Origin of the sequence: Guptibacillus hwajinpoensis, assembly GCF_020171785.1 — a bacterium.
GTDB lineage: Bacteria > Bacillota > Bacilli > Bacillales > Guptibacillaceae > Guptibacillus > Guptibacillus sedimenti.
Window position 1 is genome coordinate 57,672 of the sequence record NZ_JAIVAE010000012.1, and the last position, 57,671, is coordinate 115,342.

The window sequence follows — 57,671 nt, forward strand, 5'->3', positions numbered from 1 at the left end:
GTCTTATGTTAGAGGAGCGCATTCCTTCGATATCCGTTGTTCGATCGACAAAATGTAATTTTGGCATCATTCCAAAAGGCGTTTCTAAAGCGAAAGGACTTCGTATTTTAGGGGAGAAATTAGGAGTGCCTGTGGATGAAATGGTAGTAATCGGTGACGCAGATTGTGATGCTGAAATGATTCGTCAAGCGGGTCTTGGCGTGGCAATGGGGAATGCTTCGTATGAATTAAAGAGACTTGCCGACTGGGTAACACGATCAAATGACCAACAAGGCGTTTCTTATATGGTAAAAGAAGTTTTTCGAAAGCAAATGCGTGTCCAACTAAAAAGGTAGTTCAAGTTTACGGACGCCTTCATCGAACCCTGACGAATAGTAGGGAATGAAGGCGTCTTTTGTGCGACTTTTGAATCATTTTCCTGAAATGAAAAGGCTTTCACGAAAAAACAGCTAATATGTATAATGTTTGATAATTTTGAATTCTGGAGGGATAGTATGCAAAAATTACTCGACTTGAATCCAAAGGTGACGGAATTTCTGAAAGGCACAAAGCAACTTTATATTAACGGTCAATGGAAGGATTCGGTATCAGGTAGAACATTTGATACGCTAAACCCCTCAACAGGTGAAGTACTGGCAACAGTTAGTGAAGCAATGAAAGACGATATTGATGAAGCAGTGATGGCGGCTCGGAAAGCTTTTGATAGCGGACCTTGGTCTCGCATGTCAGCCTCTGCTAGAAGTCGCTTAATTTATAAGCTAGCTGATTTGATGGAAGAAAATAAAGAAGAGCTTGCGATGATTGATACGCTTGATAATGGTAAACCAATACGTGAGACGCAAAATGCGGATGTTCCGCTCGCAATCGAGCACTTCCGCTACTATGCTGGCTGGTCGACTAAAATTATGGGACAAACCATTCCGGTTAACGGGCCGTTCTTTAACTACACACGTCACGAAGCATTAGGTGTTGTAGGACAAATCATTCCGTGGAACTTCCCGCTACTTATGGCAGCATGGAAGCTTGGTGCTGCTCTTGCAACTGGTTGTACGGTTGTACTTAAGCCTGCGGAGCAAACGCCGCTTTCAGCGCTTTACTTAGCTCAATTGATGGAAGAGGCTGGTTTCCCTGAAGGTGTTGTAAACGTTGTACCAGGATATGGTGAGACGGCAGGGGATGCACTCGTCAAACATCCCAATGTGGATAAAATTGCATTTACTGGGTCGACTGAGGTTGGGAAATATATAATGAATCAGGCTTCAAATGATTTGAAGCGCGTTACGCTTGAGCTCGGAGGAAAGTCTCCAAATATTATCTTACCTGATGCTGACATGTCAAAAGCAATACCGGGTGCATTAAGCGGTATTATGTTTAATCAGGGACAGGTCTGCTGTGCTGGATCTAGACTCTTTGTACAGAAGAAAGCTTATGATAATGTGATGGCTGACTTAGTAAGCCATAGTCAAAAGATCAAGCAGGGAGCAGGTTTGGATCCAGATACTGAAATGGGACCACTAGTATCAGCCGAACAGCATGAGCGAGTCATGAAATATATTTCTAAAGGACAGGATGAGGGTGCAGAATTACTGACAGGTGGACAGGTTCCTTATGATAAAGGCTATTATGTCCAGCCTACTATTTTCTCTGACGTTGATGATAAAATGACCATCGCAAAAGAGGAAATTTTTGGACCAGTTGTTGCTGCCATGCCGTTTGAAGATTTGGATGAAGTAATCGAACGAGCAAATGACTCGAACTATGGTCTCGCAGCCGGACTCTGGACAGAGAATCTGAAGTCTGCTCATTATGTTGCAAATAAAATAAAAGCTGGAACGGTATGGGTGAACTGCTATAATGCGTTTGACGCCGCTTCTCCGTTTGGTGGCTATAAGCAATCTGGTATTGGAAGAGAAATGGGTTCTTATGCTCTAAATAATTACACTGAAGTAAAGAGTGTATGGATTAACTTAAAATAATAAAACAGAACCGCCTGTCCTTTTATGGACGGGCGGTTCTTTCATGATAACGCTATCTTTTTAAGACGATCAATTTTCCTGCAGATGAGACGACGCGGGCCGTATGATTTTCAAATCCTTTTTGCTTCAACAGCTCTTCGCCTACTTTTTTAGCTTCCTTGTCGTCTTGCGCCTCAAAACTTTCATCAAGAACGGTAGCGCCACTTTTTTCAAATGCTGTTATAATGTATTTTTCCATGTTATCCCCTCCTACTAATAGTTTACCGATTGAACAATTTGTTGTCACTTTTTTCAGAAAAAACGAATCTTTTAAGAAAATGAAACGTTATACTTATCATGACATTTAAAGGTAATGAATAGTTAAAAGGGGGAAGTTATGCTCGAATTTCAACATGTTTCGAAACAGTTTGGTGCCTTTACGGCAGTTGAGGAACTGAATCTTTCCATTCCTGAAAATGAGATCTTTGGTTTGCTCGGTGGGAATGGAGCTGGTAAAACGACGACATTTCGGATGCTATTGAGACTGATTGATCAAACGAAAGGAACAATTAGCTGGAAGGGAGAAAGAATCTCCTATGATTCTAGTCATTTAATTGGTTACTTACCTGAAGAACGCGGTCTTTATCCAAAGATGAAAGTCAAAGAACAATTAATTTACCTTGGTAAATTACGGGGGATGAAGAAATCTGAGGTTGAAAAAGAGATCACAAGCTGGCTAGAGCGGTTTAAAGTACCAGAATACCTCGACAAGAAAGTAGAAGAACTATCGAAAGGAAATCAGCAAAAAATTCAATTCATTGCTAGCGTCATCCATAAACCAGAGTTGCTTATTCTAGATGAGCCATTTAGTGGGCTGGATCCTGTAAATGTTGAAGTGCTTAAAGAGGCTGTTCTGGATTTGAAAAAAGCTGGCACAACGATTTTATTCTCCAGTCATCGAATGGAGCATGTGGAAGAACTTTGTGAGCATCTCTGTATTTTACATAAAGGAAAAGCAGTCGTTTCAGGAAATTTGAAAGAAATTAAGCGTTCATATGGGAAAAAAAACATTCGAATTGATGCAGATTTTGATCTCTCCTTTTTAAAAAATGTGGAGGGGGTACTTCGTTTGAAACAAGGCGTGAATCATAGTGTCGTTCAGATTGAGAATGAACAGGCTTCTCAGACAATTTTAGAGGAGTTAGCAAGGAAAGGGTTTGTTCGAAAGTTTGAATTAGAAGAGCCATCTTTAAATGATATTTTCATTGAAAAGGTGGGTGCAGCGTATGAATAAGTTTTTCATCGTTCTTTTTCAAACCTATTTAAATCGCTTAAAATCTAAAGCGTTTATTATTACGACGGTTATGACATTACTGTTGATCTTCTTAATTACAAATATCTCAACCATTATTAATACGTTTGATTCAAGTGAGTCTGATCGAGTAGGAGTGATTGATACAGGAACGTTCTATTCATCACTTGAAAAGCAGATCAATATGATGGACGCTGAGATTGTATTAGAGAAGTTTGATGGAACGGAAGAGGAAGCGGAGAAAGCGATTGAACAGGGAGAGCTCGACAGCTATTTGATTCTTGAAGAAAATGAAGCGGAGGAGCCTTCAGGAGTTTATAAAGCAGAGACGGTGGCAGAGCAAGTCACGCCTCAAGTACTTGAAACTGCTCTACAGCAAATGAAGAATACAGTTGCAGCTGAAAAAGCTGGGGTCACCCAAGAGCAGCTTAATCAAATCGATCAGCCTGTACAATTTGAGAAAGTGGCTTTAGAAAAAGGCGCAAAGACAGAGGACGAATTAAATCAAGCGCGTGTTTTTGTTTATGTTCTCTTATTCGTCATCTACTTTTCAGTCATTTTTTATGGGAATATGGTTGCAGTGGAAGTAGCGACAGAAAAATCATCACGAGTGATGGAAATATTAATTTCAAGCGTTTCTCCTGTTAAGCAAATGTTTGGTAAAATTCTTGGAATTGCTTTGCTTGGTTTAACACAATACGCGATTATTATTGCGAGTGGTTATCTGTTTATGCAGATGCAGGAGGATAGTCTCAGCGAAACAGGCTTTCTTTCATTTCTTGATTTTAGTAACATTTCAGCTTCGCTCATTGTTTATGCAATTGTTTTCTTTATGCTTGGGTATTTGCTGTATGCAACGATCCTTGCCATGGTTGGATCACTTGTAAGCAGGGCTGAAGAAGTGCAGCAAATGATTATGCCAGTGCAACTTCTAATCATTATTGCCTTCTTTATCGCGATGTTTGGTCTAAGTACACCATCTGCTACATTTGTCACGATTTCATCCTATATCCCGTTTTTTTCACCGGTCGTCATGTTTTTACGTGTAGGCATGCTCTCGATTCCATTCTGGGAAGTAGCTCTAAGCCTTACGTTGCTCGTTGGAGCAATTGTGTTATTTGGGATTATGGGCGCGAAAGTCTACCGAGGTGGTGTTCTCATGTATGGAAAGTCATCTTCATTAAAAGACATTGGAAAAGCATTAAAGTTATCGAAACGTGAACAATAACATCAAATGAAAAGAAGTTAGCAGACCCGGAGATATGGTTCTCTGGGTCTTATTCTTTATCGGTTGGGCTCATAAGTGTTCAATGCAGGTGAAAAAAGAATGTGAAAGCGTACGAACGTGCGCTCGATTAGATATGGTAAAATGAATGGTAGAGAGCATTTGAAAGGGAGATGAGTGATGAGAGAAGTATCCTTTCTGCACTGTGCGGATCTACATCTAGATAGACCATTCACCGGTGCTAATCAATTACCAACTTCGATTCATGAATTTGTTCGAGAAAGTGCTTATCGCTCTTTGCGCGCTATCATTGATCTTGCTATTCAACAACGTGTCGATTTTGTCCTTTTTGTTGGAGATTTGTTTGATAGTAGCTACCGTAGCATAAAGACACAGATGGTTCTCTTACAAGAGTTAAAGAGATTAGATGAAGCGGGGATCTATAGCTATCTTTCTCATGGAAATCATGATGCACTGGACGGAGAGTGGGCTGCTTTAACCTGGCCAGAATCAAGCTGCTTTTTCAGTGAGGAAGTGGAAGCTGTTCCATTCAAACAAAAAGAGAAAACGGTTGCCTGGATTCATGGATTTAGTTATCCAACTCGTCATGTGAATGAACGGATGATAAGTGCTTACCAAAGGACGGATGAAGAGAGTTTCCAAATCGGGATGCTTCATGGAAATTTAGAAGGACAGACGGAGCACTCTGCTTATGCCCCGTTCACGTTAGGTGAATTAATCGAAAAAAACTTCGATTATTGGGCGCTTGGTCATATTCATCAACGGGCAGAGTTACTGGAAAATCCACCGATCGTGTATCCCGGAAACATCCAGGGGGCTCATTCTAAAGAACGAGGCAAAAAGGGATGTTATTTTGTAAAGTTAAGCGATGCTGATCCGGTCACGGTTTTTCATCAAACATCTGATGTAACATGGCATCGGCCAGTTGTTGATATTGGGAAATACAATTCCATGGAGCAACTTCTAAACGTTTGTGAAGAAATACTGAATGAGGAAAATTTCTCTACAGGCGGGCATTTAATCAATTTTGAATTTATTGGGGTAAGTTCATTACATACAGATCTGCTGTATGCAAACCAATTAGATGACCTTCTCCAGACGCTCCAATTAAACCGAGACATGGAAGATAACGGATTTGTGTGGCCGTACAAATTATCTTTGCATTCTATGCCTTCATGGGATCGGGACAGTTTAAAAGAGCAGAGTGGCTTTTTACAAGACATTCTCTTTATTTCAGACCACTATGAGCAAAATGATCTGAAAGAAGCCATATCCCCTCTCTATAGCCACAGACGAGCGAGAAAGGCACTTCATCCTCTAGAAGATGAAAGCCAGTTAATAAAAGAAGCGGAAGAACTCTTGCTCACCTACCTCATTGATTCAAAAGGAGATGGCGAGTAATGAAACTTAAAGGCATCGAAATCTATGGTTTCGGAAAGTTTGAAAACGATCGAATCGAAGATATTTCAACTGAATTGCAACTTATATTTGGGGAGAACGAAGCAGGGAAATCTACGCTTATTGCGTTTATCGAATACGTATTATTTGGCTTTCAGGCTCGTCAAGAAAATAACTATAAGATGAATCAACTGCCGCGTTTTGGAGGCGTGCTTTCTGTTGAAAATAATGGAGAAATGTTTCGGGTTGAAAGAACGAAAGATCGCACGTCTGAACAGGTTGTGATCTATTATTCGAACGGCTCATTTGGAGATAGTGACGATTTAAAGGCCCTATTAAAGGGAATGAATCGAACGAGCTTTAGACAAATTTTCTTTTGCAATTTGACAACGCTAAATGACTATCAATACTATGATGAAGAAGGTTGGAATCAAGTATTATATGAAGCCGGTATGAGCGGTGGGGCTTCTTTACTTGCCATTGAAAAGAACTTTGAAAAGTGGCAAGGCGAAATTTTTAAGCCAGGTGGGAGAAAACCACAACTTAATGAAAAACTGGAAAGCTATGAGTCTTTAAAGAAAAAGACGAACGAATGGGAGAAGAAAAACGAGAGCTATAACCATTTGATTGAGAAGGTCGAGAAGTTAGAAACACAAGTGAAGGACAATGCAGAAAGGTTGCAATTACTTCAATCTGAGCAGCGAACGCTTGATTATGAGAAACAAATCTTCCCTCTACTAAAACAGAAACAGAAGCTTCATCATTTATTGGAAACTCTACCTGAGTTTGATCCTTTTCCAGAGGAAGGACTTGCGAGGTTTGATAAATGGAAAGAACAGTCTGTTCTTTTATCTGGGGAATTAGAAAGTTTAAAGAAAAGAAAGCAGGGTCTACAAACAGAAATTAATCCTAATCATCTTCTTCCTGATGCAAAAACGTTCTTACAAGAAGTTTCCTCTGTGAACGAAGAAATGATTCTTTATCGAGGAAGAACAGAAGAAAGAAGAAGACGTAAGCAAGAACTTTTATCACTTGAGAAAACACTTGAATCAGAGTTGCAGGAATTAGGAGAAACTGAAGAAAAAGTAATACCTGTGAAGACGTCGTTTTCAGGGCGTGAAAGTTTAAAACAAATCACAGAAGCCTATCAGCAATCAAATCAGAAATACCAATACGTTAATGAGGGATTCCTCACAGCTAAAGAAGATCTTGAGAAAGAAGAAAATGAGTATAAACGCATAAAAGAACGCATTGCTTCTGAGAAAACGCATAAAAAGGGAGAAAGAGAAAGCTTTACAACCCAAAAGCGACCATTTGAGATGATCGTAGTCGCCATCATACTTCTGATTGTGATAGGTTTAGCTGAAAATTGGCTTCTTGGTTTCGTGGCAGCAGCTATTGTTCTCGGTGGAGCAATCCTTATGACTTACACAACTAAGGCCTCTAAAGGCGGCTTGCAAGATGAGGCACTGATCCGTGAGAGAGAGTGGACTCGACAAGCTGAACAAATAAAAGATCAAGTTGATCGCCTTAACCACGCATACTTGAAGGCTGCAGAAAAAGTGGATCTTTGGGAAGCGGAGAGGTATCAACTTGATAAAGAATTGGAGGAGTGGCGTGTACGTCATTCGTTTCCAGAAAATTGGCCTTCTACATCATTACTAGACGCATTTGACAGGGTGGTTTCAATTAAGAAGCTGCAGACGGACCGCCATCAAAAGCAGAAGCAGATCGAGGAGCTTGAATCTCATTTAACCTTATTCGAAGATAGAATGAAGCGTTTATGTGACAAAGTGAATTTACACGATCTAACGCCTGAAAATGCGATTCAACGCGTACTCCAAAAAGCGGAAGAACAAAGAGAAAGTTTGAAAAAAGTTGACATGGCGAAAAGTAAGTTAACATCCCTTGAGGAGCAGTATGATGAGGTTTCTGCAAAATTAAACAGATGTAATGAGGAAATAAAGGGGCTAATGCTGTTAGCAGAGACAGAAGGCGAAGAGGCCTATCGAACAAAAGGAAAAGCTCACCAAGAAGCAAAAGAGCTAAATCACCAACTTGCTACTCTTTCCTCTCAGCTCGCTGAGGATGCATCTGTAAGATTTGCAACCGTGGAAGAATTAGAGGATCAGCGTCAACAAGTAGAGCAGGAAGAAGCGTCTATATTGGAGAAGCAGCAATCACTTTACAAGCAGGTAGCTACTGAGCAAGAAAAAATTCGTCTTTTAACAGAAGACGGCACGTATGATGAGCTGCTTTTACAACGGCAGCAAAAAGAGGATGAGATCAACGCTTATGCCAGAAGATGGTCTGTCATGAAAGTAGCGTCTGATCTTCTTACAAAAGCGAAAGCAAGATATCAAGAGGAACGCCTACCGGCTGTGATGAAGAAAGCGGAGGAATACTTCAAGAACATTACAGATGAGCGCTACACCGCTATTTATCCACCTTTAGAAGGTGAACCTTTTCGAGTTGTTCATAAGAGCGGTCGAGCGTACAAGCCATCTGAATTAAGTAGGGGAACAGCTGAGCAATTATATTTGTGTATAAGACTTGCACTTGCTTCTATATCCGCAGTAGAAATGCCCATTTTTCTAGATGATGTTTTTGTGAATTTTGATGAAAAACGAACCAATCTTGCGAAAGCATTTATTAAGGAGTTTTCTAAAGAACATCAAGTTATTTTATTAACATGCCATACAGCTACCACGGTTGGGATAAGTGACAAGATGCATGTACTTGAACGTTCATCTGATGTGATAAATAAAAAAGATCAGTTAATGAGGTGATATTATGGAAGAAGTTTACAAAATACACTTGGTTGAAGATGAAGAGAATCTAGTCCAAATCTTAAAGACGTATATGGAAAAGGAAGGATTTGTTGTGAAAACTTTTTTGAGTGGTGAAGAAGCGCTCGAAAGCATTCACGAATCTTGTCATCTTTGGATATTGGATATTATGCTTCCTGGAATTGATGGTTATGAATTATTAAAAAAAATTAAGGCAGAGGACGATGTGCCGGTTATCTTTATTTCAGCGAGAGATGAAGATCTTGATCGCATCGTTGGTCTTGAATTAGGAAGTGATGATTATATTGCAAAGCCTTTCATGCCGAGAGAACTAATTATTCGCGCCAAAAAGCTATTAAAGCGAGTGTATCAACAATCTTCCCAAAAACGATTTGAAATTGTAGAATATGAAATTGATCCTGTTTCAAGAAAAGTACTAGATCGAGGGGAGCCTGTTGAATTAACGACGAAAGAAATGGACTTAATTCTTTACTTAGTTGATCACGTTAATCAAACCTTGTCTAGAGAACAAATTCTTGTTCACGTTTGGGGAGACGATTATGTTGGATCAGATCGCGCTGTTGATGATGTGATTAGGCGTGTACGAAAAAAAATGCCCCGTATGAATCTTGAGACGTCTTATGGACTTGGTTACCGGTTAATCACATGATTCGCCTGAATTTAACGAAACGGATTTGGCTCTCCTTTATGATTCTAGTTCTGCTTGTGGGCGTCGTGATTGCGGTTATCTATCCCCTTTCTATTAAAGGAACGTTAACAGAAGAAACGTACCAGATTATTGAGAGTGAGCAACAACGATATACATTTCCTGATCAGGATGGTCCACTTCCACCTCAAACAGATCAAGATTTCATCGAGCGGAGAGACGCTGAGCGGTCAGTGGGACATACATTGATTACAAGGCTGTATAGTGGCCCACTACAAGGAGATCCAATTCCGGATGAAGTTATTATTGAAATGCGTAAAAATGCGCTCGATCAGAAGAAAGATAAAGGGCGGTATGAACTTACGTATAATAACCAGGCATCCCTGTTTTATGTAATATCCAAAGTAGATGTGAATGGACAAGAAGCGTACTTTATTTCTTATATGTGGGATACGTATCGCAATCAAATGATTGACCGCCTCTGGTGGAGGTTAATTATCATTTTACTCTTTGCTTTGTTCCTTAGCCTTTTTCCTGCAGCGTGGATTGCGCAATATTTGCGAAGACCTTTAACCGTACTTGGGGAACGTTTTGAGCAAATTGCAAACCGCAATTGGAAGGAGCCGTTCAAATGGGAAGGTGATGAGGAGTTTCAGAAACTTTCCAATCAGTTTGAATCAATGAGGCAGAATTTAATGAGATATGATAAAGCACAGAAAACATTTATCCAACATGCTTCTCATGAGTTGAAAACACCGATTATGATCATCAAAAGCTATGCGCAGTCTATTAAAGATGGCGTCATGCCTGATTCACTTGATAATACGATGACAGTCATTTTAAATGAGTCCGATCGGATGGAGCAGCGTGTAAAAGGGATGCTGACGTATATTAAGCTGGATTCAATTGATGAGCCCGAAGGAAAATGGGAAACATTTCGCTTTGGGGTCCTTGCTGAAGAACTTCGTGAACGATTCATGTATCAGAGGGAAGATGTGACATTTTCGATATCAGGGGAACAGATTGAATTGACGGCAATACATGAACAAATGTTAACGGCTATGGACAACCTTGTTCAAAACGCATTGCGCTATGCTAAGAGTGAGATCCACTTAATGGCTCGTGAGGATGAAGGACACATTATATTAGAAGTCTACAATGATGGTGAACCACTATCATTTCAAAAAGTAGAAAAAGATAGATTGTTTGAACCGTTTCAAAAAGGTGATAAAGGACAATTTGGAATCGGACTTGCGATCGTTAAAAAAATTGCGGAACGTCATAACGGAATAGCAGAAGTAACCAATTTGGATCAGGGAGTTGTTTTTTCGATTATAATGCCGAAAAAACAAAGCGTAAGGTCTGAGTAAGGCGCTATGCTATACTAGATAAATACATTTTGCTCCGGAGGTGGAAAGATGAAGGAATTCAAGGGAATCGGACATTACCGAGTAGGTGATCAAGTCGATCACTTCTTATTAATTAAATCATCAGTGAAAGGCGTAGCAAGTAATGGAAAGCCTTTTCTTACATTAATTTTACAGGACAAGTCAGGGGATATTGAGGCTAAGCTTTGGGACGCATCTTCTGACGATGAAGAGAGTTTTGATGCTCAACAAATTATTAAGGTGAAAGGTGATGTGACAAACTATCGTGGACGAAATCAACTAAGAATTAAAGCCATTCGCCTTGCAACAGATATGGACCAGGTGAAAGTAAGTGATTTTGTTGAATCAGCTCCACTTGAAGTGAATGAAATTATGGAGAAAATCACGCAGTATGTGTTTGAAATGCGTAATCCAAACATTCAGCGTATTACCCGTCATCTTGTAAAAAAACATCAAAATGACTTTCTTACCTTCCCAGCCGCAACAAAAAATCATCATGAGTTTGTTTCGGGATTATCTTATCATGTCGTTTCCATGCTTGATATTGCTAAGTCCTTATCTCAGTTATACCCATCTCTTGATACAGATTTGCTTTACGGCGGAATTATCCTACATGATTTAGGAAAAGTCGTAGAGCTATCAGGATCGATTGCAGCAAGCTATACGAATGAAGGAAAGCTGCTCGGTCATATATCGATCATGGTGAATGAAATCGGTCAGGCAGCAAAGGATTTAGAAATCGAAGGTGAAGAAGTGATGCTTCTTCAACATCTGATCTTGAGTCACCATGGGAAAGCAGAGTGGGGTAGTCCAAAGCCTCCAATGATCCGGGAAGCAGAGATTTTGCATATGATTGACAACATTGATGCGAAAATGAATATGCTTGATCGAGCTCTCAATAAAGTTGAGCCAGGTGAATTTACAGAGCGCGTCTTTGCACTTGATAATCGTTCATTTTATAAACCTAAGATGACTCCGATTAGTGAAAATGCAACAAAATAACGTAAGGTAACAGAAGGGAAATGCGTTCTTTGAACCATTTCTCTTTTTTCTGAGAAAAAGGACAACTCGGAGGATGGAGATGAAAATAAAGGATTGGGATCGGAATTTAAAGATTAGACTAATTGGAGAGGGAATGATGAACATTCTTTTTTGGATGTTCTTTCCCTTTATGGCCATATATTTTTCAGATTCATTTGGAAAGGGAATGGCAGGTCTTTTACTCGTTTTGTCTCAGGTTGTTGCCGTTATCGCTAATTTAGTTGGTGGGTATTGCGCGGATCAATATGGAAGAAAGCAAATGATGTTTCTTTCTGCTCTAGGGCAGGGATTCACGTTTGTGGTGTTTGCGTTTGCGAATTCTCCATGGCTTAGTTCCCCGATGCTAACGTTTGTAAGCTTTTCTGTTCTTGGCATCTTCGGATCATTGTACTGGCCAGCTAGTCATGCCATGGTTGCAGATGTTGTAGAAGAAAAAGACAGGAATACAGTCTTTGCTGTCTTCTATACGGCGCTCAATATTTCAGTTGTCGTCGGTCCAATTCTAGGCGGACTATTCTTCTTTCAGCATCGATTTGGTTTACTATTAATTGCTGCTGCCGTCAGCTTCTCTTTAGCAGTATTAATTTCCATCTTTATTCGTGAGACAGCTCCTGAAAAGAGACAAAATAGTCTCGTTAAAGATTCTTCTACGAAATGGACAAAGTTTCTTTGGACTCAGCTTCAAGACTATCGAGTGATTGCGAATGACAAAATTTTTCTGTTATTTATTTTGGCTGGCGTCCTTGTCGCTCAGACATTTATGCAGCTTGATTTATTAATTGCAGTTTATTTAAGCGAAAAAGTGCCAGAGCAAGCTGTGTTTGCGTTCTTAGATACTGCGATCAGAGCAGATGGCAATCAGATATTTAGTTGGCTTATATCAGAGAATGGCTTACTGGTTGCGCTGTTAACCGTTTATATGACGACTAAAATGAATCAATTTAAAGAGCGAAATGTTTTTATTGTTTCTTGTTTGATCTATGCGCTAAGCATGATCTTATTCGGAAACGTTACTTCTATATGGCTTCTTGCTATTGCTATGTTTATTTTTACAATGGGAGAGCTGATGGTTGTTGGTATTCAAGAAGGATTCGTTTCACGTCTAGCTCCAGAACATATGCGTGGTCAATATTTTGCAGCTGCAAGTCTTCGTTTTACTGTCGGTAGAACGGTCGCCCCAGTAGCTATACCACTTACAGCCTTAATAGGATTTCAGTGGACGTTTTACTTGATCAGTTTTCTTGCAGTGAGTGCAGCTGTTCTCTACTTTGTAATGTTTAACATGACTGAGAAACAGGGAGTTAACCATTCCTAACTCTTCTAACTGGTATAATTCATTTCTTTTGTACATAAAGTGTAGTAATTGAAGAAGCTTGTACGAAAGAAAGGAAGTGCTTTGGATGAGGAAAGGCGTTCTTATACTTCTAGGTTTTTTATTCATTTTAAGTTTGTTTCAACTCACAGAGATATCGGCCACATTATCAGGCGTACTCTCTCAATTTCCATGGTGGATTTATTTTGTCCTAGCCGGTATTGTCTACAGTGGTTATAAGACAATGCAATTAACAGCGGAAGAGAGAAAAGTTGATCAGATTCATATTGAAGAAGAAGGTAGAGTGTACGTGGAAAGAATGGAAGAAGAACGCGAACGTAGGAAACAGCGAATACCGGAATAGCACAATAAAAAAGACGAAAGGGCTAAGCCCATTCGTCTTTTTAACGTTATTCTTCTGATTGTGTCTCGTCAGACTCTTCAGTTTCAGTGTTTTCTTCCGTCTCTTCTGTTTTGAAGAGATCTTCAAACTGATCATCTTTTACTTTAATATCAGATTCTTTGATTAATTCATCAATAACTGTTGGAACGTCTTTTGCATTTTGTAGCATGTACTGTTCTTCAACTTGATCTTTTGCATCTTCAAATGACATAACTGTTTTCTTCTTTAGCTTAATAATGTGATAGCCAAATTGTGATTGAACAATGTCACTTACTTCGCCTTCTTTCAATGCAAAGGCAGCTTCTTCAAACTCTGCAACCATGTCACCTTGTTTGAATACGCCAAGATCACCGCCATTTTCAGCAGATCCATCCTTTGAATATTCTTTTGCAAGTTCAGCGAAATCTCCGCCGTCTTCTAGTTTCTTTTGAACTTCTTTCGCTGTTTCTTCATCGTCAACTAAAATGTGGCTTGCTTCTAGTTCTGTGAAGAGGTTCTTATTATCTTCATAGAATTCTTTAAGCTTCTCGTCCGTTACCTCTACACCGTCGGTCGCCGCTTTTTGAGCAAGAAGTTGCTTTCGCACATCGACTTTAAACTGCTCAATGTCCTGGTATCCATTTGACTGAAGGGCTTGTTCAAGTTGCTCATCTGTTTCAAAATTTTCTTTGATCTTATCGAGTTCTTTCTCAACTTCTTTATCAGAAACATCGTATTTATCTTCTAGAATTTTCGTTTGGACTAGATCGCTTAGTACCGATTCACCAGCTTGATCTTTTAATGCTTGATAAAATTCTTCCTGTGTAACATTTCCAGCACTTGTTTCAACGACAGCTTCTGAATTATCTCCTGAATCATTGCTGCAAGCCGATATCGCAAGTAAAGCGATTAAAGCAGAAAGCATAATGAACATTTTTTTCATCAAGTATACACTCCTAAAGGGTTAGTTAAATTTAACAATATTGTGATACAGTTAATACTATAGCATAGAAAGATATGTGAAGTTAAATTGAATTGGAAATATGAGAAAAATTACACAAAACAACCAGGTTCTGTGTGAAATTGATATAATTAAATGCAGGAAACCTCCTCTTTTTTTGAACGGCAATAGTCGTGCAGACGAAGCAGGCGAAACAAAAAAAGATGAGGCTTATCGCCTCATCTTTTTTGAGTATGCATGGAGACACGCTCTTTGTGTCTTAAGTGAATAAAACTTCTACGTAGGAAGAAATGAGCAAAATCGTAATAAGAACGTTAATGGTTCTAAATACATTTGGCTGTTTTTCTTCAGGAATGTTTTTCTTCAAGCATAGGGCATTTGTCATAGAGTTAAATGTAACTAGAATGAAAGTCGCAAATAGGATGAAGAATAATCCAATAATGGTCATGTAAGAACCTCCCAGAGTCCATTTCGTTAATTCGAAGAAATATATAACGGTTTTCTTTAACTTATCTTTCAATCCGTAGTATCATGGAAAATATTCGTCCCATAAGGAGCTGTTCAAATGTTTAAAAACCGATGGAAGACGGCCTTTATCATTCTCTTAGCTGCTGTCGTCCTCATTTTTGCAGGTGTCGTAGGATTCTATCAATACTATTTTCCTGAAAGTGAGATTGCCAAACTCTCAAATGAGAAAAATACAGAAGAACCTTTTGAAACGACATTTTCGATTCAGATGAAAAAAGATGAATTGAATGAAATCATTAATCAAGAACTTGAAAAGTACAGTGAGAAACAAAAAAACATTGGATATAGTGTTAATCTCGATGAGCTAGCATCTTTTCAAGGGTACGTAACAATTTTTGATCGGAAAGTGGACTTTTTTCTTAAATTCGAGCCTCAGGTACAGCCAAATGGTGATCTTTTATTAAAAGAAGAATCTTTTCAGATTGGTCTGCTTGAGCTTCCAAGTGATAAAGTTCTTTCCTTTATAAAAAAGCAGGCATCATTGCCGCCTGAAATAACAATTGATTCTGATAAAGGGACAATTTATATGGCTGTAAGCGAATTAGAATTGAAGAATGATATGAAGCTTAGGGCGAAATCATTCGACCTTCCTAATGATGAAATTGTATTCGATGCCTACTATCCTATTAATTAGCATGTTGTCCTAACATTATTATGAAGGAAGTCTTATGAGAATTCAATACTGCTGACTGCAAGGCAATAGTAAAAGAACAGAGCGCAAATTTTAGCGCTCTGTTCTTTTTGGATTTCTTCTTCCCTTTTTGATGTAAGTTAAGAAGCTCGTTTAATAAGGATATGAAAACCTTCACTGCGGTCTTCTACGTATGCATTCTTTGGTGCGCGTAGCACTTGAGAGGCATAAAGAAAGTCGCTAAAGCTAAAACCAAGGTTAATCGCAGCTAGAATAGAGAAAAACGATACATAGGCTGGCATGTAAACTGATGCAACAATTGCGGCAGTCGTAATCGTAACGGCTGGTGCAAGAGCTGCAATTAAGAAAAGATTTCTTGAAATTGGACTGCACGTTTCACAGCGCATCGTCGGTAGGAGGACAAATCCTTTTTCCAATTTCATTGTTGCTTTTAAGCCGGCTAATGTTAAAGGAAGCCAGTGGATCAGCTTATGAATCGGAAAAAGGACAGCCAGGGAACCGAGAAACGGTATTATCGGTACAATCGCATGTTTTGTTGTCGGATATAACATACTGAAGACGAGATAAAATGCAATAAAGTATAATAGAGTTAACAGCATCGAGAAAATAGTTAATCGATGTGTTCCGAATTCACGATTAAGGTAAATCGATTTCCAACAATTCATAAGAATCACCTGCTTCCGTAACTTTCATGTGGGTTCGTGTTATAGTGAATACTCGTATACTGTACAGCGATTCTACGCAGAAATCAACACGTTTTTTTGTAAAGAAATAAGTCGAAATCTTTTTGACAAAATCAGCGCTTTTTCGCGCTGGATTAGTCTGGAAAATACATTTCAATTTATACCCTGTTCCGGTAAACTATAAGTACAATTGATCGCAAAGTAAGGAGTTAAGTTAACATGGAAGCTATCCACAAAAGATTAGATCGAATTGAGTTTCATATGCGCTTACTTGCTAAGATGGAAGAGGAAGGAGAATACCCATTTTACCGCCTTGTGATTGACAGAGGACTAACCGAGGCTGAGGTAACAGAAGTGTTTCAATTATGTGTAGAAGTAAATAAAAAAATGCATGAACAAATCGAAGAAGGTCTCTTAAACCGTTCAACGTTGCTCACGCATTTTGTAGGTATGTTAAATATTAAGTTAGATCCGCTAATGACAATTAAAGCACTACTTGCTCAGGAAGAGACTTACCGAGAACTAATGGAGACACTTCTGAAAGTATCACCTTATCGTTAAAACGATTTTAATCGTCCTTCGTCATCCTGGCTTGTGAATTCTCTTGAGAATTCACTTTCAAGCTTGGTGAACGACTTTTGGAAAATTTCCATAAAGTCTTCCCCGTAAAGTTCCTTAATGACACACATCATTTCTGTAAATTCAGGAAACTTACCATAAAGGTCTCGAATAGGCATGGAAGCTTTTAAAACACTATCACGATTCGGAGAGTAATGTTTCCACGTTTCCTGCAACAATTTCTCACCCTTTTCAGTAAGTTGTACATATGTATTGCGCTTATCATTCTCTTTTTTTGAAAAAGTGAGAAGAGATCGAGATTCTAACTTTTTTGAAAAATTAAATGCGGTTGAAACATGCATCACACCAAATTTGGCAATATCAGAAATAGAAGACCCGTCAAGGTGGTAAGCAATGGAAAGGATATGATGTTCATTAATGTTAAGATCAAAAGGCTTTAGCCACTCTTGCCAATCACGTTCAACAGATTTCCAGAGTGCTTTACTCAATTGGCCTATTCGATGACTGAAAATCATCGCTTCTTGAATTGAAATTTCCTGTTCTTCCTTCATAAAGGCCCTCCTTTTCTTCTCGGTCTTTCAAGCTATATTAGAATATTGTTGATCGTCTGTAAAAAAACCGGCTATTTTGAAGCCGGACTGTTTACTTCATCTTTAACTGTCTCAATTGTCTTTTGCATTTCTTCTACATCTTCTTTTAATCTTGTTAAATTAGGTTGAATGTCCTGTTGATAAGAAGAAATAGAGCGCTTCAAATCAGCAGCTACTTCTTGGATCACTTCTTTTCCTTCAGAAGACAACTGTTTAACTTGAGTACTAAGCTCGTTCAAATCGCTTTTAAGCTTTGCAAACCCTTCTTTTATGTCATCGCTCTTTATTTTTGTTTCAGCGATTATTTCTTTGCCTGATTTAGGTGTTGTTAAAAGTACAGAAGCGGCTGAAACGACCCCTCCAAATATAAATCCTGTTAATAATGTCTTCGCTTTCCCCATGATGATCATCCTTTCCTATCCAAATCCTTATATAGCCACTTAAACAAATTAGTTCGCCGTCCCCTTAAAAAATCCTGCTTATTTTGTTCATTATTCTATTAGGTTATGAAAACAGCTTTTCTTACATATACCTTTAACTATACGCTAAGGGAATGGGAGGGGACGGGTGTGGCTGGATTTATCTTTTTTCTCATAGCAGCTGGTAGTTTATTATTAACCGCTATGGTTAGTCGATTGTTACTTATTAGAAAATATTCTTTTCATAATGAACAAATGATTCGGAAGCAAAAAAGTGCTTACTTGTTTGGAACTTGTGCCCTTGTTTTTCTAGTTCTAGGTATTTCGATGGCTATGCTTGTTTTCTAGTACGCTTTCTTATTTTCCCCAGCCGTTTCAAGTCGCAAACATAAAAAAATCACATAGGTGGTTAGAAAGACGCTCTTTTGAGGTATCTTATAGAGAGAAGGGTAGCAAAGGAGCGTGAAAAGATGAATCGTATGGTGAAAAGTGTTTTTAAACGAATGACAAAAAAAGCAGTTTCCGTAATGAAAGATAAAGACCGAATGCAAGAAGTGTCCATTGAATCTCTAAAAAAGGGAGCTCTCTATAAGGGTCGTAAAGGAATGGATGATATGTGGGTTGATGTGAAAACATTCTCACGACTCGTTCAAGAAGTTAGAAAAGGTCGTTATCGTGATATCTCGAAAAAATCTGTCATCATGATTGTGGGAGCACTTCTTTATTTTGTGAGTCCGATTGATGCAGTGCCAGATTTATTAGTTGGTATCGGCTTACTAGACGATGTAGCTGTAATCGGATTTGTAGCAGGGCAATTAAAGAATGAACTAGAAAAGTTTCGTGAGTGGGAAACTGGAGTGAGAATATAAAAAATCCGGCCAATTTGGCCGGATTTTTGTTACATTTAAAAAGCAAAACTAGTGCGTTTAAGAATCGATTGAACAACTGGAAAGATTAGTACCATTGCGATGGTGTTTACTGCAGCGGTTGGTAAAACGACAGTTAAAAACAATCCTGTAAATGCAGCGCCACCAGGCAGTCCGGTGAAAACAAGTGCAGCTCCAAGGAAAATAGCACCGCTAATCATTGTTCCAATGGCTGTTAGGATCCCAACAGTTACTAGCGACTGTCCAAAACGCTGAACAAGAAGATATAGTCCAAAGAATGCAAATGCTGTAACGGGCTTATCAATCATGTTTGCAAGCTGTCCACCAGGAAAGGTTGTTGTTGCAGCAGATATAACGCCTGTTGCAAGACCAAGTACAAGAACACTTTTACGCTCAGGGAATAGTAAGATTCCTAGAAACATCATCGTTAGAAGCATATCGTTTTTCATTCCTGAAATTAAACCAGGAATAATCGCGTGAAGAATTGTTCCAATACCAAGCAGTAAAGCCATTAGTACTAAATTTTTCGTTTTCATAAAAAATCTCTCCTCTTCTCAACTCATTCTCCATCATTCGATGGTATTCTCTCCAGCAGTGCGCTAGGTGCCTGCTGCGAAAGAACTAATTTTGTATATCATAACAAACGAAGGTCCTATTGAAAAGTGTTAAATATTGTGTTTGTGATGGAACGTATTCATAAAGTCACTAAGAGCGCGTACAGAGTCCAACGGAACGGCGTTATAAATGGAAGCACGACATCCGCCAACAGAACGGTGGCCTTTCAGCCCTACAAAACCTTCCTCTTCTGCTTCTTTAAGAAACAGCTCTTCAAGCTCTTTACTAGGAAGAGTAAAGGTTACGTTCATAGAGGAACGACTGTCTGCCTCGGCTGTTCCACTATAAAAACCTTTACTACCATCAATGGTGGTATAAAGTAATTTTGTTTTATCGGCGTTCATTTTCTCTATTTCTTTTAAACCACCCTTTTTCTTCGTCCATTCTAGAACGAGAGATAACATATAGATAGCGAAGGACGGGGGAGTGTTATAAAGAGATTTTTTATCAACATGAGTACGGTAATCTAACATGGTAGGGAGATTATCTGGAATTTCACTCAGTAGATCCTTTTTCAAAATGACAACTGTAACACCGGCTGGTCCTAGGTTTTTCTGGGCACCAGCATAAATAAGTCCGAATTGGTCGATCGGAAGAGAGCGACTCAAGATATCACTCGACATATCCGCAATAAACGTGGACTCTTTACGCTGAGGAAAGCTCTTCCACTGCGTTCCGTGGATTGTATTATTTGATGTCAGGTGAACATAGGCATCATTCTCCCCATATTTTAGTGCGTTTAAATCGGGTATACGTTTGAAATCCGCTTCTTTACTACTGCCCCCAATGTACGCTTCCCCGATTTTTTGGGCTTCTGTTAAGGCCTTTTGAGACCAGCTTCCAGTGAGCAAGTAGTTTGCCATATAACCTTGATGAAGAAAATTCATCGGAATCATTGAGAACTGCAGGCTCGCTCCGCCTTGAAGAAAAAGAACTTCATAATCATCTGGAATCTCAAGTAATTCTCTAAGGAGTTCATTAGCTCCATCATGAATTCTCTGATACTCTTTACTACGATGACTAAACTCCATAATTGACATGCCTTGCTGCTGATAATTAAGAAGCTCTGATTGAGCATGACTAAGCACATCTTGCGGTAAAGCAGACGGACCAGCATTAAAATTATAACGACGCTCCACGATTCGACACTCCTTTAGCAATGTAATGCGATGCTTCAATTAAACTTGTATTCATCCTATCATTAAAAGAATCAGCGTAGCTATGTTTTTTCTAATCTTTTCGAATATTTCGTTCGATTGAAGCAGAAGCATTTGCTCTCTGCTTGTGTTTTGCTATTCTATATAGAAGTGAATGTTAAGAAAGTGGTGTTATGCAATGTATCGCGAAAACAAACCAACTCATATCGGACCATACGATCATCCAGATATTTACCCTGGGCCACGACCAGCTTCGTCTTTTCTGTACCATAATGGAAAAGCCCATCGAATTGATGAAAGCGAACACGTACCCGTTGAAAAACAAATTGTTCATTATGCTAGAGGAGAGGATGTTTCAGGATCATTAGCTTTTTCTAGTTCTGAACAATTCACAGTAGAGGAGCTTCTATTATCAGAAGGTTTATCTCCAATAGAAGAGCGAATACCCCTCCTAGCTTATGGATCAAATGTTTGTCTCGCTCAACTTCGGTATAAATTTAGTCTTAATCCTGATTTAAGTGACTTTATTCTATATTATCGAGCAGAATTAAAGGATACGGACGTAGTGGCGGGGGCTTTTCTTGCGCCATATGGTGCGCTCCCTGCTGTTATTGCCCCTGTTCCTGGAGCAAAGACAGAAGTTTGGGTAACGTTTGTTGATCGTGAACAGCTCGAGCTTTTAAATAGGACAGAAGGTGGGTATGTGCTACGAGAACATCTTCACGGAAAGTTAACGCTGAAAACAGGCGAACAATTTGAGCGAGTATATGCTTATTACTATCCACATGCTTTTTTGAGAGAAGGCTCTTATGTTCGATTTAGAGATATTCCGGGAGAATCTGAATTGCCTTCTATGTGGCAAGCAGATTTATTAAACGAATTGAAAGCAATGCTTGGTTACGGGGGTCATCGTGAAGAGTTCATACATGAATTAAGGTGGAATCCTGATTTACGTACTAAATTATCTACAATGTTAAATGGAATGGAACATACATTTGAACATCCTGATTGGGGAATACCAAATGGTTTTTATACGTTAAATGAAATGACTCGTTCCCAAATTAAAAAGAGACCGTAGCGGTCTCTTTTCAAGTGGTGAGAAAGGTTTATTGAGATAAATGTGAACGAATCCCTTCAGCTAGGCGCTGCAACTTCTCTGCATCGTACTCATCTTCATGTGTCTTCCAAACAGCTCCAAACCCGTCTCCTTTTCCGTAGCGTGGAATCAGGTGGAGATGGTAATGGAAGACAGATTGTCCTGCAATGGCTTCATTGTTATTAAGAATATTCATCCCTTCAGGGGTAAAGTTGGCTTTTAAAGCATTTGCAATCTCAGGAACCGCTTCAAAGAGCTTCGAGGCCGTTTCAGCCTCAAGTTCGTAGATGTTTTGTTTATGCTTTTTGGGAATAACGAGGGTGTGACCTTCTGTTACCTGGGTGAGGTCAAGAAAAGCCAATACATCATCATTTTCGTAAACTTTGGCAGAAGGGATATCCCCATTAATAATTTTGCAGAAGATACAATCTGGTGAATGACTCATGAGTATCATCCTTTCAATCTTTTTACTAATCGTACCATAATTTTCTTATTTGATGCGATTGACTCTAATAAAAAAAGGCTCTGCCGGGGGTGCAGAGCCAAGAGTGTAACTTGATTAAGGGAAGACGTCACACTCTTTAAAAGGATGCTCCTAAAAGAGGAATTCTATTCAAGGTCCTTGTTTTTTCGACTCTTCTAGCATCTCTTCTATGAAAAAGGTAAGATGTGGATAGTGAAAGAAAAACAATGACTTCGGTCTATCACTCCCTAAATAAAAGTTTGTTAAAATAAAAGCAAATGATGAAATGAGAGGAACGCTATGAATAATTCAATTTTAGAAGTCAGTCATCTTACTGGTGGGTATCAGGCAAATAAGCCTGTCCTTCACGATGTGTCTCTACATGTAAACTCAAATGAAATTGTTGGATTGATCGGACTTAACGGTGCTGGAAAAAGCACAACAATTAAGCATATTCTCGGATTACTTGATCCAATGAATGGCGAAATCAAAGTAGGAGGGACTACTTTTGCTGATAATAAAGATGGATATCGCAAACAATTTTCCTACATACCCGAAACACCTCTATTATATGATGAATTAACGCTTTGGGAGCATTTGCAGTTAACGGCATTGGCTTATGAACTTGGTGAAGAATGGGAAGAAAGAGCTGAAGTACTTTTGCAGGAATTTCGTATGACGAATATGAAAAAATGGTTTCCAGGGCATTTTTCTAAAGGAATGAGACAAAAGGTTATGATTATGTGCGCCTTTCTAGTGAAGCCATCTCTGTATATCGTCGACGAGCCATTTGTTGGTTTAGACCCCATCGGTATTCAATCATTTCTTGATATGATGCTTGAAATGAAAGATAAAGGGGCTGGAGTACTAATGTCCACCCATATTCTTTCAACGGCTGAAAGATACTGCGATCGTTTTATTATTTTGCATGATGGACAAATTGTTATGGCAGGAACAATGACAGAATTACGAAACCAAATCGGTAATAGCGCTGCAACGCTTGATGACATTTATATCGAAGCGACCAGGAGTGGAAAATGATGCAGCTACAGACCTTATGGAAAGAAAGGGCAGGAGCCTTCTGGAACATTGCGATGCGGTATTTCAGGCTAATTGGAAACAGCAGCTTTTTGTTCACTCTTGTTCTGTCTCTCATTTTTGGAGCGTATTATTACAGTGAAATTCTAAAAGTGCTACCTGAATCCTTTCCAGGTGTGGCCGTTATTACCATCGTTGCGGCTATTGTACTTGTTCGTACACCACTTCGTTTCTTTTTATCCGAAGCAGATCTTGTCTTTATGCTACCTGCTGAGAATCGATTGCAAGGTTATTTTCGTCAATCACTTATATATAGCTTTGCTCTACAAGTATTCACAACAGTAGTCGTGATGACGATCCTTGCACCACTCTATCAGCATGAAATGGCTGCTGGAACTGGATATTATGTTTTTGTGATTTGTGTACTAATTGTATTAAAAGGCGCGAATGTTCTTATGAAATGGATGGAGCTACATCTGCCAGCTCACCATTCGACGATTGTTTATATCCTGGTAAGACTTGCTGTAACGATTATATTCACATACTTATTGCTCATACAGGCGCAATGGTTCTATGTCGCTCTATCTGCCGTACTATTCGTCGTCACTTTCTTTTTGATGTTTCTCCCTCTGCAACGGAAATATGCGATCAAATGGGAGAAGTTGCTTGCAATGGATGAAAAGCAAAGTATGAAATTCTATCGTACGGCTAACTTATTTACAGATGTTCCTAAATTGAAGCAATCAGTTAAACAAAGACGATTGTTAAGTAGCCTGGGTGAGAAGCTATTACCATCTGATTCTGTCTATGCTACTCTTTATCAAAAAGCTTTTATTCGGAGTAACGAGTATTTTGGCATTTATTTTAGATTGTGGCTTCTAGGTCTTGCAGTAGTTGCTTTTGTGCCCGGTTTAATTGGGAAAGTGATTGGTACTGCGCTGATTATATATCTGACAGCCACTCAGTTACGCACGCTTTATCCTCATTATCAAGCACATGTCATGGTAAAGCTTTATCCAGTATCAGATTATGAACAAGGTAAAGCGTTTCGCCTTATGCTGCTTCGCTTATTGGGTGCACAAGCAGTAACATTTGCAGCTCTTTCTTTTCTTCTATCTTTTGATGTGATCGTATTTCTATCTGTGTTTTTAGCAGGAAGTGTAGCCGTTGCTGTTGCAACATCTCGCGCTGAAGTAGTTAGAAGGTCGGTCTCTTAAATCGTTAGGAATGAATAAGCAAAGGGTGTTTAGTTGCATGGAATATCGAAGCGAAATATCGGAAGAACTTGAGGCGTGGGAGCGAAAAATAACGAGGAAATCCTCTATGGTTTCACGAGCAGCCAAAAGAATACAAAATCGAATCAATGGCATTATACCAGAACGTCTTCATTCAATTGTGACAAATAGTATAAAGACGATGGTGCAAGGGGTACTCGTTGGAAGTACGTATACGGTACATCCACCAAAAAAAAATTTATCCCTCCAAGTGAGAGATCAACAGGCGAAAGAATTGATACGTAAATACAAACGAATTGCTGCTACTGAAGGTGCTGGTACAGGAGCGGGAGGAATCCTATTAGGTTTAGCTGATTTCCCGTTGCTTTTATCGATTAAAATGAAGCTACTCTTTGACCTCGCTAGCACTTATGGATATGATGCTAAAAAAATAGAAGAAAGGGTTTTTATTCTAACTATTTTTCAGCTTGCTTTTTCATCTGATGATACTAGAAGAAATAGTTATCGGAAGATTTCTAGTTGGGATGAGAGGCTTAGCCCAATAGACGTTCTGAAAAGGTACGAAGAGCATGATTGGAAAACTTTTCAACTTGAGTATCGAGATTATATTGATCTCCCTAAATTACTTCAAATGATACCCGGCGTAGGGGCAATTGTGGGAGCTTACGTGAATTATCACTTTCTTGATTGGCTAGGTGAAAATGCAATCAATGCTTATCGAACACGGATGATGAAAGAAGAAAACCAAACAACATAAAGAAAAGAGCCAGCTGGAGTTATCCATGCTGGCTCTTTTTCTATGTTTAACCTTATTGATGATAGATAAGGATGTGGTTTATTCGAACCGTGCGTCGCTAAGAATGCGATCCATTTCTTCCATGTGATGTGTTTCGTCCGCAATCATATCGTCTAGCTTTACAACAAGCTCAGTAAAACCAAGTTCTTCAGCTTGTTTTTTACGCTTTTCATATCGATCAATGGTATCCTTCTCAGCTGTGCGAGCTTCAATAAGCATTTCTTTTACATCGGTAAGCTGCTTTACTTCAGCTGGAGCTGTAGTTGGAGTACCGCCTAGTACTTTAATCTTTTCTGCAAGGTAAAGGGCATGGCCCTGTTCATCTGCAATTTCACTTTCAAAAAACGGCTTCAATGTTTGACGATATAAGCCAGATACAACTGCTGCATTGTAAGTGTACATAATACTTGCAGCGTATTCGTTAGCAAGGTCTACATTTAGTCCATCGATGAGTTCTTGTTTTTTGTCTGCCATTTTAAACATCCTTTCTAAATCTTTTCTGTTTTGGTTCCATATTAATTTTACCCTTACCTTCGCGTGATAAAACATAAAGTCAAGAATATTTAGGGAGAATAGAATTGATGTTTGAGGGATGTTAGGAGGGGTAATAGTCACTATATCAATGACACTATTTCATTTACCTAGGAGGGTTTATCTTGAGTAAGATTGCCGTATTAATGACAGATATGTTTGAGGATGTAGAATATACAAAACCCGCAGAGCAGTTTAACAATGCTGGTCATGCCTTAACAGTTATTAGTTCAAAAGCAGGTCAGGAATTAACGGGAAAACAAGGCGAGGCTAAAGTGACAGCTGATAAGGGAATTGATGATGTGGCACCTGAAGAATTTGACGTTCTCTTTATTCCTGGGGGAGTTTCTCCAGATGAACTACGTGCAGATGACCGATTTGTTGCATTCACGAAAAAAATGATGTTCATGAATAAGAAAACGCTCGTTATTTGTCATGGGCCACAGCTACTCATTTCAGCAGAAGTTTTAAATGGAAGAAACATTACTGGGTTCAAGTCCATTCAAACGGATTTAAAATATGCTGGAGCGAACGTATTTGATGAAGAGGTTGTCGTTTGTGGAGGTAATCTTGTGAGTAGTCGAAACCCTGACGATATTCCAGCGTTTATCGAAAAATCGTTATCAGTGATGGATAGCTGATTAAAGGAGTGAAAGCAATGACTGAGAAAAATCATTTAGTTAATAAAGAAAGTGAGCTTAACGTAAATAAAGTCGATGATACGTTAGATCGAATGAGTGACGAGCGTATGGATGATATCCTTACTAATTTCGAACAATTTAAATCTTATCTTGCTACAAGAGTGGAGCTGGGAGAAAAGCTAGGCCTTAGTGAAGAGAGATTGGCCCAGGCAGCAGAAAAAGTAGCAGGTTACTTAGCCGCGAAGGAAGAGCCTAAGAATAGAGAAGAGAAACTTCTTCAGGAACTTTGGCTAGTTGGCAATAAAGAACAGCGTCACGAATTGGCTCATCTTCTCGTTCGAATGGTATTGAATAAAGAAAACTAAGAAAAAGCCGCTGCTGGTTCAGCGGCTTTTTTTAAAAGTCTAAATAAGAAAGGCGTAAGAGTATGAACAAAAATGAGTTTTTTAGTACGCTTTCTGGAGCGTTAAAACAAAAAAAGGTTTGGTTACCTCTTCTCCTAAATGCATTTGGCCTATTAGTTGCTATATTAGCAATCATGTTATTTTCAGAGTTAGCGGAAGAAATACTTGAAAAAGAAACCCTTCAATTTGACCAATCGATCATATCAGCAATCGACCCTATTAGATCTGATGGATTGTTGAACGTAATTGAGATCATTACGGAATTAGGATCAGTCTGGTGGATCACAGTTGTTTCCATTGCAACAGTAGCGATACTGTGGTTTAAGAAACGTGATGGGTGGAGTATACTCTTTTTTATCATTGCTCAGGCAGCAGGAGGACTTTTAACGAAAGTGTTAAAACATTTCTTTGCACGATCAAGACCTTCTGTGGATGCTGCTTACGATGCGGTTGGGTATAGTTTTCCAAGCGGTCACGCAATGGGATCTTTTTTACTTTATGGATTTATCGGATATTTAATTGTAAGAAGCCAGAGAGGAAGGACAACTAAATGGATAAGTGGTTTACTTGTCCTACTATTTATTCTAATGATTGGATTTAGCCGAATCTATTTAGGGGTTCATTATCCAAGTGATGTACTAGCAGGCTATGCAGCCGGTACCCTCTGGCTATCTGTTTGTATCTTCTCATTGGAGTGGGTTCTTTGGATGAAACGTTCCTCTTTCAGTTTAGGATCAGTTCGGAAAGTTTTTTCCAGTAAGAACAGTTAAGTATTTTGGTAGAACTTCGAGTGTGGACGGGGTCGTATAATAACGTTCTCCGTCGCAGTCGATTGTTTGTTCTGGACTGGCTGTTATCCTTAAGTTCTTTGCTTTGAAATGAAGTATATCTTCGTTAAATCGAGATTGTTTGAACACTTTAGATTGAAAAATTGACCAGAAAGTAGGAAGTGATGTCTCTTTAATAATTAATACATCGAATTCTCCATCTTGCAGGTTGTTTTCAGGGAAGAACGCTTGAATTCCTCCTGTAAAAGGGCCGTTCCCCACAATCATCATCACTGCTTCGCCTTCGAAATTCGTGTCCTCGGCTTCTACTTTAAGGTGAAAAGGTTCTGGATTATTAATAGTTTGTGCTGTACTAATGTAATAGGAAAGCCTTCCAAAAACTTCTTTCGTATCAGGATTTATGTTCTCGGATGTTTGCGTGATTAATCCAATCCCCCAGAAATTCAAGAAATATTCGTCATTAGATCGTCCAACATCAATTAGGGAACGGTTATCTTCTAAAAGCTGTTCGACAGCTTGTATCGGATTTTGATTAATCCCTATCGCTCGAGAGAAGTCATTACAAGTTCCACCAGGAATCACACCGAAAATAGGGCGATTCTCCCTCTTACAAATCGCATTTGCTAGTTCATAGATGGTACCATCTCCACCAGCACCGATAAGAATGTCGACATCATCCGCCAATTCCTCTACTAATTCAGCACCGTGCCCTTCATGTTCTGTCTTGTGAAGAGAAACGTGTTCATATTTTTCTTGAAGTCGTTCTTGTATCAGTTCAATTTGATTGACCATTTTAACATTTCCAGCTTTGGGATTTAAAATAATTGCTACACGTGTCACACTAATGTCTCCTTTCGCATAATCTCTTTTTCTTATTCCCTTATGCGTTAGCACCTACACTCAAATAGAGAGATTAAAATAGTAAATTGAACCTAAAAGATTTGTGAGACAGGGTGAAGATACACTTTTCGTAGGAAATTTAACTTAAATGTGAGTTATATGTGGTTGTATGATGGTCATACTCATGACTCATGACAATTTTATTAATTGGGAATTATACTATTAGAGGTAGTTACATATTTTCTAAAGTAGGAGCTTAAATATGAAGAACATCATAAGAATTTTTTTGAAAGATTGGAGAAGTATCGGAACAAACTGGGTAGCAGCTGTATTATTAGGAGGTCTCATTATTCTTCCCTCTCTATACGCCTGGTTTAATATTGGTGCTTCATGGGATCCCTATAGCCAAACCGATCAGCTGCCTGTTGGAATCGTCAATGAAGATAAAGGAGCTACCATTCGAGATAAGGATATTGATGCTGGTGAAGAGCTGATGGAAGAATTAAAGAAAAATGATCGTATGGAATGGCATTTTTCAAATCGAGAAAAGGCAATGGAAAACCTTAAATACGGCGATTATTTTGCAGTGATCGTTATTCCTAATGATTTTTCCGAAAAACTTGGGACGGTTATCAATGATAAGCCGGAGAAAGCAGAAGTTGAGTATTACGTAAATGAAAAGGTAAATGCTATTGCTCCTAAAATCACAGAAAAAGGAGCAAGTGTCATTGTTGACCAAATTACGAGCAACTTTGTTTCTGTAGTAAATGGGACAATTTTTGATTTATTTAATGAGTTAGGCGTAGAATTTGAAAAAGATCTTTCTGATATACAGCAGTTTGAAGAGTATGTATTCAAACTTGAGGAAAATCTTCCGGAAATAAACCGTTTAGTTTCAGATGCGATGTCTGATTCAAAAGATGCAGAGAAAGTGATTAATCAAGTTCAAGCGCTTCTTCCTGAAGCAGAACAAATAACAAGTGAAGGGTTGAACACGATTGATGACACCACTCAGTTTCTGAATGAAGCGGAAGGAAGATTGAATGAACTGGCACCTCAGGTTAAAGAAGATTTAACGAAGGCCCAACAAACGGCAGAAGATGTGAATGAGTTTTTAACGAATTTAAAATCACCAGACATTGATCTTTCTTCAGTTGAGAAGATAAGAGGACAAATGAATCAACAAATTGATGACTCTGTTCAACGGATTAATAATGTACAAGGTGTTTTAGAACAGGTGAGGAGCGAAAGTAATACAAACGCGGAAGAGCAGGGAACGACAGAAGCAGAACCAGAACCAGAACCAGAACCAGAACCAGAACCAGAACCAGCTGGACTGAACCAGGATCAAAAAGAAGCAATCGATGGAGCAATGACAGATCTTGATCAAATTAAAGCCCAGCTACAAATGATTAAAGGTGACACTGAAAAGATCGACGTCGAATTAGCTGACAAACAAAAAGAAGTAGATAATCTACTCTCATCGCTTCAAGAAAAATCAGGTGACACGGCTAATAAAATCGACTCATTTCTAAAAGAGTACAACGAAAACATTGAACCAAAAGTACTCTCAGAAATAGCGAGCGCAAAGAACACATTGTCAAATGCTCGCTCAACATTGAAAGAGGCGCAAACAACGATTCCTGAAGTTGAACGAATTCTCACTAGTACAGAAGAGAATATAGGAGAAGGTCAAGACATTTTAGCCTATATGCTTAATGAATATCCTTATGTAAATGACAAAGTAAACCAACTGGCCGATCGTATTCGGGAGATTCAGGGAGAGACCGATATCAATGATATTATTGAACTTCTAAAGAACGATCCGATGGCCGAACAAAGTTTTTTTGAAGAACCTATTGTATTAAGTAAAAATTCGCTATTTCCAATCCAAAATTACGGAACAGGTATGACACCTTTCTATACAGTTCTTTCTTTATGGGTTGGAGCTTTACTATTAGTGTCATTATTAACAACGGAAGTATCTGGACTTGAAGAAGTTTCAAATCGCCAGGTGTATTTTGGGAAACTGCTCACTTTTATTAGCGTAGGATTTCTCCAAACAGTCGTTGTTACATTAGGGGACCTCTTTATCCTTCAAGTTGATATTGTGCACCCTATCCTATTTGTTCTTTTTGGACTAGCCACTAGCTTTGTTTTCATGTTAATGGTTTATACGCTCGTTTCTATATTTGGTGATGTTGGGAAGGCAATGGCTATTGTCTTTCTTGTTCTCCAAATTGCAGGTTCTGGCGGAACGTATCCAGTCGCGTTATTACCAGAATTCTTTCAGAAAATCCATCCATTCTTACCGTTTTCTTACGCGGTCGATTTGATGAGAGAAGCAGTAGGAGGAATTGTTTGGGCGCGCGTAAAAGAAGATTTATTCTTTCTGGGAGTGTTTGCGATTGTTTTTCTTCTGTTAGGAGCATTTCTTAAAGAGCCCTTAAATAAAAAGACCAATCAGCTGATGAAAAAATCTAGAAAGTCCGGTCTCTTTCATTAAAATAAGGCAGCATGTCCATTGACATGCTGCCTTATTTTATTCTGCTTCTTCTTTTGGCAGTCGTTCTTCATTGATTTCTTCTTTAAAAGCATAGGTGAACGTTAAAGCTACGAGAACACCACCACCGATTAAGTTACCGATACTCGCGGGTACCAGGTTGAAGAATAGAAATTCAATCCAGGAGTATTCGGATCCATGGATAAAGGAGGTACTAAAATAACCCATATTTGCGACACTATGCTGGAAATTTCCCGCTACGAAAATAATGACAGGGAGTGTGGTTGCAAGTACTTTACCAGTTAAATCACGAGCGGCAGTGGCGAGAAATGCAGCCATTCCAATTAACCAGTTTGCGATAATTCCTGAGAGCAGAATTTGGAACCAGCCTAACGTTCCATCAGATAAGAATTTCATTTTATGTTCGGTATACGTCGTTAATTCTGAATAAAATTCAGGGGTTAAGGAGCCGGAGGCAACCACAAGCGTCCCCACTAGTAAAGCACCAATTAAGTTACCGAAGTAACAAACGACCCAGAACTTTAATATGTTTTTCGGAATCCAAAACTTCCTTTGAAGAATATAGGTGGGAAGGAGGACATTTACTTCTGTAAACAAAATAGCTCCTGAAATAAAAACAATGGCATACCCGGTTACAAAGCCGATGCCTGATAGAAGTTTACTAACACCTTCTGTTTCTACCCCCATCGCGATAAGGACAGAAAAAATAGCACCAAATGTTACGAATGCTCCCGCTAAGATGGATAGTATAAACTGTCTGTTAAGGGGACGATCGCTATGAGATTCCCCTTTAGCAATAAATGTTTCTACGATTTGTGCGGGAAAATAAAATTGTCTTTCAGGATATTTTACTTCTTTGTGTTTCTTACTTGGATTTGCCACAAAAACGCTCCTATCTTTTCTCTTTTACAACAAATACCCTTTTTATTAGGAAATATAAACCAACAGATTTGTGACAGGCGAATTTGTTGAAAACTCGTGTCGGTTGTCCACTATTAAGATTCCCTGGGAAATGATCTCGGAATATGTCAAAATAAGCGAGATGGAAGACCACCTCGCCTTGGTTAAAATTTCCAGTATCCAGTTTTTCCATAATGGGTATGAAGATCTTCTTCAAATTGACGTGTGATCGGTTCGTTTAATCGATATTCTGGAGCTTGATCAATGTCTTCTTTAGTAACATCTACAATAACCGTGCGGTCCTGCCAGTTAATATCATGGATCCATTTGGTTGAGAGTAGAACTTCTTTACCTGAAAACCAGTTTTTTGTATCAACGATAAAATAACGAAGCTGCCAAGTTTCTTCGTCAAAGATAAAATCTTTCACATGACCAATCTCACCATCCGTAGCTTGGATGTGATAGCCGGCTACTTCTTTCGTACTACGTAGATGGTTTTCCTCGTCTTCATTGGAACTGCGTAGTGATGAATTTGCATCAGGTAAATCGTCTGCCATAAATGGTCTAGGATACATGCCGTTTCCCCAAGCACCAGTACCTACCCAATAATAGGGCCAGCTAAAATGGCGATTTACGTCCATTTCATGTTTTCGAGAAATAGGTTGGTTTGTATCGATATCAGGGCTTTCACTTACCTCTTGAGAAGTAAGTGATACGGAGAATGATTCAGTCTCATGGTTCGTATGTTCGATAGAAATAGGAGAAATCAGCACCTTACGACCTGGTAACCATTTATGTGTGTCAATGACGAGATAGCGGATCGCCCAGTGTTCATCATCGAAATAAAGTTCCTTTAAGATACCTTTCTCTCCATCTTTTGTATCGATTGCATATTTATAGACTTCATTTTCGCTTACTAGCATAAGGCTCACTCCTCTACCATAAATCCGTTTTAATGAAGCGTTACCCAGATCTATTTGTGATTAAACAGATTCTGGTTTTTCTATTTGATAGGTTTTTAGATAAGGTTTACCTGAGAAAATCGTTTTAGGAAGACCTTTACTTGTATGACGGTTTTTATGAGCTGTTTCATAAGCTTCAGATGTTTGCCAGCTTTTGAAAGATGACTCACTATCCCAGAATGTTGCTACTACATAAGTGTCATTAGCCACAGGACGTAAGATTCGAATTCCCTCACAGCCCGGTTCATTCTCAACCTTGCCTGCTCTGTTTTTAAAACGATCTTCAAATACAGCGCGTTCACTCTCTTCGACAGGGATATGATTTAACACAACAAATCCAGGGTTTTCTACATCACCTTTACTGTCAATAACTTCATATTTTTTTGCGTTCTTAAAAAAAGTAGTGCCATTTGTTTCGTGATACAATGCAGCACCATCTGGATTAGTGAAGAGGAAAATATTCTGATCCTCGTGTTTTTCTTTTAGTTTCAATAGATAATCGTATGTTCCATATGTAACGTAACTATTCATCATACCCATCCTTTCAATTAAATGATCAGGGAGATTCGCCTGATACTTTACCCTTATTTGGCAAAAACTAAACAGAATCGTCATTGTCTATAGTACAAAATTTGCACTATTTCATGTAAGCTTAGCTGTAATTAATTGATTAAAGGGAGTGCCATATAGTATGAAAAAAATCGGCATATGCTTAATTGCAACTCTCGCCGTGTTCCTGATTGGTTTATTAGGATACTTAGGGATATTATTAGCAGGAAACTATGTTATTGACGAAAAAAAGCTTGTAATGAATTCTGCAACCGAACTCGTCGATGAGGATGGTAATCTTATAACGAAACTTTATTTTGAAAACCGTGAACCTATTTCAATAGATGACATCCCTGATCATGTGCAAGAAGCATTTGTCGCAACAGAAGACAGTCGCTTCTATGAACATCATGGTTTGGATGTGAAAGCAATAGGAAGAGCGCTCTATCGTGACATTTTAGCAGGGGGGAAAGTGGAAGGAGGAAGTACGATCACACAGCAACTCGCTAAGAATGTCTTTCTAACGAATGATAAGTCGTGGCTTAGAAAAACAAAAGAAGCCGTTATTGCCATTAATCTCGAACGGAGTTATAGCAAAGAAAAAATTTTAGAAATGTACTTGAATCAAATTTATTTCGGTCATGGGGCCTATGGTATTCAATCTGCTTCTACAATTTTTTTTAATAAATCTGCTTCAGAGTTAAGCGTAGAGGAGGGGGCCATGCTTGCGGGTCTCCCGAAAGCACCGTCTAATTATTCGCCTATTAATCATCCAGAGGAAAGTAAAGATCGACGTGACCTTGTTTTAACTTTGATGGAAAAACATGATTATTTAACACCAGAAGAAGCAGTTCGCCTACAGGGGAAAACGCTTGCTCTTGATATTGCTGAGGTTACGAAAGAACCGGCATATCTTACGTATATTGATATGACACTTCAAGAAGCTAAGACACGATATAATTTATCGAACGAAGAGGTGCTGAGGGGTGGTTATCAAATCGTTGTACCATTAAATCCTTCATTGCAGAAAGCCGCATATGAACAGTTTCAAAATGATTCTCTATTTCCAGGAAGTGACGCAGAAACCCCACCACAAGGAGGGTTTTCCATGATGAATGCAGCAAGCGGAGGTGTCGTGGCGGTTCAGGGAGGTCGTGATTACGTTCAGAAAGGATTTAATCACGTTACAGCAAAAAGACAACCTGGTTCTGCTCTAAAACCATTAGCGGTTTATGCTCCAGCGCTCGAGAAAAAAGAGTATAGTCCCTATACGTTACTTAAAGATGAGAAGATTGATTACGATGGTTACTCACCATCCAACTATAATAATCAATACAAAGGCAAACTTTCACTTTATGATGCTGTAAGAGTCTCGGCGAATGCCCCTGCTGTTTGGCTTCTAAATGAAATTGGTATTCCGTATTCCAAATCTTATCTTGAGAAAAGTGGACTTTCGATTGAAGATAGTGACCTGAAAATCGCACTTGGCGGGATTGATAAGGGCGTATCACCATTTGAAATGATGGCAGCTTATCGACCGTTTATTGAAGGTGGGAAGCAGATTAAGCCATTCTTTATTAGTAAACTATACAATAATGAAGGCAAGCTTGTGGGAGAAGCCAATCAAACTGAAGAAAAAGTTTATACAAAGCAAACGGCATGGTATATGACTAGGATTCTTGAGGGCGTTGTAAAAAATGGAACTGCTACAAGTGGTAAGTCGGAGGTGGCCGTTGCAGGTAAAACAGGAACCACTTCTTATGAAGGAGTATCAGGAGGCTCTCGCGATGCCTGGTTTGTTGGATTCACTCCTGAATACGTTGGTGCTGTTTGGATGGGGTACGATAGAACCACAGATTCACACTATTTATCTGGTGGAAGTGAATATCCTGTTCAACTGTTTAAAGAAGTTGTTAATGCCTCTTCGAATGAAAATAGTCAGAAGGAGTTTAAGAAACCTTCAGGTGTGAAAGATATGGAGAAACCAATCTCTCTTCCGACTATTAATGATGTTAAAGCTGAGTTTGATTTTCTATATGGTCTACCAGCAGTCAAACTAAAGTGGACCGCTTCATCAGATGAGCGTGTTGTTTATCACATTTATGAAATAAAAGATGGAGAGCGAGAGCAAATCGCTGAAGTAGATGGAACGGGAGAGTATACTAGAAATTCGATTTCTTTCTTTGGATCTGTATCATATGAAGTTGTACCATTTAATCCGTTAACAGATCAAGAAGGTGAAGTCTCTAATGAAGCTTCGGTTAGCTTATTTGATAGGTTTAAAAATAGTGAATAAAAGAAATAGAAAAACAAACGCAAGAAAGAAAAACAGAAAATGAGTGAGGGAATTCACTTTTTTACTAAAGGAATTGTGTTAAAGTATACGATGTAAACGGCTTCAAAGTTGGACGATTTTATGACTTTTTTCTTTAATATCTGTACACTGAAGCTAACGATCGCTATAGTATGTAAGGATGTATAAATGAACGTTGTGGAATTAGAAAGGTGGACAAGCATGAATAAAGCACCATTTAATGATCAATTTCTTCGGGCATGCCGGGGGGAAGAAACGGACCATACACCTGTATGGTATATGAGACAAGCTGGGCGCTACCAAGCCGAGTATAGAAAGATCAGAGAAAAGTATTCGTTTCATGAGATGAATTTGAATCCGGAAGTAGCGGCGGAAGTAACGCGATTTGCTGTTGAACAACTTGGGGTTGATTCAGCCATTCTATTTGCGGATATTATGACGCCTCTTCCGTCTATTGGAATAGATGTTGAAATTAAATCAGGAATAGGTCCTGTTATTGATAATCCGATTAAAACAAGATCTGATATTGATCGACTTGGCGAACTTGATCCATTGAAAGATATTCCGTATGTGATGGAGACCATTAAAATGCTTCGAGAGCAGCTATCTGTTCCGTTAATTGGATTTAGCGGGGCGCCGTTTACTGTAGCGAGCTATATGATTGAAGGTGGCCCGTCTAAGAATTATCATAAAACCAAGGCATTTATGTATTCAGATCCTGAGGGATGGTATCAACTAATGAATAAGCTTGGAGATATGACAATTGCTTATCTTACAGCTCAAGTACAAGCAGGAGCTCAAGCGGTTCAGCTTTTTGATTCGTGGGTAGGTGCGCTAAACGAAGCAGATTATCGAACTTATATTGCACCAGTGATGAATCGAATTTTCTCACGTCTTAAAGAATTGAATGTGCCGCTCTTAATGTTTGGGGTTGGAGCGAGTCACCTTATTCAGGAGTGGAATAAGCTTCCTGTCGATGTGATTGGAATTGATTGGAGAATATCAATTAAGAAGGCGAGAGAAGTGGAAGGCATTACAAAGCCTCTAATGGGAAATCTAGAGCCGGCTCTCCTTCTTGCTCCATGGGAAGTTATTGAGGAAAGAACGAAGGAAATCCTTGATCAGGGGATGGAAACACCTGGATTTATTTTTAATCTTGGACACGGGGTGTTTCCGCAAGTTCAAGTCGAAACCTTGCAACGTCTTACTCAATTTGTACACGAGTACACACGAAAGAAATAGTTAAAGAAACGGGGGAGGTATGGGATGAAGCGAACCATCGGCCTACTAGTTATGGCCTACGGTACACCGCGAAGTGAAGCAGAAATTGAACCATACTATACACATATACGTCGGGGGAAACGACCTACAGAGGAAATGCTGCAGGATTTAATTGAACGCTATGAAGCCATAGGCGGTATATCTCCCCTTTCAGATATTTCGAAAGAACAGGCTCAAAAATTAGAAGATCATATGAATAAACAGTTTGGTGATGAGGTCACGTTTAAAAGCTATCTTGGTTTAAAGCACATTGAACCTTTTGTAGAAGATGCAGTCCGCAATATGCAAAAAGATGGAATAGAGGAAGCGGTTAGTATTGTACTAGCTCCACACTATTCGACTGTTGGTGTAAAAACGTACAATGAACGAGCTAGAGCAGAAGCAAGCAAGCTAGGTTATCCCGATATAGTAGCGATTGATCAATGGTACAACGAGCCGAAATTCATTCAATACTGGGTTAATCAGCTTCAATCCTACTTAAGCCAAATAAGTGAGCAAGAGAAACAGAAAACGATTGTTATTTTTTCTGCTCATAGCTTACCCGAAAGAATACTAAAAGAAGGCGATCCTTACCCAGCTCAGCTTGAGGAAACAGCAAAACATATTGCAAAGAGAGCTGGTATAGATCACTATGCGGTAGGTTGGCAAAGCGAAGGAAATACGCCTGACCCCTGGATTGGACCGGATATTCAGGATTTAACACGTGATTTATTTGAACAAGAAGGCTACACGGGCTTTATCTATTGTCCTGTAGGTTTTGTCGCAGATCATCTTGAAGTATTATATGATAACGATTATGAGTGTCGACAGATGACTGATGAACTTGGGGCAGCTTACCATCGTCCAGAAATGCCAAACGCGACAAATGAGTTTATTGAGATCTTAGCAACAGTTGTGACGAACGAATTAATAAAAAAGAAGATGATAAGTCATGAATAAGCAAACAAAAAAAATTGTAATTATCGGAGGCGGAATTACGGGGTTAACAGCCGCCTACTATCTTCAAAAAGAGATGAGAGATGCTCAACTCCCATATGAGATAACGTTACTTGAAGGCACGGATCGTCTCGGTGGAAAGATTCAGACAGATACAACAAATGGCTTTGTAATTGAACGCGGTCCTGACTCTTTTCTTGCCAGAAAAGAGAGTGCTGCACGTTTGGTAAAAGAAGTGGGTATGGAAGATCAGCTTGTTCCGAATTCGACTGGTCAAGCTTTTGTGTTGAATAACGATCAGCTCTATCCAATACCGGGCGGAGCTGTGATGGGGATCCCAACTGAACTTTCACCATTCATATCGACTAAATTATTTAGCTTAAAAGGAAAATCAAGAGCAGCAGGAGATTTAATACTTCCAAGAGCGAATAACGGAGATGCAGATCAATCGCTAGGTTTATTCTTTAGAAGACGACTTGGTAATGAAGTGGTGGAGAATTTAATTGAACCGTTATTGTCAGGCATCTATGCAGGCGATATCGATAAACTAAGCTTAATGTCTACATTCCCGCAATTCTCACAAGTGGAAAAGGAATACCGTAGCTTGATATTAGGTATGAAAAAGACAACGCCACCTTCTAGAAGAAGTACTGGTAAGAAAAAGCCAGCATTTTTAACGGTTAAATCAGGATTGCAGTCTTTTGTCAGAACCCTCGAAGAAAAGTTAACAGATGTGCACATTCGAAAAAGTGTTAAGGTGGATAAGATACAGAGAAACCAGAACTCATACACGCTTCTAACAACGAGCGGAGAAGAATTAATGGCTGATTCCATCATCGTTACAACGCCGCATCAGCAAGTTTTTCACATGCTGAGAGAGGTTGAAGAAGTCGCTCCATTGCAAGAAATGCCTTCTACAACAGTTGCCACAGTTGCAATGGCCTTTTCAGAAGAAGCGATCAAAAAGGCAATGGACGGCACAGGATTCGTTGTATCTCGAAATGCTGATTACACCATTACAGCTTGTACCTGGACTCATCGGAAGTGGGAACATGCTGCACCAAAAGGAAAAGTTCTTCTTCGTTGCTATGTTGGAAGAGCGGGGAAAGAAGAAATCGTCGACAAGAGTGATGAAGAAATTGTACAGACGGTATTAAACGACCTGAATCAAATTATGGAAATTGAGGGCCATCCTGAGTTTTATCGTATTACAAGATGGCGACAGTCGATGCCGCAATATGAAGTTGGTCACCGGGAAAGAATCGATAAAGTAATAAAAGGGATCCATCAGAAAATGCCTGGTGTTTTTCTGGCAGGTGCTTCTTATAATGGAGTAGGCCTTCCTGACTGTATTGACCAAGGCGAGGAAGCTGTTACTTCTGTTCAAAACTATTTGAAATAAGGCTAAGGACACATCCAATCGATGTGTCCTTAACTGTGTTTTACTCTAAATTATTTGCCGTCTCAATCTGGAATGATTATCTAATTTTGTTAGTGTAGAAAGAGGTCTAGTGGTAGAATGTAAATGGCAACAATTAGTCTCAAAGGAGAAATAATCATGTTAGAGATGGCAAGACCTTTACTTGTTAATATTGCAATGCTCTTCTCAGTGTTATTTATCTGGAATATGGTCATGCCATTTACGAGAGCAAGCTCAATTAATTTAAAAGAAAAATTAATATACGGAGCTATCAGTTCAGTGATGGCGATGCTTTGTATGCTTTTCCCACTGGAAACATTCGGAGATACTGTATTTGATTTACGAGTTGTGCCTCTCATTCTTGTCACTCTTTATGGTGGTAAACTGCCTGGGATCATTTGTACACTTACCATTTCTACCGTCCGATTATGGATGGGCGGCGAGAATGCATGGGTGGGTGTATTAATCGCTGTTACAGGGTTTATCATTGCTAGTAGTTTTGGGCCTTATTTCCGAAAGTCAATTCGAAAGTGGAAGGGAATTCTAATTACTGGTGGAGTATTTATCCTTTCTTATATTGTGATTCTCATTCTATTCTTAGATCCGTTACAAACTTATTTTTATCCCATTTATTTCACTGCATTTATGATAGCTTATTTTATTATTTTTTACTTAACAGAGCGGTTTGTTATGATTAACATCCAGCTTCAAGAAACAGTTTATTTAGAAAAGTTGTCTGTGGCAGGGAAAATGGCAGCGGCGATTGCGCATGAAATTCGAAATCCTTTAACAACGATTAAAGGACTGCTACAGTTTATCTCAAGTGACACTGAGGATAGTAAAGTGAAAAGTTATGCTCCACTCATGCTCGAAGAAGTTGAACGAACCAATAAAATTATCACAGACTACCTGATGTTAATTAAACCAACTAAAGATAACTATGAACAGGTTGATTTGAACAAGGTCGTGAAAGATACAACGGCTCTAACTGAAGTACTTGCCTCTTATTATAATGTGAAAATTCATTATGAAGAAAAAGGTGAATTTTTTATATGGGGAAACTCTCAAGAATTAAAACAATGCTTGATCAATTTAATTAAAAACGCAATTGAATCCATAGAAGGCGAAGGTCTTATTCTTGTAGCTTTGCAATCTGGTACAAAAAAAGGTACGGTAGATATCGTGATTCGTGACAATGGGTCAGGGATGAGTGAACAAGAACTTGAGAAGATCGGTTTGCCATTTTATACAACAAAATCGAAAGGAACTGGACTCGGTACGATGATTACAAATCGATTAATTCGTAATGTTGGGGGGAAAGTTCACTATACAAGTGTAGAGGATGTTGGAACAACCGTAACCGTCACATTGCCAATTATAAAATAATAGGAGGAGTAAGATGACGTTCGATCGAAAGAAAAGCATAATGGAAGCAGCCGAAAAATCATTTTCAATGTTTGGCTACAAAGCGACAACAATGGATCAAGTTGCTAAGATTGCGAATGTAGGGAAGGGAACAATCTATAATTTCTTTAAAAATAAAGAGGAACTGTTCAATGAAATTGTACGGGGAATGGTTATTGAACTAAAAGAACTTGCTCAAGATTCCATTCATAGAGAGGATACGTTTTTTGAGAATCTTCATCGTGCTCTTTATAGTGTATTGGAACATCGCCGGGAACATAAGTTGGCGATAAAGCTCTCTCAAGAAGTACGTGAGATTGGAACCCCTGCAGCTATGGATGCTTTGAACCTTGTAGAAAAAGCGATCCTTTATTTTCTTGAACAAGAGATTGAACGTGGCATTTCAGATGGTGAAGTGAAAAGATGTGATCCATCTCTTGCAGCCTTTCTTATGTTTAAAATGTATATCGCGCTTATTTTCGATTGGGAGAAAACGCATCCTTCCTTTAGTAAAGAAGAAATTGCAAATCACCTTGAATTTTATATGATGAGTGGAATTAAGACGGAAGAGCAGTAGTGAAAATAAAGTAAGCTACTGCTATTGCTATTCTAAATAAAGGGTGATATATTATCTCTTGTAGCAAAAAAATGACCAGATTCAAAAATTGGTCACATCACTTCCAATCCATAGTAAGTAAAGAAAAGTCTTTTTTTTTAGGTAAAATGACCATATGAGAAAAACGGTCAATTAGACAGGAGGGTAAACATGAAGAAGTCATCAAAACAATTTCGCTCTGAATGGGCGTCATTGCTTAAGAATAAAAAAATCTTAATTCCAGTCATTGCTGTGTTGTTTATACCGGTATTATATAGTGGTATGTTTTTATGGGCGTTCTGGGATCCATACGAAAATTTAGATCAGATTCCAGTCGCTGTTGTTAATAGTGACAATGGGGCGGATTTTGAAGGGGAGCATCTAGAAATAGGGAATGAGCTTGTCGATAAGTTGAAAGATGAGCCTGAATTCAAGTGGGATTTTGTGGATGAAGAAGAAGCAAATAAAGGTCTTGAAGATCAAACCTACTATATGAAGATTCATATCCCAGAAGACTTTTCTAAGAAATCGACGACTGTTCTTGATGAACATCCTGATAAATTAAACTTAGAATATGTACCAAATGAGAGTTTTAACTTCTTGGCTGGGCAAATAGGCGGAACGGCTGTTAGTGAAATCAAATCACAAATAGCTGAAAACATCACTGAAAATTATAGTGAGCTCGTCTTTGATAAGTTTAGTGAAATAGCTGATGGTCTTTCAGATGCATCAGAGGGAGCAGGAGAGCTAGCGGATGGTTCTTCTGAACTAAAAGATGGTACAAAGCAACTGAAAGATAATCTTGCAGTGCTTAATGAAGGATCGATTGAGTTAACGAATGGCTTAAGTAGTGCAGAAAACGGATCAATTGATCTTGCAAATGGCATTAGTGAAGCGAACCAGGGAACGACTGATTTATTAGATGGTTTGAAAGAAAAACAGCCTCAAGTTAGTCAGTTAGCTGATGGATCTTCTCAACTCAGTAATGGGCTTGGTGAACTTAGTAGCAATATGGGAGAATTTAAAGGTGGACAAGAGCAGCTTCTAGCTGGTGTGAAGCAAAGCAGAGATGGAACAAAGCAGTTGATGGATGGCCTAAATGCTTCAGTTTCAGCTTTAGAAAATAAATCATTACCTTCTGTTGATGCAGAAGGACTGAAACAATCACTAACAACTGGCGTGACGAATGCCTCAGCTGTTCCTAAGGAATTGCAGGGTGTTATAGAGTCAATTCAAGGAAGCGATCAGTATACGGATGAGCAAAAGCAAGCGCTAATTAGTCAGCTTCAACCAATTGCTGAGAAGTCTGGTACTGCAGCGAAGTCAGTTGGGGAAGCGGCTAAGAGTTTTTCAAACGAAGCAGAGAAACTTTCAGGTGCCTCTTCAAGTCTAGATGCTCTAGTAGAAGGGCAGCGTCAGCTTGCTCAGGGAGCCACGGCATTATATGAAGGACAGGGCGATCTTGAACAAGGTCTAGAAAAATTCGGTGACAAAATAAATCAAGCTAATGCTGGGATTGAGCAACTGCATAATGGTGCTATACAGGTTGCAGATGGAACCAATACGGTTTCCGCAGGCTGGAGTTCATTGATCGATAACGTAGGAACACTCAATTCTGGTATGACAGAATTATCTAGTGGTTCACAAGAGTTAGCATCCGGACTTTCTGAGTTAGAAGGAGGATCTTCAGAAATAACTTCTGGTGCTGGAAAATTAGCAGATGGATCTAAAGACCTTGATAACGGAGCACAGAAATTAACAGATGGTACATCAGAGCTTCGGGATAAACTAGGAGATGCTGCGGAAGAAACGTCGAATACGAATGCTGATGATGAGACGTACAGCATGTTTGCTGATCCAGTTAATGTAGATACAGAGGCTGTCTCTGGGGTACCAAACTACGGAACCGGATTTGCACCATATTTCCTTTCCCTTGGTCTGTTTGTAGGGGCACTCCTCATGTCTATTGTGTTCCCACTTCGTGATCCAGCAGTAACGCCAAGAACGGCAATCGGTTGGTTTATGAGTAAATACGGTATTTTATTAGTAGTTGGCGTTATTCAAGCGCTTGTCTCTGATGCTGTTCTTTTATATGCATTGCAGATTGAAGTACAGAGTGTACCGTTATTCTTACTCTTCTCTGTCGTATCAAGTCTCGCTTATATGACATTGATTCAGTTCTTTGTTACGACATTAGGAGATCCAGGACGATTTGTAGCGATCATTATCTTGATCTTACAACTAACTACAAGTGCTGGTACGTTCCCACTTGAGTTAATTCCTGAAGGATTACAAGTGTTTAACACTTGGTTGCCAATGACGTACACTGTTTCAGGACTGAAAGCTGTTATTTCCAGCGGGGATTTTGCTTTCATGTGGCAAAACGTCTACGTATTATTAGGATTTATTGCAATTTTTGCTATTGGTACAATCACTTTCTTCTTTGTCGAATTGAAGAAACGTAAGAAACATGGGTTGGAACCTGCGATGAACGAATAAGGAATCTATTATCTATGAGGCTAGTTTAATCAATTGATTAAACTAGCCTCTTTTCTTTTGATAATTGGTTGGAAAAACGATACAGTATTAGTAAGAAAGTTGTGTTAATGTGTGATAATGAGTTTACGTCACGGAAAGAAACGGGTAAATAGATAAAGTTATGGATTTATAGGGAGGCAGGAGAAGCGATAGAATGATTACTTTCGAGCATGTTAGCAAAAAGTTTGCTGATGGTACTGAAGCGTTGAAAGATATTAATTTACATATTGAACAAGGCGAATTGTTAACGTTAATTGGCCCGAGTGGATGTGGTAAAACGACCACGATGAAAATGATTAACCGTTTGATTGAACCGAGCGGAGGTCAAATATCTATTGATGGAAAAGCAATCTCTGAGCAAGATCCTGTTGAATTAAGAAGGAGTATCGGATATGTCATACAGCAAATTGGTCTCTTGCCACATATGACAATTGCAGAAAATATTGCCCTCATTCCTAAATTGAAAAAATGGGATAAAAGCAAAATTGATAGACGTGTTGATGAAATGCTGAATCTTGTCGGACTTGAGCCATCCGTATTTCGATCACGCTATCCACTAGAGTTAAGTGGAGGTCAGCAGCAACGGGTCGGTGTCATTCGTGCCCTTGCAGCAGAACCTCCCATCATTTTAATGGATGAGCCTTTCAGTGCACTCGATCCAATTAGTCGTGAACAGCTTCAAGATGAGCTGGTGAAATTACAAAAAGAAATCCAAAAAACGATTGTTTTTGTCACCCATGACATGGATGAAGCGATGAAGATTGCCGACCGGATTGCCATCATGAAAGACGGTGAAATTCTCCAGCTCGATACACCTGATCGTTTGTTACGTCATCCTAAGAATGAGTTTGTTCGCAATTTTATCGGAGATGAACGGATGGCTAAAGGACAAGCTCCTACTGCAGTTGATTTAATGATACAAAAAGTAGCAACTGTTAAAGAGAGCAGAGGACTAGCCGAAGCCTTTCGACTAATGAAATCAGAACGTGTGGATAGTCTTGTCGTCACTGGACCTGAACAGGAATATAAAGGCGTCGTGACTCTTGATCAGGTTCAGAAGCATTATGAAAGTGATACAAAACGAATTGTAGATGTCATTGAAATCATTGAGCCAATTCAGAGAAACACGCTTTATCCTGAAATCGCAAAACGCTTCGCTGAAAAGCAACCAATCAGTATCCCGGTAGTAGAAGGGGAAAAGCTGACTGGACTAGTGACGAGAAGTAGTATGATGCGCGGACTAGCTGGTCTCGAGCAACTCGGTTACAAGGAGGAGGAACCTCTGAATGAATGATGAAAACTTTTTTACTTTATTTATAGAAACGATGCAAAATCGCTGGGATGATATTTTTGTTGCGCTACAGGAACACCTTTTCCTATCATTTATATCGATTGTCATTGCCATCTTAATCTCAGTTCCACTAGGGATCTTTATTTCCAGACGCAAGAAGTTAGCTGAGCCGTTTATTGCTGTCGCGGCTATTTTTCAAACCGTTCCTAGTCTTGCATTGTTTGGTTTCCTCATTCCGTTTCTTGGCATTGGAAATATTACAGCCATCATTGCCTTAACGGTGTATGCCCTTCTTCCGATCTTAAGGAATACTTACACTGGCATCACATCTGTTGACCAATCTTCTATTGAGGCTGGGAGAGGGATGGGGATGACGAATATGCAGATCTTAATGAAGATTGAAGTACCTCTTTCGCTCCCTGTTATTATGGCTGGCGTTCGTACGGCAACAGTGTTGACGATTGGAGTAGCGACACTTGCGACGTTTGTCGGCGCTGGAGGACTCGGAGATATCATCTATCGTGGGCTCACGTCGAATAAAGATGAGCTTGTGCTAGCTGGTGCTCTGCCTGCAACCATTCTTGCTCTTGGATTTGATTTAATACTTAAGTTATTAGAAAACGCGGCAACTCCTAAAGGAGTTAAAGCAAAAAAATAAAGGGAGAGATTCGTTTGAAGAGAATTACCTTACTTTTACTAGGAGTTGTAATGGTTCTTGCTGCATGTGGAGGAGATAGCGGAAGTGAAGAAAGTGATCCGATCGTTATTTCCGGTAAGCCCTGGACTGAGCAATATATCTTACCACACCTTCTTGCGGAGTACATAAAGGCGAACAGTGATTATGAAGTAGAGGTTGATGCAGGTGTTGGTGAAGTAAATATTCTACAACAGGCGCTTATCGATGGTGATATTGACATGTACGTGGAATATACAGGTACAGGTCTTGAAGCGGTACTTAAGGAAAGTGCTGAATCAGATGAGTCAGCTGATGAGATTTTTAAACGCGTGAAAAAAGGATACAAAGATGAATATAATCTTGTTTGGCTTGAACCACTTGGATTTGAGAATGGCTACACGCTTGCTATGACTCAAGACACAAATAAAGAGGTAAATGCAAAAACGTTCTCGGACATTATCCCAGCTTCAGATGATTTGGTATTTGGTGGACCACACACGTTCTACGAAAGAGAAGATGGTTACGATGCCCTAGTAGAAGCTTATGGTTTTAATTTCAAAGACGAAGTGAGTCTTGATCCGAATATCATGTACGATGCTTTAAATGAAGGTGAAGTCGATGTGATTCCTGCCTTTACAACTGATGGACGAATTGCTCGTTTTGATCTTGCGACAACTGAAGACGATAAGCAATTCTTCCCACCATATTATGCTGCGCCAATTGTTCGACAGGAAGTTCTTGATTCACATCCTGATCTTGAGAAGGTTGTGAACGAATTTGCTGGAAGTATTTCAGAAGAAGAAATGTCTGAAATGAATGCAAAAGTGGATATGGATGGAGAAGAGCCTGAGGATGTTGCAATTGAATTCTTGACAGAAAAAGGATTGATTGATTAATAAAAAAGCGAGATGAGGAATTCCTCATCTCGCTTTTTTATTTATGTTATTCAGCGGGCTTTAAATCTTCAATAGAATCAGCTTCAACGTATGATGGAACAACAAGTCCTGTTTTCGCACCTTCAAGGTTTACTCCAAGACGGTCCATGTTGTCACCATATTCATCTAGAAGGTCAGCGTGTGTAATTGGAAGCCATCCGGCTACCATTGCGTCAGCGTCCCCTTCAGAAACAGCGATGAACATAGAAGCTGCATCAAGTTGAGTTAATTTAACCTCATAGCCTACGCTCTCAAGAACTTTAGCTACTACGTTCGTACTTGCGATTTCAGAATCCCATGCTACATATGCAAGTGAGATTTCTTCACCGTCTACTTCATCAGCACCTTTAGTCCATTCTTCTACCATGTCGGAATGTTCGTCTACCCAATTTTGTGCTGCTTCTTCAGGCTTAGCACCTTCCTGTACTTCGACCATAACATCGCCCATGTCTTCTGGAGTCCAGTTGAACTGATCAAGAATTGTATGTGCAGAAGGCTGATCTTCTTTTAACCCCATACGTGCAAAAGTTTCGATGTTTTCTTCTTCTCCATAAAGACCTTGTGGATCTTCAAGGTATTTAAGGTCGTATTTCGCGAACATCCAGTGCGGCGTCCAGCCAGTTACGATAATTGGTTCTTCATCTTCAATGGCTTTCCCAAGTTCTGCAGCCATCGCAGCAGAAGAAGACTCGATTAATTCCCAACCTTTAAGACTATCGTACTCTTCAAGTGCAGAAGTTGTAGCTTTCATAATTCCAGCACCAGGTTCAATTCCGACAATTTCATAGTCTACTTCTTCGCCAATGTTAGCTCCACCTTCGCTAGAGCCTTCACTACTATCTCCGCTATTGTTTCCGCCGCAAGCAGCAAGTATCAATGTTAGTGACAAAAATAATGCTAGTCCTGTTAGACCTTTTTTAAAGTTAAACATGTAATTCCCCCTTAGTTTTTTGTTTTACCTATATTTTGAGAAATCCGGTCGAGCATAATCGCTAGAATAACGATCGCGAGACCAGCTTCAAAACCAATACCAACTTTAATTTGTGTAACAGCACGGTAAACATCTGCCCCAAGTCCAGGTGCACCTACTAGAGATGCAATAACAACCATTGAAAGGGAAAGCATAATGCTTTGGTTAATTCCCGCCATAATGGTAGGTGTTGCAAGCGGTAGCTGTACTTTAATTAATTTCTGTTTCGTAGTCGAACCAAATGCGTTTGATGCTTCAATTAAGTCTTCAGGTACTTGACGAATCCCAAGGTTTGTTAAGCGAATCGTCGGTGGCATCGCAAATATGACAGATGCGATGATACCTGGTACCATCCCAATTCCAAAGAACAAAATGGCTGGAATGAGATAAACGAATGCAGGCATTGTCTGCATAAAATCAAGAACAGGTGTAATAATGCCTCTTACACGGTCACTTTGTGATGCCCATATTCCAAGTGGAACCCCAAGAATAATCGATATAATAACTGAAGTTAAAACGAGCGCGAGCGTCTCAATAGTTGGATCCCAGTAACCTAAATTATCGATTAACAACAGACCAAGTAACGTGAAGATGGCAACAGGCCAGCGACTTGACCACCAGGCTAGGATCGTAAAGATTGCGATTAGTACAAGAGCTGGAGGGAAGGCTAGAATCGAAACAATCCCCTCAACAAACCAATCAATTCCTGATGTTATGCCATCAAAAACGGGTTCAAGATTATCAGTAAGCATGTCAACAAAGCTGTCTACCCAATCAGCTAGCGGGATTTTAGGGAATAGCTGCATTTAGCTCACCTCTCCTTTCGCTGATTCTGTCTCATTGCCGGCGAGTGCTCCGATAACTGCGCCACGTACAATAATGCCTTTAAACTTATCGTTTTCATCAATGACTGGTAGTGGAAGAGAAGAGCTTGCCATTTTCACAAACATATCTGTTAATAACGTATCGGGTGCGACAGTTGGAAGATCCGTAATGAGAATATCTGCAATTTCTTTTTTTGCTTCAATTGCTTTTGCGGCGTCATCCGCTGTAATTGCACCAATTAATTTTTGTTTTTTATCTACGATATATAAGCTAGAAAGCTTTTGTTCTCGCATTAGTTGAAGCGCTACACGGGGGCCGCGATCAGCTCTTAGTGTTTCAGCTCGCTTCATAACGTGAGAAGCTGTTAATACTTTGGAAAGGTCAACGTCTTCAACAAAGCGTTCAACGTAGTCATTCGCCGGATTTGTCATAATTTCTTCTGGTGTTCCAATTTGAACGATAGAACCATCCTTCATTAATGCGATCCGATCACCGATACGAAGTGCTTCATCAAGGTCATGTGTAATAAAAACAATCGTTTTCTCCATAGACTCTTGAAGTTCAAGAAGTTCATCCTGCATATCTTTACGTATGAGTGGATCAAGCGCACTAAAAGCTTCATCCATCAAAAGAACATCGGGATCATTTGCAAGAGCGCGTGCAAGTCCGACACGCTGCTGCATACCTCCGCTTAGTTCTGACGGATAGCTTTTTTCATATCCTTTTAATCCGACAAGTTCGAGTGATTCCTGTGCTTTTCCAGAACGTTTCTCTTTACTAATGTTTTGCACCTCAAGCCCGTACTCTGTGTTTTCAAGTACTGTCTTATGAGGGAAAAGCGCGAAACGTTGAAATACCATACTAAGCTTCTTTCGTCTAACATCCCGAAGCTGTTCAGGTTTCATCCTGACGATATCTTCATCATCAATGAGAACCTGTCCTGAAGTAGGTTCAATTAAGCGATTGAGAAGCCGAACAAGTGTAGATTTACCACTACCTGATAGCCCCATGATGACAAAGATTTCACCGGGATATACGTCGAAACTTGCGCGGTTAACGCCAACCGTATTTCCGGTCTCTTTTAAAATCTCACTTTTTGATTTGCCCTGATCTAAAAGCTTAGTAGCTTGTTTGGGCGATTTGCCAAATATTTTGGTTACTTCTTTTACTGTAATTTTGGCTTTCTCCATAGTTTCACCTCTGCCTTTATTTCAAATAGTTAGCGGATAAAATTACAAAAATAACTGAAATATGTCGAAATTTACGATAATCAGTCATTTACTAGTCTTTTTTTACCGACCTATTAAGTATAGAGTGTAGGTACTTAATACTACAAACGTCGTGAGTGCTCAAATTCAGGTAATTCAGTACATACAGAAAAAACTGTACAAACTAAACGGGTAAATGCTTAAGTATCGTCTAGGATGCTAGTATATGCTACAAGGTTTGCTAGTAAACTTTACAATTCATAGGGTTAACACTAAACTATGAAATGACAAACGATTGGAAAAGTAGGTGTATAGTTTGCAAGATAAACGAGTAGAGAATGCAAGAGAACGAGTGATTGAATCAATCTCTAAAAATATGGATATTTACAGCGTAACTCCTTCTGTGGGGCGTTTATATGGTGCGATGTTCTTCGAGAAAGAGCCGATGACGCTTGATGAAATGAAGGACAAACTTCAAATGAGTAAGACAAGTATGTCGACCGGAGTAAGGACATTAATCGACTTAAATATGGTGGATAAGGTGTGGAGAAAGGGGGAGCGTAAAGATCTTTACGAAGTGAAGTCAGATTGGTATCAAACCTTTACGGATTTCTTTTGTATCCATTGGCGAAAAGGAATTGAAATGAATCGGGATGCTTGCAAAGAGTCGATTGCTGAGCTAATGGAAGTGTTGGATGGCGATATTACGAACGAAGATAAGAATAAGGCTATAGAAGACTTAGAAAAGATGTCTTACGCTCTGGGATACTACGAGTGGTTGAACAAAGTAGTCGATTTATTTGAATCAAGGAAGATATTTGATGTGATAGATGAGGAAGAATAGCTGAGATAATTGTAGGCGACACCATCAACTATGATTTGCGTAGAGGTAGTACGAATGGTTGTTGATGTTCACTTTCTCCAAACAAAAACGTGCAGGAATTTCCTGCACGTTTTTGTTATAGGATTTTACTTAAGAAAGCCTGAGTTCGCTCATTTTGAGGATTTGAGAACAATTCGTTAGGGACGTTCTCTTCTACGATATAGCCGCCGTCCATAAAAATAACGCGGTCGCCTACTTCACGTGCAAATCCCATTTCATGAGTAACAACAACCATTGTCATTCCTTCTTTTGCAAGGTCTTTCATGACTTCTAACACTTCGCCGATCATTTCAGGATCAAGGGCTGAAGTTGGTTCATCAAACAGCATGACGCTAGGTTCCATCGCAAGTGCTCTTGCAATCGCTACACGCTGTTTTTGTCCACCTGAAAGTTCGCCCGGGTAATTATTGGCCTTATCTCCAAGACCAACTTTAGCAAGAAGTTCCTTTGCTTTCTTTGCGGAGTTTTGTTTGTTTTCCCCTTTTACTTTAATGGGGGCAAGGGTGACATTCTCAAGAACTGTTTTATGTGGAAAGAGGTTAAAATGTTGAAAAACCATTCCAACGTCCTGACGAACCTTATTGATATTCGTTTTAGGATCCGCAATATTATGACCATTAACGATGACGCTACCGCCAGTTATTTCCTCTAATTTATTTAAACAGCGAAGAAAGGTGCTTTTGCCTGAACCAGAAGGACCAACTACGCAAACAACTTCTTTTTCTTTTACATCTGTATTAATATTCTTTAATACTTCTAACTCTCCGAACGATTTCTTAAGATCTTTCACCTGGATGATGCTCATTGTTGTCATTATCTCCTTTCGTTCTGCTTTAATAAAACCCATTATATCAATCCTTTGCTTAATTAGAAAAGAACTTACCCTCATATAAAGAGAAAGCGTTTCGTTTCTAACAGTTGTACTCGTGCTGAGATTCTTCTATAATGATAGTTAGCGAAAACGTTTGCACAAAGGGTTTATAGGTATAAAGGAGGAGACGATATGGCTCAACAGTGGTGGAAGGAAAGCGTTGTTTATCAAATTTATCCTAGAAGCTTTAATGACAGCAATGGGGATGGAATTGGTGATATTAGAGGGATTACTGAAAAACTTGATTACTTGGACGAACTAGGTATAGATGTAGTGTGGTTATCACCCGTTTACAAGTCACCGAATGATGACAATGGCTATGATATTAGCGACTATCGAAATATTATGGATGAGTTCGGAACGATGGAAGACTGGGAAGAGATGTTAGAAGGAATGCATCAACGTGGAATCCGTCTTGTGATGGACCTAGTTGTTAACCATTCTTCTGATGAACATGCTTGGTTTACCGAAGCGAGAAAATCAAAAGACAATCCATATCGAGATTACTATATCTGGCGAGAAGGAAAAGAAGGACTGCCTCCAAATAATTGGGGGTCCTTTTTTGGAGGTTCCGCATGGGAGTATGATGAAGAGAGTGAAGAATATTTTCTCCATCTCTTTTCAAAAAAGCAACCTGATCTCAATTGGGAAAACGAAAAGCTAAGAGAAGAAGTGTATGACCTGATGAAATTCTGGCTCGATAAAGGGGCTGATGGATTCAGAATGGATGTGATTAATCTAATTTCCAAAACGCCTGGTTTACCAGATGCCGAAGTAACGGATAATTCTCCTTATCAGTGGGGAGGAGATTACTTCGTAAATGGTCCGAAATTCGTAGAATACATGAACGAAATGAATGAAAAGGTTTTATCAAAATATGACGCGATGACAGTTGGCGAAATGCCAATGGCCACGCCTGAAGATGGTAAAATGTACACGAATGAAAATGATGGTATTGTGAATATGCTTTTTCAGTTTGAACACATGGATGTAACAAGTGGACCTGGGGGTAAATGGGATCAACAGGCTTGGAAACTAAGGGATTTAAAACAGATTATTTCAAAATGGCAGACTGAGCTTCACGGTACTGGGTGGAATAGTTTGTATATGGAGAATCATGATCAACCTCGTTCAGTTTCTGTATTTGGCGATGATCAGGAATATCGCGTAGAATCAGCCAAGATGCTGGCAGCGTGGCTTCATTTTCTCCAAGGAACCCCGTATATTTATCAAGGACAAGAGCTCGGGATGACGAATGTTTACTTTGATGATATTAAGGATTACAAGGACATCGAAACGCTTAATATGTATCACGAAGAAGTTGTGGAAAAAGGAAGAAATCCAGAAGAAGTACTCAACGCTATCCATAAAAAAGGCCGTGATAATGCACGAACGCCTATGCAGTGGACTGATGAGAAAAACGCGGGGTTTACGACAGGAAATCCATGGTTAAAAGTGAATAGTAATTATCACGAAATTAATGCGAGAAAGGCGTTAAGTAACGAAGATTCTATTTTTTACTTTTATAAAAACTTAATTCGCCTTCGAAAAGAGCTTCCTGTACTGATGCATGGTAATTATCGGTTACTTTTAGAAGAGGATGAGAATTTATATGTGTACACAAGGAGTTATCAGGGCACAACGTTGGTTATTGCGGCTAACTTCTCGAAAGAAACGTGTGAACTGAATCTTCCAGAAACGTTAAATGGGGGAAAACTACTCGTCCATAATTACCACGATGTGGCGAATCAGTTGCAACATGAGTCGAACATGCGCCCTTACGAAGTGAAAGTGTATATGATGTAGGTATAAGCGCGGCGCGGGCACAGCCTGCGCCTTCTTTCATTTGGGTTTTACTTTATCGTTTTTTAAAGGATTGAATTCTTTCTTTCGAGGGAAGATAATTTTGGGGAAAAGAAATTACTTGAAAAGTGGTCGGTTTCCTTTTTCTTTTTGTTTCAGTCATGTATAATAACAGATGTACATTTGTTCAAGAGTGATTTTACTAAATTTCAATATAAAAAAGGAGTGTATACATATGACAACGACTCAAATGGATTCACTTGCTGTAAATACGATTCGTACGCTAGCAATCGATGCAGTTGAAAAAGCAAACTCTGGTCACCCAGGAATGCCGATGGGGGCTGCACCAATGGCTTACACGCTATGGAGTCAGTTCATGAATCACAATCCATCTAACCCGGATTGGTTTAACCGCGACCGTTTTGTTCTTTCAGCTGGTCATGGTTCAGCTCTTCTATATAGCATGCTTCACTTGTTTGGTTATGACGTTACAATGGAAGATTTAAAATCATTCCGTCAGTGGGGAAGCAATACTCCAGGACATCCAGAATTTGGTGAAACACCAGGAGTAGACGCAACAACTGGACCACTTGGCCAGGGACTAGCGATGGCAACTGGTATGGCGATGGCAGAACGTCATTTAGCAGCAACGTATAACCGTGATAACTTTAATGTGATTGATCACTATACGTACAGCATTTGTGGTGATGGTGATTTAATGGAAGGCGTATCTTCAGAATCAGCTTCTTTAGCTGCACACTTGAAGCTTGGCCGCCTTATTGTCATGTATGATTCAAACGACATTTCTCTTGACGGTGATCTTGATCAGTCCTTCTCGGAAAACGTTCAACAGCGTTATGAAGCTTACGGCTGGCAAGTGATTCGCGTTGAAGATGGAAATGACATGGATGCGATTGCTGATGCTCTTAAACAAGCGAAAAGCAATACAGAGCAACCGACACTAATTGAAGTGAAAACAACAATTGGTTATGGTTCACCAAACAAAGGTGGCAAAAACACTTCTCATGGTGCTCCGCTTGGGAAAGATGAAATTCAGCTAGTAAAAGAAAACTATCAGTGGACTTTCGAAGAAGATTTCTACATTCCTGAAGAAGTGAAAGGCCAATTTGCAGATTTCAAAGAAGCTGGAAGCAAAAAAGAGCAGGAATGGAATGAACTTTTCAAAAAATATGAAGCAGAATATCCTGAGCTTGCGAAACAACTAACTGCAGCTCTAAATAACGAACTTCCTGAAGGATGGGATAGCGAAGTTCCTACTTATGAAAGAGGAACAAGCACAGCATCTCGTGCTGCGTCAGGTGAAGTTCTTAATGCACTTGCGAAAAACAATACGCAAATCTTTGGTGGATCAGCTGACCTTGCGTCTTCTAACAAAACAATGTTAAAAGACGAGCAGGACTTCTCACCAGCAGATTATAGCGGACGTAACATCTGGTTTGGTGTACGTGAATTCGGTATGGCAGCAGCGATGAACGGGATTGCCCTTCACAAAGGTCTTCGTATCTTTGGTGCAACGTTCTTTGTATTCTCTGACTACCTTCGTCCAGCTCTTCGTCTATCAGCATTGATGGGTGTACCTGTAACATACGTATTCACTCATGATAGCGTAGCAGTGGGAGAAGATGGTCCGACTCACGAACCTGTTGAGCAACTTGCTTCACTACGTGCAATGCCAGGTCTTTCCGTCATTCGTCCTGCTGATGGAAATGAAACAGCAGCTGCATGGAAGCTATCTGTTGAAGCAACAGACCACCCAACTGCTCTTGTGCTTTCTCGTCAAAACCTTCCAGTTGTGACAGATTCACATGAACAAGCATATGAAGGCGTGAAGCGTGGTGCTTACGTTGTTGCTGGTGGTGAGGATGCGGAAGCCATTCTTCTAGCATCTGGATCTGAAGTTGGTTTAGCTGTAGAAGCACAAGAACTTCTTTCTAAAGAAGGTATTTCTGCTTCCGTTGTCAGCATGCCTAGCTGGGATCGTTTCGAGAAGCAATCAGCTGATTATAAGCAAAGCGTTCTTCCGGACAATGTAACAGCTCGACTTGGTATTGAAATGGGCGTTTCATTTGGCTGGGATAAGTATGTTGGCCAAAAAGGAGATATCCTTGCAATTGATCGCTTTGGAGCATCTGCGCCTGGCGACACTGTTATTAAGGAATTTGGCTTTACTGCAGAAAATGTTGTCAATAAAGTTAAAGCAATGCTCTCCAAATAAGATAATCGTATCTTAAGTTGAAGAGCGGAAGGCTTTCAGAAGGCGCAAAAGGTCTTTCTGGAAGCCTTTTTCTTAACTAAAAACCATTAAATATTTGAATACACGGGTGTTGCTATGGATAAAGATAAACTAACAAAGGTGGTCGAAGCTGCCCGCTTATACTATCAATTGGACTATAGTCAACAGGAGATCGCAAAAAAACTAGCGGTTTCAAGGCCGACGGTTTCGCGTTTATTAAAACAAGCGAAAGCAGAAGGCGTTGTCGAAATTAAAATTCATGATCCATCACAAGATGTTCATATGCTTTCATCAGAACTTGCTGATTTGTTTGGACTAGTAGAAACGAGAGTCGCCATTGTTCCTGAATTTGAGGATGATCTTGTCAAAAAACATATCGGTAAAATTGCAGCTGATTATTTAAATACAGCTATTCAAGACAATGATTTGATTGGTGTTTCATGGGGGACCACGCTAAATGAGATTGGGAAAAACCTTCGTCATAAGTTACTGAAAAACGTTTCGGTTGTTCAATTAAATGGTGGAATTAGTTATTCTGAAACCAACACCTATGCTTACGAAGTGATTCAAATGCTTGGCCGTGCATTTCATGCTACGAGCCATTTCTTACCTGTTCCTGCCATAGTTGACCATCTTCTTGTAAAGCAAACGATGGAAGAAGATAGACACATTCGTCGTGTTCTTGATATGGGTCGGAATGCGAATATTGCCTTATTTAGTGTTGGAATTCCAACAAATGACTCGGTAATTGTACAGGCAGATTATGTATCAAAAGAAGAGCTTGAAGTCATTCATACGAGATCTGTTGGTGAAATTTGTTCGAGATTTTTTGACGAAAAAGGGAAGCTCATTCATAAGGAATTAAATGAACGCACCATTGGAATTGATTTACAAGAGCTTTCTACAAAAGAAAAGTCAATTTTGGCGGCTGGTGGTCCTAAGAAAGTTGAAGCGATCTATGGGGCGTTGGAAGGTGGATATGCCAATGTTCTTATAACGGATCACTTTACGGCTCGCGCTTTATTAGAGAAGAAGAAGCAGGGGAGGGATAAACAATGAAAATGACTGTATTAGGTCCGTGGGGAGGTTACCCTAAAGCTGGAGAAGCGAGTGCAGGGTATCTTTTCCAGAGTGAAGGCTATAATTTGTTAATTGATTGTGGAAGTGGTGTATTGGCACAACTTCAATATCACCTTTCCGTCGAAGAACTCGATAGTGTCATCATTAGTCACTACCATCCAGATCATATTGCAGATGTAGGAGTTCTTTATCACGGGCGCTTGGTTCAATCCAAAACAAAATCTGAATTACCTGTGCTACCGATCTATGGTCATTCACATGATGAAGCAGGTTTTAATAGTTTGGATCATAAGCCTTATACCGAAGCGAGGTCTTACACGGAAGAAGATCGTTTAGAGCTTGGCCCGTTTTCCATTACTTTTCAAAAAACAAAACATCCGGTTGTATGTTTTGCTATGCGCATAACTGATGGAAAGCATACCGTAGTGTTTACAGCAGATTCAAGCTATATAAAAGAGTTCGAAGTCTTTTCTGCTGGAGCTGACTTACTCATCTCAGAATGCAACCTTTATGCGGATATGGACGGTTCTAAAATGGGGCACATGAATAGTACGGATGCAGCAACAATTGCAAGCGCAGCGAATGTTTCCACTCTTATGTTAACGCATCTTCCGCATTTTGGAGAGTTATCGGATCTTCAAAAAGATGCAAAACAATACTTTGATGGGGAAGTTGTACTTGCTTCTACAGGACTGGTTTGGGATTCAGAAAAAGAGTTATAGTAAAAAGCCAGAAGAAGGAGTCCTTCTTCTGGCTTTTTGAATGATAGAAATGGAGCAATTTTTGTTTACGTTCAATAACTCCAATATCTCCGTTTCTAAACGCTCGTTTCCGCTTTTCGTAGATCCAGCTGCAGTGGGCAGGTCCTCGAGTCGCTTCAGACGTACATCCGAACACAAAGACCGTGTTCAAATATACGTCTTCCAGCGCTTGTCGGACCTACCCGCCCACTTCCGCTTTTCGTGTCTAGCTGCAGTGGGCAAATCCTCGGGCTGTTTCGCCCTTTCGATTGAGACAAAAAGCGTCTCATTCGAAAGGTCTCCAACATTCTGCGGATTT

The 57,671-nt window shown here is 39.5% G+C and carries 56 protein-coding genes (1 of these 56 only partly in view); 38 read left to right on the top strand and 18 right to left on the bottom strand.

Going from position 1 to position 57,671, the window contains the following annotated elements; translation table 11 throughout:
- On the top strand, positions 1-335 hold the 3' end of the coding sequence (locus LCL91_RS17275) for a Cof-type HAD-IIB family hydrolase (RefSeq protein WP_224884128.1). Its footprint begins 517 nt before the window's first position; only the last 335 of its 852 coding nucleotides appear in the window; the start codon falls outside the window, past its left edge; it ends in the stop codon at positions 333-335.
- A 159-nt stretch (positions 336-494) separates the two neighbouring features.
- Positions 495-1,976 (top strand): aldehyde dehydrogenase family protein, encoded by a 1,482-nt coding sequence (locus LCL91_RS17280; protein ID WP_224884130.1) that lies wholly within the window; start codon positions 495-497, stop codon positions 1,974-1,976.
- Between the two features lie 52 nt (positions 1,977-2,028).
- On the opposite strand, the gene LCL91_RS17285 is transcribed toward LCL91_RS17280, so the two are convergent.
- Entirely contained in the window at positions 2,029-2,214 is a 186-nt protein-coding gene (locus tag LCL91_RS17285; RefSeq protein WP_098446420.1) for a YhzD family protein, read from the bottom strand.
- Between the two features lie 138 nt (positions 2,215-2,352).
- Between LCL91_RS17285 and LCL91_RS17290 the strand changes: the two genes are divergently transcribed.
- From LCL91_RS17290 to LCL91_RS17330, 9 genes are all read left to right on the top strand, one after another.
- Positions 2,353-3,249, top strand: a complete 897-nt coding sequence (locus LCL91_RS17290) for an ABC transporter ATP-binding protein (protein WP_224884132.1) — start codon at positions 2,353-2,355, stop codon at positions 3,247-3,249.
- A complete protein-coding gene (locus tag LCL91_RS17295) occupies positions 3,242-4,495 on the top strand; it encodes an ABC transporter permease (protein ID WP_224884134.1) in 1,254 nt (417 codons plus the stop codon). Before LCL91_RS17290 ends, LCL91_RS17295 begins: the two co-directional genes overlap by 8 nt.
- Positions 4,496-4,672: 177 nt before the next feature.
- Entirely contained in the window at positions 4,673-5,914 is a 1,242-nt protein-coding gene (locus LCL91_RS17300; protein WP_224884136.1) for a metallophosphoesterase family protein, read from the top strand.
- Entirely contained in the window at positions 5,914-8,700 is a 2,787-nt protein-coding gene (locus LCL91_RS17305) for an ATP-binding protein (RefSeq protein ID WP_224884138.1), read from the top strand. Before LCL91_RS17300 ends, LCL91_RS17305 begins: the two co-directional genes overlap by 1 nt.
- Before the next feature lie 4 nt (positions 8,701-8,704).
- On the top strand, positions 8,705-9,370 hold the full coding sequence (locus tag LCL91_RS17310; RefSeq protein ID WP_159781125.1) for a response regulator transcription factor: 666 nt from the start codon (positions 8,705-8,707) through the stop codon (positions 9,368-9,370).
- On the top strand, positions 9,367-10,737 hold the full coding sequence (locus tag LCL91_RS17315) for a sensor histidine kinase (RefSeq protein ID WP_224884140.1): 1,371 nt from the start codon (positions 9,367-9,369) through the stop codon (positions 10,735-10,737). Before LCL91_RS17310 ends, LCL91_RS17315 begins: the two co-directional genes overlap by 4 nt.
- Positions 10,738-10,785: 48 nt before the next feature.
- Positions 10,786-11,757 carry a 3'-5' exoribonuclease YhaM gene (yhaM, locus tag LCL91_RS17320; RefSeq protein WP_224884143.1) on the top strand — a complete coding sequence of 324 codons (972 nt, stop codon included), beginning with the start codon at positions 10,786-10,788 and terminating at the stop codon, positions 11,755-11,757.
- Positions 11,758-11,836: 79 nt separating this feature from the next.
- Positions 11,837-13,111 carry an MDR family MFS transporter gene (locus LCL91_RS17325; protein ID WP_224884145.1) on the top strand — a complete coding sequence of 425 codons (1,275 nt, stop codon included), beginning with the start codon at positions 11,837-11,839 and terminating at the stop codon, positions 13,109-13,111.
- Positions 13,112-13,196: 85 nt separating this feature from the next.
- The gene (locus LCL91_RS17330; protein WP_098446429.1) at positions 13,197-13,472 is read left to right on the top strand and encodes a sporulation YhaL family protein; all 276 of its coding nucleotides are present in this window, start codon (positions 13,197-13,199) and stop codon (positions 13,470-13,472) included.
- 46 nt (positions 13,473-13,518) lie between these two features.
- Here LCL91_RS17330 and LCL91_RS17335 read toward each other — a convergent pair whose 3' ends face one another.
- Complete coding sequence (locus LCL91_RS17335; protein ID WP_224884147.1) at positions 13,519-14,433, bottom strand: peptidylprolyl isomerase; 915 nt, start codon at positions 14,431-14,433, stop codon at positions 13,519-13,521.
- 277 nt (positions 14,434-14,710) lie between these two features.
- Positions 14,711-14,890, bottom strand: a complete 180-nt coding sequence (locus LCL91_RS17340; protein WP_159787079.1) for a hypothetical protein — start codon at positions 14,888-14,890, stop codon at positions 14,711-14,713.
- Positions 14,891-15,016: 126 nt separating this feature from the next.
- Here LCL91_RS17340 and LCL91_RS17345 point away from each other — a divergent pair, with 126 nt between their 5' ends.
- Positions 15,017-15,613 carry a YpmS family protein gene (locus tag LCL91_RS17345; protein ID WP_224884149.1) on the top strand — a complete coding sequence of 199 codons (597 nt, stop codon included), beginning with the start codon at positions 15,017-15,019 and terminating at the stop codon, positions 15,611-15,613.
- 137 nt (positions 15,614-15,750) lie between these two features.
- Here LCL91_RS17345 and LCL91_RS17350 read toward each other — a convergent pair whose 3' ends face one another.
- Positions 15,751-16,296 (bottom strand): DUF3267 domain-containing protein, encoded by a 546-nt coding sequence (locus LCL91_RS17350; RefSeq protein WP_224884152.1) that lies wholly within the window; start codon positions 16,294-16,296, stop codon positions 15,751-15,753.
- Between the two features lie 237 nt (positions 16,297-16,533).
- Between LCL91_RS17350 and LCL91_RS17355 the strand changes: the two genes are divergently transcribed.
- Positions 16,534-16,875, top strand: a complete 342-nt coding sequence (locus LCL91_RS17355; RefSeq protein WP_098446433.1) for a DUF1878 family protein — start codon at positions 16,534-16,536, stop codon at positions 16,873-16,875.
- On the opposite strand, the gene LCL91_RS17360 is transcribed toward LCL91_RS17355, so the two are convergent.
- On the bottom strand, positions 16,872-17,444 hold the full coding sequence (locus tag LCL91_RS17360) for an HTH-type transcriptional regulator Hpr (protein ID WP_224884154.1): 573 nt from the start codon (positions 17,442-17,444) through the stop codon (positions 16,872-16,874). The two genes, LCL91_RS17355 and LCL91_RS17360, sit on opposite strands and share 4 nt — an antisense overlap.
- A gap of 71 nt (positions 17,445-17,515) precedes the next feature.
- Complete coding sequence (locus tag LCL91_RS17365) at positions 17,516-17,884, bottom strand: YtxH domain-containing protein (RefSeq protein WP_224884156.1); 369 nt, start codon at positions 17,882-17,884, stop codon at positions 17,516-17,518.
- A gap of 168 nt (positions 17,885-18,052) precedes the next feature.
- Here LCL91_RS17365 and LCL91_RS17370 point away from each other — a divergent pair, with 168 nt between their 5' ends.
- Both LCL91_RS17370 and LCL91_RS17375 read left to right on the top strand, forming a co-directional pair.
- Positions 18,053-18,250: a hypothetical protein gene (locus LCL91_RS17370; protein WP_160921423.1), complete on the top strand. Its 198-nt coding sequence runs from the start codon at positions 18,053-18,055 to the stop codon at positions 18,248-18,250.
- Between the two features lie 122 nt (positions 18,251-18,372).
- On the top strand, positions 18,373-18,771 hold the full coding sequence (locus tag LCL91_RS17375) for a YkvA family protein (RefSeq protein WP_098446437.1): 399 nt from the start codon (positions 18,373-18,375) through the stop codon (positions 18,769-18,771).
- Between the two features lie 35 nt (positions 18,772-18,806).
- On the opposite strand, the gene LCL91_RS17380 is transcribed toward LCL91_RS17375, so the two are convergent.
- Together LCL91_RS17380 and serC are read right to left on the bottom strand one after the other, a co-directional pair.
- Positions 18,807-19,325 (bottom strand): tryptophan transporter, encoded by a 519-nt coding sequence (locus LCL91_RS17380; RefSeq protein ID WP_224884158.1) that lies wholly within the window; start codon positions 19,323-19,325, stop codon positions 18,807-18,809.
- A 129-nt stretch (positions 19,326-19,454) separates the two neighbouring features.
- Complete coding sequence (serC, locus tag LCL91_RS17385; protein WP_224884160.1) at positions 19,455-20,543, bottom strand: 3-phosphoserine/phosphohydroxythreonine transaminase; 1,089 nt, start codon at positions 20,541-20,543, stop codon at positions 19,455-19,457.
- Between the two features lie 196 nt (positions 20,544-20,739).
- On the opposite strand from serC, the gene LCL91_RS17390 reads away from it, so the two are divergent.
- Positions 20,740-21,639 (top strand): hypothetical protein, encoded by a 900-nt coding sequence (locus LCL91_RS17390; protein ID WP_224884162.1) that lies wholly within the window; start codon positions 20,740-20,742, stop codon positions 21,637-21,639.
- Positions 21,640-21,667: 28 nt separating this feature from the next.
- Here LCL91_RS17390 and LCL91_RS17395 read toward each other — a convergent pair whose 3' ends face one another.
- On the bottom strand, positions 21,668-22,102 hold the full coding sequence (locus LCL91_RS17395) for an HIT family protein (RefSeq protein ID WP_224884164.1): 435 nt from the start codon (positions 22,100-22,102) through the stop codon (positions 21,668-21,670).
- Between the two features lie 318 nt (positions 22,103-22,420).
- Here LCL91_RS17395 and LCL91_RS17400 point away from each other — a divergent pair, with 318 nt between their 5' ends.
- The 3 genes from LCL91_RS17400 to LCL91_RS17410 are packed head-to-tail and all read left to right on the top strand — an operon-like array spanning position 22,421 to position 25,150.
- Positions 22,421-23,161 carry an ABC transporter ATP-binding protein gene (locus tag LCL91_RS17400; protein ID WP_224884166.1) on the top strand — a complete coding sequence of 247 codons (741 nt, stop codon included), beginning with the start codon at positions 22,421-22,423 and terminating at the stop codon, positions 23,159-23,161.
- Positions 23,161-24,375 (top strand): ABC transporter permease, encoded by a 1,215-nt coding sequence (locus LCL91_RS17405; RefSeq protein ID WP_224884168.1) that lies wholly within the window; start codon positions 23,161-23,163, stop codon positions 24,373-24,375. The genes LCL91_RS17400 and LCL91_RS17405 overlap by 1 nt, the downstream gene beginning before the upstream one ends.
- Before the next feature lie 37 nt (positions 24,376-24,412).
- The gene (locus LCL91_RS17410; RefSeq protein ID WP_224884170.1) at positions 24,413-25,150 is read left to right on the top strand and encodes an EcsC family protein; all 738 of its coding nucleotides are present in this window, start codon (positions 24,413-24,415) and stop codon (positions 25,148-25,150) included.
- Between the two features lie 78 nt (positions 25,151-25,228).
- On the opposite strand, the gene LCL91_RS17415 is transcribed toward LCL91_RS17410, so the two are convergent.
- Positions 25,229-25,663 carry a ferritin-like domain-containing protein gene (locus LCL91_RS17415; protein ID WP_098446445.1) on the bottom strand — a complete coding sequence of 145 codons (435 nt, stop codon included), beginning with the start codon at positions 25,661-25,663 and terminating at the stop codon, positions 25,229-25,231.
- A 182-nt stretch (positions 25,664-25,845) separates the two neighbouring features.
- Here LCL91_RS17415 and LCL91_RS17420 point away from each other — a divergent pair, with 182 nt between their 5' ends.
- The 3 genes from LCL91_RS17420 (at position 25,846) to LCL91_RS17430 (ending at position 27,535) form a co-directional block, all read left to right on the top strand.
- Positions 25,846-26,361 (top strand): type 1 glutamine amidotransferase domain-containing protein, encoded by a 516-nt coding sequence (locus LCL91_RS17420; protein ID WP_255640077.1) that lies wholly within the window; start codon positions 25,846-25,848, stop codon positions 26,359-26,361.
- Positions 26,362-26,378: 17 nt separating this feature from the next.
- Entirely contained in the window at positions 26,379-26,726 is a 348-nt protein-coding gene (locus tag LCL91_RS17425; protein ID WP_224884171.1) for a DUF3243 domain-containing protein, read from the top strand.
- 62 nt (positions 26,727-26,788) lie between these two features.
- On the top strand, positions 26,789-27,535 hold the full coding sequence (locus LCL91_RS17430) for a phosphatase PAP2 family protein (protein WP_160921409.1): 747 nt from the start codon (positions 26,789-26,791) through the stop codon (positions 27,533-27,535).
- Here the strand turns inward: LCL91_RS17430 and LCL91_RS17435 are convergent.
- Positions 27,500-28,393: a diacylglycerol/lipid kinase family protein gene (locus tag LCL91_RS17435; RefSeq protein WP_224884173.1), complete on the bottom strand. Its 894-nt coding sequence runs from the start codon at positions 28,391-28,393 to the stop codon at positions 27,500-27,502. The genes LCL91_RS17430 and LCL91_RS17435 overlap by 36 nt on opposite strands.
- Positions 28,394-28,655: 262 nt before the next feature.
- On the opposite strand from LCL91_RS17435, the gene LCL91_RS17440 reads away from it, so the two are divergent.
- On the top strand, positions 28,656-30,899 hold the full coding sequence (locus LCL91_RS17440) for a YhgE/Pip domain-containing protein (protein ID WP_224884175.1): 2,244 nt from the start codon (positions 28,656-28,658) through the stop codon (positions 30,897-30,899).
- A 36-nt stretch (positions 30,900-30,935) separates the two neighbouring features.
- Here the strand turns inward: LCL91_RS17440 and LCL91_RS17445 are convergent, their stop codons facing one another.
- The 3 genes from LCL91_RS17445 to LCL91_RS17455 all read right to left on the bottom strand — a co-directional run bounded on the left by LCL91_RS17445 (position 30,936) and on the right by LCL91_RS17455 (position 33,310).
- Entirely contained in the window at positions 30,936-31,799 is an 864-nt protein-coding gene (locus LCL91_RS17445; protein WP_098446449.1) for a formate/nitrite transporter family protein, read from the bottom strand.
- Positions 31,800-31,981: 182 nt separating this feature from the next.
- Complete coding sequence (locus LCL91_RS17450) at positions 31,982-32,740, bottom strand: PRC-barrel domain-containing protein (protein WP_224884177.1); 759 nt, start codon at positions 32,738-32,740, stop codon at positions 31,982-31,984.
- Between the two features lie 60 nt (positions 32,741-32,800).
- On the bottom strand, positions 32,801-33,310 hold the full coding sequence (locus LCL91_RS17455) for an antibiotic biosynthesis monooxygenase family protein (RefSeq protein WP_224884179.1): 510 nt from the start codon (positions 33,308-33,310) through the stop codon (positions 32,801-32,803).
- Positions 33,311-33,470: 160 nt separating this feature from the next.
- Between LCL91_RS17455 and LCL91_RS17460 the strand changes: the two genes are divergently transcribed.
- The 10 genes from LCL91_RS17460 (at position 33,471) to LCL91_RS17505 (ending at position 46,679) form a co-directional block, all read left to right on the top strand.
- Positions 33,471-35,624, top strand: coding sequence for a transglycosylase domain-containing protein (locus LCL91_RS17460; protein ID WP_224884181.1), 2,154 nt, complete (start codon positions 33,471-33,473; stop codon positions 35,622-35,624).
- Positions 35,625-35,843: 219 nt separating this feature from the next.
- Positions 35,844-36,884, top strand: a complete 1,041-nt coding sequence (gene hemE, locus LCL91_RS17465) for a uroporphyrinogen decarboxylase (protein ID WP_224884183.1) — start codon at positions 35,844-35,846, stop codon at positions 36,882-36,884.
- Positions 36,885-36,908: 24 nt separating this feature from the next.
- On the top strand, positions 36,909-37,862 hold the full coding sequence (gene hemH / locus LCL91_RS17470) for a ferrochelatase (RefSeq protein ID WP_224884185.1): 954 nt from the start codon (positions 36,909-36,911) through the stop codon (positions 37,860-37,862).
- The gene (gene hemY, locus LCL91_RS17475; RefSeq protein ID WP_224884187.1) at positions 37,855-39,261 is read left to right on the top strand and encodes a protoporphyrinogen oxidase; all 1,407 of its coding nucleotides are present in this window, start codon (positions 37,855-37,857) and stop codon (positions 39,259-39,261) included. Before hemH ends, hemY begins: the two co-directional genes overlap by 8 nt.
- A 156-nt stretch (positions 39,262-39,417) precedes the next feature.
- Positions 39,418-40,665 (top strand): ATP-binding protein, encoded by a 1,248-nt coding sequence (locus LCL91_RS17480; protein ID WP_224884189.1) that lies wholly within the window; start codon positions 39,418-39,420, stop codon positions 40,663-40,665.
- A gap of 13 nt (positions 40,666-40,678) precedes the next feature.
- Complete coding sequence (locus tag LCL91_RS17485; RefSeq protein ID WP_224884191.1) at positions 40,679-41,260, top strand: TetR/AcrR family transcriptional regulator; 582 nt, start codon at positions 40,679-40,681, stop codon at positions 41,258-41,260.
- Positions 41,261-41,449: 189 nt separating this feature from the next.
- Positions 41,450-43,777 carry a YhgE/Pip domain-containing protein gene (locus tag LCL91_RS17490; protein ID WP_224884193.1) on the top strand — a complete coding sequence of 776 codons (2,328 nt, stop codon included), beginning with the start codon at positions 41,450-41,452 and terminating at the stop codon, positions 43,775-43,777.
- A 193-nt stretch (positions 43,778-43,970) separates the two neighbouring features.
- The gene (locus LCL91_RS17495; RefSeq protein WP_224884195.1) at positions 43,971-45,110 is read left to right on the top strand and encodes an ABC transporter ATP-binding protein; all 1,140 of its coding nucleotides are present in this window, start codon (positions 43,971-43,973) and stop codon (positions 45,108-45,110) included.
- Entirely contained in the window at positions 45,103-45,765 is a 663-nt protein-coding gene (locus LCL91_RS17500) for an ABC transporter permease (RefSeq protein ID WP_159781155.1), read from the top strand. The genes LCL91_RS17495 and LCL91_RS17500 overlap by 8 nt, the downstream gene beginning before the upstream one ends.
- Positions 45,766-45,779: 14 nt before the next feature.
- A complete protein-coding gene (locus LCL91_RS17505) occupies positions 45,780-46,679 on the top strand; it encodes a glycine betaine ABC transporter substrate-binding protein (protein ID WP_224884197.1) in 900 nt (299 codons plus the stop codon).
- A 46-nt stretch (positions 46,680-46,725) separates the two neighbouring features.
- Here LCL91_RS17505 and LCL91_RS17510 read toward each other — a convergent pair whose 3' ends face one another.
- Genes LCL91_RS17510 through LCL91_RS17520 form a run of 3 tightly spaced genes read right to left on the bottom strand, consistent with a single transcriptional unit; the run spans position 46,726 to position 49,703 of the window.
- Entirely contained in the window at positions 46,726-47,649 is a 924-nt protein-coding gene (locus LCL91_RS17510) for a glycine betaine ABC transporter substrate-binding protein (RefSeq protein WP_224884199.1), read from the bottom strand.
- Between the two features lie 11 nt (positions 47,650-47,660).
- The gene (gene choW, locus LCL91_RS17515) at positions 47,661-48,494 is read right to left on the bottom strand and encodes a choline ABC transporter permease subunit (protein ID WP_224598571.1); all 834 of its coding nucleotides are present in this window, start codon (positions 48,492-48,494) and stop codon (positions 47,661-47,663) included.
- The gene (locus LCL91_RS17520; protein ID WP_224884202.1) at positions 48,495-49,703 is read right to left on the bottom strand and encodes a quaternary amine ABC transporter ATP-binding protein; all 1,209 of its coding nucleotides are present in this window, start codon (positions 49,701-49,703) and stop codon (positions 48,495-48,497) included.
- Positions 49,704-50,037: 334 nt separating this feature from the next.
- On the opposite strand from LCL91_RS17520, the gene LCL91_RS17525 reads away from it, so the two are divergent.
- Positions 50,038-50,565, top strand: coding sequence for a GbsR/MarR family transcriptional regulator (locus LCL91_RS17525; protein WP_224884204.1), 528 nt, complete (start codon positions 50,038-50,040; stop codon positions 50,563-50,565).
- Between the two features lie 115 nt (positions 50,566-50,680).
- Here LCL91_RS17525 and LCL91_RS17530 read toward each other — a convergent pair whose 3' ends face one another.
- The gene (locus tag LCL91_RS17530) at positions 50,681-51,409 is read right to left on the bottom strand and encodes an amino acid ABC transporter ATP-binding protein (RefSeq protein WP_165999716.1); all 729 of its coding nucleotides are present in this window, start codon (positions 51,407-51,409) and stop codon (positions 50,681-50,683) included.
- Positions 51,410-51,607: 198 nt separating this feature from the next.
- Here LCL91_RS17530 and LCL91_RS17535 point away from each other — a divergent pair, with 198 nt between their 5' ends.
- The 4 genes from LCL91_RS17535 to LCL91_RS17550 all read left to right on the top strand — a co-directional run bounded on the left by LCL91_RS17535 (position 51,608) and on the right by LCL91_RS17550 (position 57,334).
- Positions 51,608-53,281, top strand: a complete 1,674-nt coding sequence (locus tag LCL91_RS17535) for a glycoside hydrolase family 13 protein (RefSeq protein ID WP_224884206.1) — start codon at positions 51,608-51,610, stop codon at positions 53,279-53,281.
- A 232-nt stretch (positions 53,282-53,513) separates the two neighbouring features.
- Entirely contained in the window at positions 53,514-55,514 is a 2,001-nt protein-coding gene (gene tkt, locus LCL91_RS17540) for a transketolase (RefSeq protein ID WP_224884208.1), read from the top strand.
- A gap of 114 nt (positions 55,515-55,628) precedes the next feature.
- Complete coding sequence (locus LCL91_RS17545) at positions 55,629-56,591, top strand: sugar-binding transcriptional regulator (RefSeq protein ID WP_224884210.1); 963 nt, start codon at positions 55,629-55,631, stop codon at positions 56,589-56,591.
- Positions 56,588-57,334 (top strand): MBL fold metallo-hydrolase, encoded by a 747-nt coding sequence (locus LCL91_RS17550; protein ID WP_224884211.1) that lies wholly within the window; start codon positions 56,588-56,590, stop codon positions 57,332-57,334. Before LCL91_RS17545 ends, LCL91_RS17550 begins: the two co-directional genes overlap by 4 nt.
- Positions 57,335-57,671 lie beyond the last annotated feature (337 nt).

Coding starts and splice junctions, on each gene's coding strand:
- LCL91_RS17280 (WP_224884130.1), top strand. CDS start 495: ATGCAAAAATTACTCGACTTGAATCCAAAGGTGACGGAATTTCTGAAA.
- LCL91_RS17285 (WP_098446420.1), bottom strand. CDS start 2,214: ATGGAAAAATACATTATAACAGCATTTGAAAAAAGTGGCGCTACCGTT.
- LCL91_RS17290 (WP_224884132.1), top strand. CDS start 2,353: ATGCTCGAATTTCAACATGTTTCGAAACAGTTTGGTGCCTTTACGGCA.
- LCL91_RS17295 (WP_224884134.1), top strand. CDS start 3,242: ATGAATAAGTTTTTCATCGTTCTTTTTCAAACCTATTTAAATCGCTTA.
- LCL91_RS17300 (WP_224884136.1), top strand. CDS start 4,673: ATGAGAGAAGTATCCTTTCTGCACTGTGCGGATCTACATCTAGATAGA.
- LCL91_RS17305 (WP_224884138.1), top strand. CDS start 5,914: ATGAAACTTAAAGGCATCGAAATCTATGGTTTCGGAAAGTTTGAAAAC.
- LCL91_RS17310 (WP_159781125.1), top strand. CDS start 8,705: ATGGAAGAAGTTTACAAAATACACTTGGTTGAAGATGAAGAGAATCTA.
- LCL91_RS17315 (WP_224884140.1), top strand. CDS start 9,367: ATGATTCGCCTGAATTTAACGAAACGGATTTGGCTCTCCTTTATGATT.
- yhaM (WP_224884143.1), top strand. CDS start 10,786: ATGAAGGAATTCAAGGGAATCGGACATTACCGAGTAGGTGATCAAGTC.
- LCL91_RS17325 (WP_224884145.1), top strand. CDS start 11,837: ATGAAAATAAAGGATTGGGATCGGAATTTAAAGATTAGACTAATTGGA.
- LCL91_RS17330 (WP_098446429.1), top strand. CDS start 13,197: ATGAGGAAAGGCGTTCTTATACTTCTAGGTTTTTTATTCATTTTAAGT.
- LCL91_RS17335 (WP_224884147.1), bottom strand. CDS start 14,433: ATGAAAAAAATGTTCATTATGCTTTCTGCTTTAATCGCTTTACTTGCG.
- LCL91_RS17345 (WP_224884149.1), top strand. CDS start 15,017: ATGTTTAAAAACCGATGGAAGACGGCCTTTATCATTCTCTTAGCTGCT.
- LCL91_RS17350 (WP_224884152.1), bottom strand. CDS start 16,296: ATGAATTGTTGGAAATCGATTTACCTTAATCGTGAATTCGGAACACAT.
- LCL91_RS17355 (WP_098446433.1), top strand. CDS start 16,534: ATGGAAGCTATCCACAAAAGATTAGATCGAATTGAGTTTCATATGCGC.
- LCL91_RS17360 (WP_224884154.1), bottom strand. CDS start 17,444: ATGAAGGAAGAACAGGAAATTTCAATTCAAGAAGCGATGATTTTCAGT.
- LCL91_RS17365 (WP_224884156.1), bottom strand. CDS start 17,884: ATGGGGAAAGCGAAGACATTATTAACAGGATTTATATTTGGAGGGGTC.
- LCL91_RS17375 (WP_098446437.1), top strand. CDS start 18,373: ATGAATCGTATGGTGAAAAGTGTTTTTAAACGAATGACAAAAAAAGCA.
- LCL91_RS17380 (WP_224884158.1), bottom strand. CDS start 19,325: ATGAAAACGAAAAATTTAGTACTAATGGCTTTACTGCTTGGTATTGGA.
- LCL91_RS17390 (WP_224884162.1), top strand. CDS start 20,740: ATGTATCGCGAAAACAAACCAACTCATATCGGACCATACGATCATCCA.
- LCL91_RS17395 (WP_224884164.1), bottom strand. CDS start 22,102: ATGAGTCATTCACCAGATTGTATCTTCTGCAAAATTATTAATGGGGAT.
- LCL91_RS17400 (WP_224884166.1), top strand. CDS start 22,421: ATGAATAATTCAATTTTAGAAGTCAGTCATCTTACTGGTGGGTATCAG.
- LCL91_RS17405 (WP_224884168.1), top strand. CDS start 23,161: ATGCAGCTACAGACCTTATGGAAAGAAAGGGCAGGAGCCTTCTGGAAC.
- LCL91_RS17410 (WP_224884170.1), top strand. CDS start 24,413: ATGGAATATCGAAGCGAAATATCGGAAGAACTTGAGGCGTGGGAGCGA.
- LCL91_RS17415 (WP_098446445.1), bottom strand. CDS start 25,663: ATGGCAGACAAAAAACAAGAACTCATCGATGGACTAAATGTAGACCTT.
- LCL91_RS17425 (WP_224884171.1), top strand. CDS start 26,379: ATGACTGAGAAAAATCATTTAGTTAATAAAGAAAGTGAGCTTAACGTA.
- LCL91_RS17430 (WP_160921409.1), top strand. CDS start 26,789: ATGAACAAAAATGAGTTTTTTAGTACGCTTTCTGGAGCGTTAAAACAA.
- LCL91_RS17440 (WP_224884175.1), top strand. CDS start 28,656: ATGAAGAACATCATAAGAATTTTTTTGAAAGATTGGAGAAGTATCGGA.
- LCL91_RS17450 (WP_224884177.1), bottom strand. CDS start 32,740: ATGCTAGTAAGCGAAAATGAAGTCTATAAATATGCAATCGATACAAAA.
- LCL91_RS17455 (WP_224884179.1), bottom strand. CDS start 33,310: ATGAATAGTTACGTTACATATGGAACATACGATTATCTATTGAAACTA.
- LCL91_RS17460 (WP_224884181.1), top strand. CDS start 33,471: ATGAAAAAAATCGGCATATGCTTAATTGCAACTCTCGCCGTGTTCCTG.
- hemE (WP_224884183.1), top strand. CDS start 35,844: ATGAATAAAGCACCATTTAATGATCAATTTCTTCGGGCATGCCGGGGG.
- hemH (WP_224884185.1), top strand. CDS start 36,909: ATGAAGCGAACCATCGGCCTACTAGTTATGGCCTACGGTACACCGCGA.
- hemY (WP_224884187.1), top strand. CDS start 37,855: ATGAATAAGCAAACAAAAAAAATTGTAATTATCGGAGGCGGAATTACG.
- LCL91_RS17480 (WP_224884189.1), top strand. CDS start 39,418: ATGTTAGAGATGGCAAGACCTTTACTTGTTAATATTGCAATGCTCTTC.
- LCL91_RS17485 (WP_224884191.1), top strand. CDS start 40,679: ATGACGTTCGATCGAAAGAAAAGCATAATGGAAGCAGCCGAAAAATCA.
- LCL91_RS17490 (WP_224884193.1), top strand. CDS start 41,450: ATGAAGAAGTCATCAAAACAATTTCGCTCTGAATGGGCGTCATTGCTT.
- LCL91_RS17495 (WP_224884195.1), top strand. CDS start 43,971: ATGATTACTTTCGAGCATGTTAGCAAAAAGTTTGCTGATGGTACTGAA.
- LCL91_RS17500 (WP_159781155.1), top strand. CDS start 45,103: ATGAATGATGAAAACTTTTTTACTTTATTTATAGAAACGATGCAAAAT.
- LCL91_RS17510 (WP_224884199.1), bottom strand. CDS start 47,649: ATGTTTAACTTTAAAAAAGGTCTAACAGGACTAGCATTATTTTTGTCA.
- choW (WP_224598571.1), bottom strand. CDS start 48,494: ATGCAGCTATTCCCTAAAATCCCGCTAGCTGATTGGGTAGACAGCTTT.
- LCL91_RS17520 (WP_224884202.1), bottom strand. CDS start 49,703: ATGGAGAAAGCCAAAATTACAGTAAAAGAAGTAACCAAAATATTTGGC.
- LCL91_RS17530 (WP_165999716.1), bottom strand. CDS start 51,409: ATGAGCATCATCCAGGTGAAAGATCTTAAGAAATCGTTCGGAGAGTTA.
- LCL91_RS17535 (WP_224884206.1), top strand. CDS start 51,608: ATGGCTCAACAGTGGTGGAAGGAAAGCGTTGTTTATCAAATTTATCCT.
- tkt (WP_224884208.1), top strand. CDS start 53,514: ATGACAACGACTCAAATGGATTCACTTGCTGTAAATACGATTCGTACG.
- LCL91_RS17545 (WP_224884210.1), top strand. CDS start 55,629: ATGGATAAAGATAAACTAACAAAGGTGGTCGAAGCTGCCCGCTTATAC.
- LCL91_RS17550 (WP_224884211.1), top strand. CDS start 56,588: ATGAAAATGACTGTATTAGGTCCGTGGGGAGGTTACCCTAAAGCTGGA.